Annotated in this window: 38 protein-coding genes (2 of these 38 cut by a window edge); 20 read left to right on the top strand and 18 right to left on the bottom strand. The window is 74.2% G+C overall.

Annotation, left to right across the window (positions count from 1 at the left end; translation table 11 throughout):
* Nucleotides 1-18,456, top strand: the 3' portion of a protein-coding gene (locus H1226_RS08125; RefSeq protein WP_258348166.1) for a type I polyketide synthase. It extends 2,079 nt beyond the left edge of the window; the window shows 18,456 of its 20,535 coding nt (coding positions 2,080-20,535); its start codon lies beyond the left edge, outside the window; the stop codon is at nt 18,454-18,456.
* 507 nt (nt 18,457-18,963) lie between these two features.
* Here H1226_RS08125 and H1226_RS08130 read toward each other — a convergent pair.
* Nucleotides 18,964-19,782: an ABC transporter permease gene (locus tag H1226_RS08130; protein ID WP_258348168.1), complete on the bottom strand. Its 819-nt coding sequence runs from the start codon at nt 19,780-19,782 to the stop codon at nt 18,964-18,966.
* Nucleotides 19,779-20,804, bottom strand: a complete 1,026-nt coding sequence (locus H1226_RS08135) for an ATP-binding cassette domain-containing protein (protein WP_309148793.1) — start codon at nt 20,802-20,804, stop codon at nt 19,779-19,781. The genes H1226_RS08130 and H1226_RS08135 overlap by 4 nt, the downstream gene beginning before the upstream one ends.
* A 249-nt stretch (nt 20,805-21,053) precedes the next feature.
* Between H1226_RS08135 and H1226_RS08140 the strand changes: the two genes are divergently transcribed.
* Entirely contained in the window at nt 21,054-22,295 is a 1,242-nt protein-coding gene (locus tag H1226_RS08140) for a nucleotide disphospho-sugar-binding domain-containing protein (protein WP_258348169.1), read from the top strand.
* A gap of 217 nt (nt 22,296-22,512) precedes the next feature.
* On the opposite strand, the gene H1226_RS08145 is transcribed toward H1226_RS08140, so the two are convergent.
* The 3 genes from H1226_RS08145 to H1226_RS08155 are packed head-to-tail and all read right to left on the bottom strand — an operon-like array spanning nt 22,513 to nt 25,702.
* A complete protein-coding gene (locus H1226_RS08145; RefSeq protein ID WP_258348170.1) occupies nt 22,513-23,289 on the bottom strand; it encodes an NAD-dependent epimerase/dehydratase family protein in 777 nt (258 codons plus the stop codon).
* Nucleotides 23,289-24,272, bottom strand: coding sequence for a Gfo/Idh/MocA family protein (locus H1226_RS08150; protein ID WP_258348171.1), 984 nt, complete (start codon nt 24,270-24,272; stop codon nt 23,289-23,291). Before H1226_RS08150 ends, H1226_RS08145 begins: the two co-directional genes overlap by 1 nt.
* Nucleotides 24,269-25,702, bottom strand: coding sequence for an NDP-hexose 2,3-dehydratase family protein (locus H1226_RS08155; RefSeq protein ID WP_258348172.1), 1,434 nt, complete (start codon nt 25,700-25,702; stop codon nt 24,269-24,271). Before H1226_RS08155 ends, H1226_RS08150 begins: the two co-directional genes overlap by 4 nt.
* A gap of 192 nt (nt 25,703-25,894) precedes the next feature.
* Here H1226_RS08155 and H1226_RS08160 point away from each other — a divergent pair, with 192 nt between their 5' ends.
* On the top strand, nt 25,895-26,308 hold the full coding sequence (locus H1226_RS08160; protein WP_258348173.1) for a CBS domain-containing protein: 414 nt from the start codon (nt 25,895-25,897) through the stop codon (nt 26,306-26,308).
* 231 nt (nt 26,309-26,539) lie between these two features.
* Here H1226_RS08160 and H1226_RS08165 read toward each other — a convergent pair whose 3' ends face one another.
* Entirely contained in the window at nt 26,540-26,866 is a 327-nt protein-coding gene (locus H1226_RS08165) for a putative quinol monooxygenase (protein WP_224963079.1), read from the bottom strand.
* 179 nt (nt 26,867-27,045) lie between these two features.
* On the opposite strand from H1226_RS08165, the gene H1226_RS08170 reads away from it, so the two are divergent.
* Complete coding sequence (locus tag H1226_RS08170; RefSeq protein ID WP_224978057.1) at nt 27,046-28,266, top strand: helix-turn-helix domain-containing protein; 1,221 nt, start codon at nt 27,046-27,048, stop codon at nt 28,264-28,266.
* A gap of 56 nt (nt 28,267-28,322) precedes the next feature.
* On the opposite strand, the gene H1226_RS08175 is transcribed toward H1226_RS08170, so the two are convergent.
* Complete coding sequence (locus H1226_RS08175) at nt 28,323-30,212, bottom strand: flavin-containing monooxygenase (RefSeq protein ID WP_258348174.1); 1,890 nt, start codon at nt 30,210-30,212, stop codon at nt 28,323-28,325.
* A 129-nt stretch (nt 30,213-30,341) separates the two neighbouring features.
* Nucleotides 30,342-31,406 carry a quercetin 2,3-dioxygenase gene (locus H1226_RS08180; protein WP_258348177.1) on the bottom strand — a complete coding sequence of 355 codons (1,065 nt, stop codon included), beginning with the start codon at nt 31,404-31,406 and terminating at the stop codon, nt 30,342-30,344.
* A gap of 257 nt (nt 31,407-31,663) precedes the next feature.
* Here H1226_RS08180 and H1226_RS08185 point away from each other — a divergent pair, with 257 nt between their 5' ends.
* The gene (locus H1226_RS08185; protein WP_258348179.1) at nt 31,664-32,266 is read left to right on the top strand and encodes a TetR/AcrR family transcriptional regulator; all 603 of its coding nucleotides are present in this window, start codon (nt 31,664-31,666) and stop codon (nt 32,264-32,266) included.
* A gap of 21 nt (nt 32,267-32,287) precedes the next feature.
* On the opposite strand, the gene H1226_RS08190 is transcribed toward H1226_RS08185, so the two are convergent.
* On the bottom strand, nt 32,288-32,872 hold the full coding sequence (locus tag H1226_RS08190; RefSeq protein ID WP_258348181.1) for a TetR/AcrR family transcriptional regulator: 585 nt from the start codon (nt 32,870-32,872) through the stop codon (nt 32,288-32,290).
* Nucleotides 32,873-33,005: 133 nt separating this feature from the next.
* Between H1226_RS08190 and H1226_RS08195 the strand changes: the two genes are divergently transcribed.
* Entirely contained in the window at nt 33,006-34,028 is a 1,023-nt protein-coding gene (locus H1226_RS08195) for an NAD(P)-dependent alcohol dehydrogenase (protein ID WP_258349371.1), read from the top strand.
* A gap of 349 nt (nt 34,029-34,377) precedes the next feature.
* On the top strand, nt 34,378-35,175 hold the full coding sequence (locus H1226_RS08200) for an ion transporter (protein ID WP_258348182.1): 798 nt from the start codon (nt 34,378-34,380) through the stop codon (nt 35,173-35,175).
* An 82-nt stretch (nt 35,176-35,257) separates the two neighbouring features.
* Here H1226_RS08200 and htpG read toward each other — a convergent pair whose 3' ends face one another.
* A complete protein-coding gene (gene htpG, locus H1226_RS08205; RefSeq protein ID WP_258348183.1) occupies nt 35,258-37,153 on the bottom strand; it encodes a molecular chaperone HtpG in 1,896 nt (631 codons plus the stop codon).
* Nucleotides 37,154-37,322: 169 nt separating this feature from the next.
* On the opposite strand from htpG, the gene H1226_RS08210 reads away from it, so the two are divergent.
* Together H1226_RS08210 and H1226_RS08215 are read left to right on the top strand one after the other, a co-directional pair.
* A complete protein-coding gene (locus tag H1226_RS08210; protein ID WP_224962987.1) occupies nt 37,323-37,964 on the top strand; it encodes a TetR/AcrR family transcriptional regulator in 642 nt (213 codons plus the stop codon).
* A 130-nt stretch (nt 37,965-38,094) separates the two neighbouring features.
* A complete protein-coding gene (locus H1226_RS08215; RefSeq protein ID WP_258348184.1) occupies nt 38,095-39,303 on the top strand; it encodes a cytochrome P450 in 1,209 nt (402 codons plus the stop codon).
* A 123-nt stretch (nt 39,304-39,426) separates the two neighbouring features.
* Here H1226_RS08215 and H1226_RS08220 read toward each other — a convergent pair whose 3' ends face one another.
* The 3 genes from H1226_RS08220 to H1226_RS08230 are packed head-to-tail and all read right to left on the bottom strand — an operon-like array spanning nt 39,427 to nt 40,308.
* Nucleotides 39,427-39,855: a hypothetical protein gene (locus H1226_RS08220; protein ID WP_258348185.1), complete on the bottom strand. Its 429-nt coding sequence runs from the start codon at nt 39,853-39,855 to the stop codon at nt 39,427-39,429.
* Nucleotides 39,852-40,064, bottom strand: coding sequence for a hypothetical protein (locus tag H1226_RS08225; RefSeq protein ID WP_258348187.1), 213 nt, complete (start codon nt 40,062-40,064; stop codon nt 39,852-39,854). Before H1226_RS08225 ends, H1226_RS08220 begins: the two co-directional genes overlap by 4 nt.
* A 10-nt stretch (nt 40,065-40,074) precedes the next feature.
* A complete protein-coding gene (locus H1226_RS08230) occupies nt 40,075-40,308 on the bottom strand; it encodes a hypothetical protein (protein WP_258348188.1) in 234 nt (77 codons plus the stop codon).
* Nucleotides 40,309-40,622: 314 nt separating this feature from the next.
* On the opposite strand from H1226_RS08230, the gene H1226_RS08235 reads away from it, so the two are divergent.
* Nucleotides 40,623-41,477, top strand: a complete 855-nt coding sequence (locus H1226_RS08235) for a helix-turn-helix domain-containing protein (RefSeq protein WP_258348191.1) — start codon at nt 40,623-40,625, stop codon at nt 41,475-41,477.
* Between the two features lie 2 nt (nt 41,478-41,479).
* Entirely contained in the window at nt 41,480-41,674 is a 195-nt protein-coding gene (locus H1226_RS08240) for a DUF397 domain-containing protein (RefSeq protein ID WP_258348193.1), read from the top strand.
* Nucleotides 41,675-41,734: 60 nt separating this feature from the next.
* Here H1226_RS08240 and H1226_RS08245 read toward each other — a convergent pair whose 3' ends face one another.
* Nucleotides 41,735-43,204, bottom strand: a complete 1,470-nt coding sequence (locus H1226_RS08245) for a sulfatase-like hydrolase/transferase (RefSeq protein WP_258348197.1) — start codon at nt 43,202-43,204, stop codon at nt 41,735-41,737.
* 39 nt (nt 43,205-43,243) lie between these two features.
* A complete protein-coding gene (locus H1226_RS08250; RefSeq protein WP_258348199.1) occupies nt 43,244-44,461 on the bottom strand; it encodes an ROK family transcriptional regulator in 1,218 nt (405 codons plus the stop codon).
* A 154-nt stretch (nt 44,462-44,615) separates the two neighbouring features.
* On the opposite strand from H1226_RS08250, the gene H1226_RS08255 reads away from it, so the two are divergent.
* The 3 genes from H1226_RS08255 to H1226_RS08265 all read left to right on the top strand — a co-directional run bounded on the left by H1226_RS08255 (nt 44,616) and on the right by H1226_RS08265 (nt 49,134).
* Entirely contained in the window at nt 44,616-45,968 is a 1,353-nt protein-coding gene (locus tag H1226_RS08255) for a sugar porter family MFS transporter (protein ID WP_258348202.1), read from the top strand.
* 242 nt (nt 45,969-46,210) lie between these two features.
* On the top strand, nt 46,211-46,930 hold the full coding sequence (locus tag H1226_RS08260; RefSeq protein ID WP_258348203.1) for an ABC transporter ATP-binding protein: 720 nt from the start codon (nt 46,211-46,213) through the stop codon (nt 46,928-46,930).
* A complete protein-coding gene (locus H1226_RS08265) occupies nt 46,927-49,134 on the top strand; it encodes an FtsX-like permease family protein (RefSeq protein WP_258348204.1) in 2,208 nt (735 codons plus the stop codon). The genes H1226_RS08260 and H1226_RS08265 overlap by 4 nt, the downstream gene beginning before the upstream one ends.
* Nucleotides 49,135-49,233: 99 nt before the next feature.
* Here the strand turns inward: H1226_RS08265 and H1226_RS08270 are convergent, their stop codons facing one another.
* Nucleotides 49,234-50,223, bottom strand: a complete 990-nt coding sequence (locus tag H1226_RS08270; protein ID WP_258348205.1) for a helix-turn-helix domain-containing protein — start codon at nt 50,221-50,223, stop codon at nt 49,234-49,236.
* Between the two features lie 52 nt (nt 50,224-50,275).
* On the opposite strand from H1226_RS08270, the gene H1226_RS08275 reads away from it, so the two are divergent.
* Nucleotides 50,276-50,668, top strand: coding sequence for a cupin domain-containing protein (locus H1226_RS08275; protein ID WP_258348206.1), 393 nt, complete (start codon nt 50,276-50,278; stop codon nt 50,666-50,668).
* A gap of 180 nt (nt 50,669-50,848) precedes the next feature.
* Nucleotides 50,849-51,691 (top strand): metal-dependent hydrolase, encoded by an 843-nt coding sequence (locus H1226_RS08280; RefSeq protein WP_225043751.1) that lies wholly within the window; start codon nt 50,849-50,851, stop codon nt 51,689-51,691.
* 334 nt (nt 51,692-52,025) lie between these two features.
* Here the strand turns inward: H1226_RS08280 and H1226_RS08285 are convergent, their stop codons facing one another.
* Entirely contained in the window at nt 52,026-52,190 is a 165-nt protein-coding gene (locus H1226_RS08285) for a hypothetical protein (RefSeq protein WP_258348208.1), read from the bottom strand.
* Nucleotides 52,191-52,642: 452 nt separating this feature from the next.
* On the opposite strand from H1226_RS08285, the gene H1226_RS08290 reads away from it, so the two are divergent.
* From H1226_RS08290 to H1226_RS08300, 3 genes are all read left to right on the top strand, one after another.
* Nucleotides 52,643-53,746: a long-chain fatty acid--CoA ligase gene (locus H1226_RS08290; RefSeq protein ID WP_258348210.1), complete on the top strand. Its 1,104-nt coding sequence runs from the start codon at nt 52,643-52,645 to the stop codon at nt 53,744-53,746.
* A complete protein-coding gene (locus H1226_RS08295) occupies nt 53,746-56,094 on the top strand; it encodes an aldehyde dehydrogenase family protein (protein WP_258348213.1) in 2,349 nt (782 codons plus the stop codon). Before H1226_RS08290 ends, H1226_RS08295 begins: the two co-directional genes overlap by 1 nt.
* Before the next feature lie 166 nt (nt 56,095-56,260).
* Nucleotides 56,261-56,908 (top strand): TetR/AcrR family transcriptional regulator, encoded by a 648-nt coding sequence (locus tag H1226_RS08300; RefSeq protein ID WP_258349372.1) that lies wholly within the window; start codon nt 56,261-56,263, stop codon nt 56,906-56,908.
* Nucleotides 56,909-56,932: 24 nt separating this feature from the next.
* Here H1226_RS08300 and H1226_RS08305 read toward each other — a convergent pair whose 3' ends face one another.
* Nucleotides 56,933-57,235: a putative quinol monooxygenase gene (locus H1226_RS08305; RefSeq protein ID WP_258348215.1), complete on the bottom strand. Its 303-nt coding sequence runs from the start codon at nt 57,233-57,235 to the stop codon at nt 56,933-56,935.
* Between the two features lie 157 nt (nt 57,236-57,392).
* Between H1226_RS08305 and H1226_RS08310 the strand changes: the two genes are divergently transcribed.
* A protein-coding gene (locus H1226_RS08310) for an aromatic amino acid ammonia-lyase (RefSeq protein ID WP_258348216.1) crosses the window boundary here: on the top strand, nt 57,393-57,671 show its beginning. It continues 1,164 nt past the right edge of the window; only the first 279 of its 1,443 coding nucleotides appear in the window; it begins with the start codon at nt 57,393-57,395; the stop codon falls past the right edge of the window.

Below are 57,671 nucleotides of genomic sequence, written 5' to 3' on the forward strand. Positions count from 1 at the left end.
ATCGCCGCGATCAACGGACCCGACTCGCTGGTGCTCTCCGGCGACGCCGCGCGCCTCGACGAGATCGCCGCGCGCTGGGCGGAGGACGGGCGCAGGACGACGCGGCTCGCGGTCAGCCACGCGTTCCACTCGCCGCTGATGGACCCGGCGCTCGCCGAGTTCCGGGCCGTCGTGTCCGAGCTGAGCTTCGGCACCCCGCGGCTGCCGATCATCTCCACCCGCACCGGCGGCACCGGTGCCGACTTCGGCGACGTCGAGCACTGGGTGCGGCACGTGCGCGAACCCGTGCGGTTCGCCGACGCCGTCGGCGTGCTGGGCGGGCGCGGCGTGCGCGCCTTCCTGGAGCTCGGCCCGGACGGCGCGCTGTCCGCCCTGACCGCCCGGTTGCTGCCGGACGCGGTGGCGGTGCCGCTGCTGCGCGCCGACCGCGGTGAGGAGCGCACCGCGTTGACCGCGCTGGCCCGCGCGCACGTGGCGGGGGTGCCGGTGGACTGGGCCGCCGTGCTGGACGGCACCGGGGCCCGCCGGGTGGACCTGCCGACCTACCCGTTCCAGCGCCGCCGCTTCTGGCCTGCGACCTCCCGGACCCGCGGTGGTGCCGCACCCGCCGCGGGTCCGGGATCCCACCCGCTGCTGGGGGCCCGGGTGGAGCTCGCCGGCGGCGACGAGGTGCTGTTCGAGTCGGTGCTGTCGGTGGCGGCGCAGCCGTGGCTGGCCGGGCACGTCGTCGGCGGCCGGATCCTGCTGCCGGGCACCGCGTTCCTGGAACTGGCGCTGCGCGCGGCGGACGAGACCGGGTGCGCGGGGGTGGCGGAGCTGGCGCTGGCCGCGCCGCTGGTGCTGCCCGCCGATGGCGCGGTCCGGGTGCAGGTGCGGGTCGCCGCGCCCGGGCCGGACGGCAGCCGCACCGCCGACGTGTTCGCCCGCGCCGACGAGGACGCGCCGTGGATCCGGCACGCCACCGGTGTGCTCGGCGCCGCCACCGATCGCGGGGTGCCGCTGACCGAGTGGCCGCCCGCGGCGGAACCGGTGGACCTGGCCGGGTCGTACGAGCGGCTGGCGGAGCTCGGATTCGACTACGGTCCCGCGTTCCGCGGGTTGCGGCGGGTCTGGCGCGGCGACGGCGAGGTGTTCGCCGAGGTCGAGTTGCCGTCCGATGTGGACGCCGACGAGTTCGGCCTGCACCCGGCGCTGCTGGACGCGGTGCAGCAGGCGGCCGCGTTCGCCGACCTGGGGCCGATCAGCCGGGGCGGGCTGCCGTTCGCCTGGGAGGGCGGCGCGCTGCACGCGACCGGTGCCGCCGCGGTCCGCGCCCGCCTTGCCCGCGCCGGCGAGGACGCGGTGTCGGTGGTCGTCGCGGACGCGCAGGGCGCACCCGTCGCCACCGTGGATTCCCTGCTGGCGCGGGAGGTTCCGGCCGAGGGCGTCGGTGCCGCCGCCACCGCGCGCGAGGCGCTGTTCCGGCTCGACCACGAACCGGTCCGCGCCGAGGAGCGGCCGGATCGGGTGACCGCGCTGGCGCCGATCGGGGCGGCGTGGGACCTGGCGGGCCTGCTCGGCGCGCCGGAGGTCCCGGACCTCGCCGCGCTCGCGGACGAGCCGGGGCCGGTCGTGGTCCCGGTGCGCGGTGGCCCCGACCTGGCGATCTCCGCGCACGAGCTCACCGCGGCCGCGCTGGCGCTGGTCCAGGACTGGCTCGACCGGTTCGACGACTCGCGGCTGCTGTTCGCCACCGCCGATCCGGCGGCCGATCCGGCGGCGGCCGCGGTGCACGGCCTGGTCCGCGTCGCGGAAGCCGAGCACCCGGGCCGGTTCGGTCTGCTCGTGCTCGACGACCCCGAGCCGGACGCGCTGGCCGCCGCGATCGCGACCGCCGAACCGGACGTGCTGGTGCGCGGCGACCGGGTGCTCGCGGCCCGGCTGGCCCGCGCCGACGTGCCCGCCGAACCGGCCACCTGGGACCCGGACGGCACCGTGCTCATCACCGGTGGCACCGGTGGGATCGGCGCCGAGCTGGCCCGGCACCTGGTGCGGGAGCGGGGCGTGCGGCACCTGCTGCTGCTGAGCCGCCGCGGCCTCGACGCCGACGGCGCCCCGGAACTGGCCGCGGACCTGCGCGAACTCGGTGCGGACGTGGTGGTGGCGGCCTGCGACGCGGCCGATCGCGCGGCGCTGGCGGAGGTGCTGGCCGGGGTTCCCGAACCGCACCCGCTGCGGGCCGTGGTGCACGCGGCGGGCGTCGTCGACGACGGCGTGCTGGCGGCGCTCGACGCGGAGCGGCTGGCGGCGGTGCTGCGGCCGAAGGTGGACGCGGCCTGGAACCTGCACGAGCTGACCCGCGACCTGGACGCGTTCGTGCTGTTCTCCTCGGTGGCGGCCGCCTTCGGCAGCGCCGGGCAGGGCAACTACGCGGCGGGCAACGCGTTCCTGGACGCGCTGGCCCGGCACCGGCACGCGGCCGGACTCCCCGCGACCGCGCCGGCCTGGGGGCCGTGGACGCGGGACGTGGGCATGACCGGGGTGCTCGGCGACGACGACGTGGCGCGCCTCGCCCGCTCCGGGATGCCGCCGCTGGACGTCGCCGACGGCCTCGCGCTGTTCGACGCGGCCGTCGCGGGCGACGACCCGGCACCGCTGACCGTGCGCCTGGACCTCGCGGGCCTGCGCTCGCGCGGGGAGGTCGCCCCGCTGCTGCGCGGCCTGATCCGCACCCCCGGCCGCCGCACCCGCGCGGCCGGAGCCGCTACCACCGGGCTCGCCGCCCGCCTGTCCGGACTGCCCGAGCCGGAGCGCCGGGAGGCGCTGCTGGAGCTGGTGCGCGGCCGGGTCGCCGTGGTGCTCGGGCACTCCGGCGCGTCCGCAGTGCCCGCGAGCAGGCGGTTCCAGGACCTCGGGTTCGACTCGCTGACCGCGGTGGAGCTGCGCAACGGCCTCGGCGCCGACACCGGGATGCGGCTGCCCGCGACGCTCGTGTTCGACCACCCGACCCCGGAGGCGCTCGCCGGTTTCCTGCACGAGGAGCTGTTCGGCGCCGAACCCGAGGCCACCGCCGCGGTGCCGGTGAAGTCCGATGTGGACGACCCAGTGGTGGTCGTCGGCATGGCCTGCCGCTACCCGGGCGGGGTGTCCTCGCCGGAGGACCTGTGGCGGCTGGTGTCCGAGGGCGCCGACGGCATCACCGGGTTCCCCACCGACCGCGGCTGGGACCTCGACCGGCTCTACGACCCGGACCCGGACGTGCCGGGCCGCACCCACGTGCGCGCGGGCGGCTTCCTGCACGAGGCCGCCCGGTTCGACCCGGCGCTGTTCGGGATGAGCCCGCGGGAGGCGCTGGCCACCGACTCGCAGCAGCGGCTGCTGCTGGAGACGTCGTGGGAGGCCCTGGAGCGCACCGGGATCGACCCGATGTCGTTGCGCGGCAGCGGAACCGGCGTGTTCGCCGGGGTGATGTACAACGACTACGGCACGCTGCTGCCCGGCGCCGAGTTCGAAGCGCACCGCGCCAACGGCAGCGCGCCGAGCGTCGCCTCCGGCCGCGTCGCCTACACCTTCGGCTTCGAAGGACCGGCCGTCACCGTCGACACCGCCTGCTCGTCCTCCCTGGTGGCGATGCACTGGGCGGCGCAGGCGCTGCGGTCGGGGGAGTGCTCGCTGGCGCTCGCGGGCGGGGTGACGGTGATGTCCACGCCCGGAACCTTCGTCGACTTCTCCCGGCAGCGCGGCCTCGCCGCGGACGGGCGCTGCAAGTCGTTCTCCGCCGCGGCCGACGGCGTCGGCTGGGCCGAGGGCGTCGGGATGCTGGTGCTGGAGCGCAAGTCCGACGCGGAACGCCACGGGCACGAGATCCTCGCGGTGCTGCGCGGCAGCGCGGTCAACCAGGACGGGGCCTCGAACGGGCTCACCGCGCCGAACGGGCCATCGCAGCAGCGGGTGATCCGGCAGGCCCTCGCCGCCGCTGGACTGTCCACTTCGGACGTGGACGCGGTGGAGGCGCACGGCACCGGCACCACCCTCGGCGACCCGATCGAGGCGCAGGCGCTGCTGGCGACCTACGGGCAGGACCGGGACGAACCGCTGTGGCTCGGTTCGGTGAAGTCGAACCTCGGGCACACCCAGGCCGCCGCGGGCGTCGCCGGGGTCATCAAGACCGTGCTCGCCATGCGGCACGGCACCCACGCCCGCAGCCTGCACGCCGCGGACCCCAGCGGCCACGTCGACTGGGACGCGGGAGCGGTGCGGCTGCTCGCCGACGCGCGCCCCTGGCCGGACGACGCGCACCCGCGCCGCGCCGGGGTGTCCTCGTTCGGCATCAGCGGCACCAACGCCCACGTCATCCTCGAACAGGGCCCCGCGCCGTCCCCGGCGGAGCGGCCCGACGAACCCGGCGTGCAGCCCTGGGTGCTGTCCGGGCACACCCCGCAGGCGTTGCGCGCCCAAGCCGCCCGGCTGCTCGCCCGGGTGCAGGCCGGGTCCGGATCCCGCGCCGACCTCGGCTATTCGCTGGCCACCACCCGGGCCGAGCTCGAACACCGCGCGGTGCTGCTCGCCGCTGAACCGGACGAACTGCTCGGCGGGCTCGCCGCGCTCACCACCGGCGAACCCGACCCGCGGGTCGTCGCCGGTGCCGCGACCGGCGGCAAGCTCGGCGTGCTGTTCTCCGGGCAGGGCGCGCAGCGCCTCGGCACCGGCCGCGAGCTGCACGCCCGGTACCCCGCGTTCGCCACCGCCTTCGACGCGGCCGCCGCCGAGCTCGACCGGTACCTGGAGCGCCCGCTGCGGGAGGTGCTGTGGGGCGAGGACGCCGACCTGCTCGACGGCACCGGGTACGCGCAGCCCGCGCTGTTCGCCGTGGAAGTGGCGCTGTTCCGGTTGCTGGAATCTTGGGGCGTGCGCCCGGACCACCTCGCCGGGCACTCCATCGGCGAGGTGGCCGCCGCGCACGTCGCCGGCGTGCTCGACCTGCCCGACGCGGCCCGGCTCGTCGGCGCCCGCGCCCGGCTGATGGGGGCGCTGCCCCCGGGCGGAGCGATGATCGCGGTGCAGGCCACCGAGGACGAGGTGCGGCCGCTGCTGGACGAGCGCGCCGACCTCGCGGCGATCAACGCGCCCGGCTCGGTGGTGCTCTCCGGCGACGCGGACGTGGTCGAGCGGCTCGCGCGGCGGTTCGCCGACGACGGGCGCCGCACCCACCGGCTGCGCGTCTCGCACGCCTTCCACTCCCCGCTGGTGGAACCGGTCCTCGACGAGTTCGCCGCCGAACTGGCCGAGCTCACCTTCCACGCGCCGCGCATCCCGATCACCTCCGACGTCACCGGCGCCCCCGCCGGGCCCGAGATCGCCACCGCCGAGTACTGGGTGCGGCACGTCCGCGCCTGCGTCCGGTTCGCCGACGGGGTGCGAACCCTGCACGAGCACGGGGTGCGCACCTTCCTGGAGGTCGGGCCGGACGCGGCGCTGACCGCGCTCGTGGCCGAAACCCTCGCCGACGAGGACGCCGCCGCGCTGCCCGCGCTGCGCCGCGACCACGACGAGCAGCGCGCGCTGCTCACCGCGCTCGCCCGATTGCACAGCCGGGGCGTCCCGCTGGACTGGGCCGCGCTGTTCCCCGGTGCCCGCCGCGTCGAACTGCCCACCTACGCGTTCCAGCACGAAGCGTTCTGGCCGGCGCCCGCCACCGCCGCGGGCGACGCCACCTCGCTCGGAGTGCGGCCGGCGGAACACCCGCTGCTCGGCGGGACCGTGGAGCTCGCCGACACCGGGGAAACCCTGTTCACCGGCAGGCTCTCCACCGCCGCGCAGCCGTGGCTCGCCCAGCACGCTGTGCACGGCTCGGTGCTGCTGCCCGGCACCGCGTTCCTCGAACTCGTCACCCGCGCCGGGGACGAGGTCGGCTGCGACCGGGTCGACGACCTCACCATCGGCCGCCCCCTCGCGCTGCCCGCCACCGGGGCGCTGCAGCTGCAGGTGCGGCTCGGTGCCGAGCAGGCCGGGCGCCGCGTCGTCGAGGTCCACACCCGCCCCGAAGGGGACCCGGAACTGCCGTGGACCCGGCACGCCGCGGGCACCCTCACCACCGGTGCGGACGCCGAACCGGCCGTGCTCGCCGAATGGCCACCGGCCGGGGCGACGCCGGTGGACCTGGACGGCTGCTACGACGCGCTCGCCGACGCCGGGTTCGAGTACGGCCCCCTGTTCCGCGGGCTGACCGCGGCGTGGCGGGTCGGGGACGAGGTGTGCGCCGAGGTCCGGTTGCCGGAACCGGCGCTCGCCGACGCCGCCACCTACGGGATGCACCCCGCGCTCGCCGACGCCGCCCTGCACGCCATCGCGCAGCTCGACGGGGTGCGCCGCGGCCTGCCGTTCACCTGGGACGGGGTGTCGCTGCACGCGACCGGTGCCACCGCGCTGCGGGTGCGGATCACCCCGGTCGAACCGGACGTGGTGTCGCTGGCCGTCGCCGACGAGACCGGCGCCCCCGTCGCCTCCATCGCCGCGCTGACGTTGCGCGAACCCGAGGACGCGGCCGACGCCGCCGGGCGCGACGCGCTGTTCCGGCTGGAGTGGACCCCGATCCGCGCGAGCGCGGGCGGGGTGAGCGCCACGGCCGCCGGGGCCGACCACTTCGGCGTCGGCGAAGCGCTGCGCGCCGCCGCCGTCCCCGCCGGGCAGGACGTGGTGCTGCTGCCCGTGCAACCCGCCGGGACCGGGCCCGAGGCCGCGCACGAACTGGCCCGGGACGTGCTCGACACCGTGCAGCAGCACCTCGCCGCCGACGACCCCGCGCGGCTCGTGTTCGTCACCCGGGACGCCACCACCGGCGGCGATCCGGCCGCCGCCGCGGTGTGGGGCCTGGTGCGGACCGCCGAACGCGAGCACCCCGGCCGGTTCGGGCTGCTCGACCTCGACTCGGCGACCCCCGACCCGGACCTGCTCGCCCGGGCCGTCGCCGCCGCCGAACCGCAGCTGCGGATCCGCTGCGGAGTGCTCGCCGCCGCCCGCCTCGCGCGGCTGAGCGCCCCCACCGGGACCGCCCCCGGCTGGAACCCGGACCGGCCGGTGCTCATCACCGGCGGCACCGGCGGGCTCGGCGCCGCCGTCGCCCGGCACCTGGTGCGCGACCGCGGCGTGCGCAGGCTGCTGCTGGTCAGCAGGAGCGGCGGGGAGGCCGACGGCGTGGTGCCGCTGGTCGCCGAACTCACCGCGATGGACGCCGACGTGCAGGTCGCCGCCTGCGACGTCGCCGACCGCGAGCAGGTGGCGCGGCTGCTGGACCGGCACGAGGTGGGCGCCGTGGTGCACACCGCGGGCGTCCTCGACGACGGCGTGGTGGACGCGCTGGACCCGGAACGGCTGGCGGCGGTGCTGCGGCCGAAGGTGGACGCCGCCTGGCACCTGCACGAGCTCACCCACGACCTCGACGCGTTCGTGCTGTTCTCCTCGCTGGCGGGCACCTTCGGCTCGCCCGCGCAGGGCAACTACGCGGCGGCGAACGCCTTCCTCGACGCGCTCGCCCAGCACCGCCGCGCCGCCGGGCTGCCCGCGACCTCGCTGGCCTGGGGTCCGTGGGCGGCGGACGGCATGACCGGCGGGCTCAGCGATGCCGACCGGGAGCGGATGGCCCGCTCCGGGATGCCGCCGCTGCCGGTGGAGCAGGGGCTCGCCCTGTTCGACCTGGCGGTGGGCGCCGGTGAACCGGTGGTGCTCCCGGCGCGGCTGGACCTGCCTGCGCTGCGCGCCCGCGGCGACGTGCCGAGCGTGCTGCGCGGGCTCATCCGCACCCGCACCCGCCGGGCCGGAGCCGGGACCGGCGTGGCCCGCGCGCTCGGCGACCGGCTCGCCGCGCTGCCGGAGGCGGAGCGCGCCACCGCGCTGCTCGACCTGGTGCGCGGCCAGGTCGCCACCGTGCTCGGGCATTCCGGGGCGGCCGCCGTGGAGCCGTGGCGCGCCTTCCAGGAACTCGGCTTCGACTCGCTGACCGCGGTGGAGCTGCGCAACGGCATCAACGCGGCCACCGGGCTGCGGCTGCCCGCGACCGCCGTGTTCGACCACCCGAACGCCGAAGCGCTGGCCGGGTTCGTCGCCGAGGAGCTGTTCGGCGCCACCACCGCCGCCACCCCCGAGGAGGTGCTGCCGCCGGTCGTGGACGACCCGGTGGTGATCGTCGGCATGGCCTGCCGCTACCCGGGCGGGGTGTCCTCGCCGGAGGACCTGTGGCGGCTGGTGTCCGAGGGCGGCGACGCGACCTCCGACTTCCCGGCCGACCGCGGCTGGAACCTGGACGAGCTGTACCACCCGGACCCGGACCACCCCGGCACCTCCTACACCCGCCGCGGCGGATTCCTGCACCGCGCGGCCGAGTTCGACCCCGGCTTCTTCGGGATGAGCCCGCGGGAGGCGCTGGCCACCGACTCGCAGCAGCGGCTGCTGCTGGAGGTGTCCTGGGAGGCCGTGGAACGCGCCGGCATCGACCCGACGTCGTTGCGCGGCAGCAGGACCGGCGTGTTCGCGGGCGTGATGTACAACGACTACGGCACGCTGCTGGCGGGCACCGAGTTCGAGGGCTACCAGGGCAGCGGCAGCGCGGGCAGCGTCGCCTCCGGCCGGGTGTCCTACACGTTCGGCTTCGAGGGCCCCGCCGTCACGGTGGACACCGCCTGCTCGTCCTCGCTGGTCGGGATGCACCTGGCCGCGCAGGCGCTGCGCGCGGGGGAGTGCTCGCTGGCGCTGGCCGGGGGTGTGGCGGTGATGTCCACGCCGAGCACGTTCGTCGAATTCTCCCGGCAGCGCGGCCTGTCCCCGGACGGGCGCTGCCGTTCGTTCTCCGCCGAGGCCGACGGCGTCGGCTGGTCGGAGGGCGTGGGCGTGCTGGTGCTGGAGCGGCTCTCCGACGCGCGCAGGCACGGGCACCGGGTGTTGGCGGTGCTGCGGGGCAGCGCGGTGAACCAGGACGGGGCGTCGAACGGGCTGACCGCGCCGAACGGGCCGTCGCAGCAGCGGGTGATCCGGCAGGCGCTCGCCAGCGCCGGACTGTCCACTTCGGACGTGGACGTGGTGGAGGCGCACGGCACCGGTACCTCGCTGGGCGACCCGATCGAGGCCCAAGCGCTGTTGGCCACCTACGGCCAGGACCGGGAAACCCCGCTGTGGCTGGGATCCGTCAAGTCCAACCTCGGCCACGCCCAGGCCGCCGCCGGGGTCGCCGGGGTCATCAAGATGGTGCAGGCGATCCGGCACGGCGCCCTTCCCGCCACCCTGCACGCCGACGAGCCCTCCCCCCACGTGGACTGGGAGGACGGCGCGGTGGAACTGCTCACCGAGCGGCGCCGCTGGCCCGAGCACGACCGGCCGCGCCGCGCCGGGGTGTCCTCGTTCGGCATCAGCGGTACCAACGCCCACGTCATCCTGGAGCAGGCCGAACCGGAGCCGGTGCCCGCCGACCGGCCCCGGCCCGCGATCGGTGCGGTGCCGTGGGTGCTGTCGGCGCGCGACGAACCGGCGCTGCGCGCGCAGGCCGCCCGGCTCGCCGAGCACCTGGACGTCATCCCCGGCGCCGATCCCGCCGACGTCGGCTACTCGCTGGCCACCGCCCGCACCGGGTTCGAGCACCGCGCCGTGGTGTTCGCCGACGAACCCGTCGGGACCCTGGAGGCGCTGCGGGCCGTCGCCGAAGGCGGGCCCGAGGTGGTGCGGGGCCGGGTCGCCGACGGCGGGCTGGCCTTCCTGTTCGCCGGGCAGGGTGCGCAGCGGCTCGGGATGGGCCGGGAGCTGCACGCGCGGTTCCCGGTGTTCGCGGACGCGCTGGACGCGGTGTGCGCGGAGCTGGATCCGCGGCTGTCCCGCCCGTTGCGGGAGGTGATGTGGGGCGAGGACGCGGACCTGCTGAACCGCACCGAGTTCGCCCAGCCCGCGCTGTTCGCCGTCGAGGTGGCCCTGTTCCGGCTCGTCGAGTCCTGGGGCGTGCGCCCGGACCACGTCGCCGGGCACTCCCTCGGCGAGATCACCGCCGCGCACGCCGCGGGCGTGCTCTCGCTGCCCGACGCGGCCCGGCTCGTCGCCGCCCGCGGCCGGCTGATGCAGGCGCTGCCCGCGGGCGGTGCGATGAGCGCGCTGCGGGCCGCCGAAGCCGAGGTGGCCCCGCTCGTCGAGGGGCGCGCGGACATCGGGATCGCCGCCGTCAACGGGCCCGGAGCGGTCGTGGTCTCCGGTGCCGACAGCGCCGTCGCCGAGGTCGAGCAGCGGTTCCCCGGTTCGACGCGGCTGCGCGTCTCGCACGCCTTCCACTCGCCGCTGATGCACCCGGTGCTCGCCGAATTCCGCGCGGTGGCGGCAGAACTCACCTACCACCCGGCGGCGATCCCCGTCGTGTCCGCGCTGACCGGGCGGCGGGACGAGGTGCGCGAGCCCGAGCACTGGGTGCGGCACGTCTGCGAGGCGGTGCGCTTCGCCGACGCGGTGCGGGAACTGGTGACGCTGGGCGCGACGACGCTGCTGGACATCGGCCCGGACGGGTCACTGGCCGTGCTCGCGCAGCACTCGCTGGACGCGACCGCCGTCGCCGTCCCGCTGGTGCGCAAGGACCGCGCCGAGACCGACGCGGTGCGCGCGGCGCTCGCCGAGCTGCACGTGCGCGGGGTGGAACCGGACTGGGCGGCGCTGCTGCCCGGCGCGCGGCAGGTGGAGCTGCCGACCTACGCGTTCCAGCACCGCCGGTACTGGCCGGAACCGGCCGCCGGGGGCGGTGACGTGCGCGCCGCCGGGCTCAGCTCGGCCGGGCACCCGCTGCTCGGCGCTGCCGTGGAACGCGCCGACGAGGACGGGTTCCTGTTCACCAGCAGGCTTTCCACCGGCAGCCACCCGTGGCTGGCCGAGCACGTGGTGCGCGGTGCGGTGCTGGTGCCGGGCACCGCGTTCGCGGAGCTGGCGTTGCGCGCCGGGGACGAGGCCGGCTGCGACCGGGTGGACGAGCTGACGCTGCTCGCGCCGCTGGTGCTGCCGGAGCGGGCGGCGGTCCGGGTGCAGGTGTGGGTCGGCGCCGACGAGGACGGGCGCCGCGGCGTGGAGGTGTACTCCCGCCCGGACGACGACGCGGACCGCGACTGGACCCGGCACGCCACCGGCGTGCTCACCGGCGGCGGTGCCCGCGTCGAGCCGCCGACCGGCGTGGGCACGGCGATCGAGCTGGACGGGTTCCACGACGGACTCGCCGCGGCCGGTTTCGACTACGGGCCGGTGTTCCGCGGCCTGCGCGCCGCCTGGCGCGACGAGGACGCGGTGCTCGCCGAGGTGGAGCTGCCCGCGGAGACCGGCGTCGCCGGGTTCGGCCTGCACCCGGCGTTGCTGGACGCGGCCGTGCAGGCGGCCGCGCTGCTCGGCGAGCTGCCGGCCGGGGCGCTGCCGTTCGCCTGGCGGGGCATGGCGCTGCACGCCACCGGCGCGCGGGCGCTGCGGGTGCGGATCGCCCGCACCGGCGCCGACGAGGTGTCGCTCGCCGCCGTCGACCCGGCGGGGGAACCGGTGGTGTCGGTGGAGTCGCTGGTGCTGCGCGCGGGCGCGGCGCAGCGCTCGGCCGAGCAGGACGGGCTGTACCGGCTGCGGTGGACCGAGGTCGAGCCCGGTGCCGTCGAGCCGTCGCTGGTGGTGCTGGGCTCCGCCGACTCCGCCGACTTCGCCGCCGAGCTGCGCGCCGCGGGCGTGGACGCGCGGCACGTGCCCGAACCCGCCGAGGTGCCCGGATCGCTCGGCGTACCAGGGGAATCCGCCTTGGTGCTCGTCCCGATCATCGGTGGCGCGGACGTCCCGGGATCGGTGCGCGAGCTCTCCGCCCGGGTGCTGGAGCTGCTGCGGGAGCCCGCGCTGCGCGACTCCCGGGTGGTGTTCGCGACCCGGGGCGCGGTGGCCCGCGACGGCACCGAGGACGTGCGCGATCTCGCCGCCGCCGCGGTGCACGGTCTGGTCCGCGCGGCGCAGGCGGAGGACCCCGGCGAGGTCGGGCTGGTCGACCTCGACGAGGACCCGGCCTCGCTGCGGGCGGCGGCGGAGTGGTCGTCCGAACCGCGCGTGGTGCGCGCGGGAGTCCCGCACGTCGGACGGCTCGCCACCGGCACGGCCGGCCCGAGTACGTCCTGGGCGTCCTGCGGCCGGGTGCTCATCACCGGTGGCACCGGTGGTCTCGGCGCCGCGGTGGCGCGGCACCTGGTGGCCGAGCACGGGGTGCGGGAGCTGCTGCTGGTCAGCCGCACCGGCCGCGCCGACGAACTCGTCGCCGAACTGTCCGAAGTGGATGTACTGGTGGAGTCCTGCGACGTCGCCGACCGGGACGCGCTGGCCGCGCTGCTCGACCGGCATCCGGTGGGCGCGGTGGTGCACGCGGCCGGGGTGCTCGACGACGGGGTGCTGGACTCGCTCACCCCGGAGCGGTTCGACGCGGTGCTGCGGCCGAAGGTGGACGCCGCCTGGCACCTGCACGAGCTGTGCGGGGACGTCGCCGAGTTCGTGCTGTTCTCCTCGCTGGCGGGCACCTTCGGCTCGGCCGGGCAGGCGAACTACGCGACGGCGAACGCCTTCCTGGACGCGCTGGCCGCGCACCGCCGCGCGGCCGGGCTGCCCGCGGTGTCCCTGGCCTGGGGCCCGTGGGTCGAGTCCGGCGGCATGGCGGGAACGCTGTCCGAAGTGGACCGTCGGCGCCTGGAGCGCTCCGGCATCCCGCCGCTGTCGCAGGAACGGGGGCTGGCCCTGTTCGACGCGGCGACCGGCGGTGACGAGGCGGTCGCGTTCCCGGTGCGGTTCGACTTCGCCGCGCTGCGCGGCGGGGAGGAACTGCCGGGGCTGCTGCGCGGCCTGGTCCGCGCGCCCGCGCGGCGTGCGGTGGCCGCCGGGTCGGCGACCCTGGTGCAGCGGCTCGCCGGGCTCGCCCCGGAGGAGCGCCACCGGCAGGTGCTGGAGCTGGTGCGCGGCCAGATCGCCGCGGTGCTCGGGCACGCCACCGCCGGGGAGGTGGACCCGCGACTGGCGTTCCAGGACCTCGGGTTCGACTCGCTGACCGCGGTGGAGCTGCGCAACCGGCTCGCCGCCGACACCGGGCTGCGGCTGCCCGCGACGCTGGTGTTCGACCACCCGACGGCGACCGCGCTGACCACCAGGCTGCTCGCCGAACTCCTCGGGGAGGAGGAGACCGCGCCGGCCGAGGTGCGGGTACGCGCGGTCGACGGCGATCCGATCGTCATCGTCGGCATGGCTTGCCGCTACCCGGGCGGGGTGTCCTCGCCGGAGGACCTGTGGCGGCTGGTGTCCGAGGGCGGCGACGCGACCTCCGACTTCCCGGCGAACCGCGGCTGGGACATGGACGCCCTCCACGGCCCGGACCCGGACGCCGCGGGCACGTCCTCGACGCGGCGCGGCGGCTTCCTGCACGACGCGGCCGAGTTCGATCCGGCCTTCTTCGGGATGAGCCCGCGCGAGGCGCTCACCACGGACCCGCAGCAGCGGCTGCTGCTGGAGACCTCCTGGGAGGCCCTGGAACGCACCGGCATCGACCCGGTCTCGTTGCGCGGCAGCGACACCGGGGTGTTCGCCGGGGTGATGTACAACGACTACAGCGACACCTTGACCGGTGCTGAGCACGAGGGCTACCAGGGGCACGGCAGCGCGGGCAGCATCGCCTCCGGCCGGGTCGCCTACACCTTCGGGCTGGAGGGACCGGCGGTCACGGTCGACACGGCGTGCTCGTCCTCGCTGGTGGCGATGCACTGGGCGGCGCAGGCGCTGCGGTCGGGGGAGTGCTCGCTGGCGCTGGCGGGCGGGGTGACGGTGATGTCGACCCCGGCGGCGTTCATCGAGTTCTCCCGGCAGCGCGGGTTGTCCCCGGATGGGCGGTGCAAGGCGTTCTCCGCCGACGCGGACGGCGTCGGCTGGGCCGAGGGCGTCGGGATGCTGGTGCTGGAGCGGAAGTCCGACGCCGAGCGGCACGGCCACGAGATCCTGGCGGTGCTGCGTGGCAGCGCGGTGAACCAGGACGGGGCGTCGAACGGGTTGACCGCGCCGAACGGTCCGTCGCAGCAGCGGGTGATCCGGCAGGCCCTGGCCGGCGCCGGGCTGTCCACTTCGGACGTCGATGCGGTGGAGGCGCACGGCACCGGAACCCGGCTGGGTGATCCGATCGAGGCGCAGGCGCTGCTGGCGACCTACGGGCAGGACCGGGAGATCCCGCTGTGGCTGGGATCCGTCAAGTCCAACCTCGGGCACACCCAGGCCGCTGCCGGTGTCGCGGGCGTGATCAAGATGGTGCAGGCCATGCGGCACGGCACCCTCCCGCGCACCTTGCACGCGGCCAGCCCGTCGTCCGAAGTGGACTGGACGGCCGGATCCGTCCGGCTGCTCACCGAACCCGCCGACTGGCCGGAGACCGGGCGGCCGCGCCGCGCCGCGATCTCCTCGTTCGGCATCAGCGGCACCAACGTGCACACCATCCTCGAACAGCCCGCCGCCGCGCCGCCGCCGGAGCGGGACCTCCCGGCCGGCCCGGTGCCGCTGGTGCTGTCCGCGAAGACCCCGGAGGCGCTGCGCGCCCAAGCCGGCCGCCTCGCCGACCACCTCGACGACGCCGCCGCCGAACCGGCGGACCTGGCGTTCTCGCTGGCCACCGGCCGGTCCCGGTTCGACCGGCTGGCCGCGGTGCTGGCCGCGGACGGTCCGTCGGCGGCCCGGTCGCTGCGCGCCCTCGCGGCCGGGACGCCCGACGCCGCCACCGTCGAGGGGCTAGCTGGTCGTGGCGGTCTGGCCGGTCGCGGCGGGCTCGCCGTGCTGTTCACCGGCCAAGGCGCGCAGCGGCTCGGAACGGGACGTGAGCTGCACGCCCGGTTCCCGGTGTTCGCGGACGCGCTCGACGCGGTGTGCGCGGAACTCGACCCGCACCTGCCGCGCCCGCTGCGGGAGGTGCTGTGGGGCGAGGACGCCGACCTGCTGCACCGCACCGAGTTCGCGCAGCCCGCGCTGTTCGCCGTGGAAGTGGCGTTGTTCCGGTTGCTGGAGTCCTGGGGCGTGCGCCCGGACCGCGTCGCCGGGCACTCCATTGGCGAGATCACCGCCGCGCACGTCGCGGGCGTGCTCGACCTGCCCGACGCGGCCACCCTCGTCGCCGCGCGCGGCGGCCTGATGCAGGCGCTGCCCGCGGGCGGCGCGATGACCGCCGTGCAGGCCGCCGAGGACGAGGTGCTGCCGCTGCTCGCGGACCGCGAACTGGGCGTCGCCGCCGTCAACGGCCCGGAATCGGTGGTGCTCTCCGGCACCGCCGACGCCGTCGCCGAGGTCGCCGCGCACTTCCGGGAGCTCGGCCGCCGCACCACCGAGCTGCGGGTGTCGCACGCCTTCCACTCGCCGCTGATGGACCCGGTGCTCGACGAGTTCCGCGCGGTGGCGGCGGGCCTCACCTACCGCGGCCCGGAAATCCCGATCACCTCGACCAGCGGCGAACCCGGCGACTTCGACGCCGAGCACTGGGTGCGGCACCTGCGCGCGCCCGTCCGGTTCGCCGACGCCGTCCAGGACCTGGCCGGCCGGGGCGCCACCGCGTTCCTCGAACTCGGGCCGGACGCGGTGCTCACCGCCCTCGCCAGGGACACCGCCCCCGAGGACGCGGCGCTGATCCCCGCGCTGCGCGCCGGGCACCCCGAGGAACCGGCGGTGCTCACCGCGCTCGTCCGGCTGCGGATGCACGGCACCGAACCGGACTGGCGGGCGGTGCTGCCCGGGGCGCGGCGCGTCGACCTGCCCACCTACCCGTTCCAGCACCAGGAGTTCTGGCCGGACACCCCGCTCGCACCGGCCGGGAACATCGCCGCCGCCGGACTCCGCGCCGCCGGGCACCCGCTGCTCGGCGCCGCCGTGGAACTCGCCGAGGCGGGCACCGCGCTGTTCACCGGCACGCTGTCCCGCCGCACCCACCCGTGGCTGGCCGAGCACGTCGTCGGCGGCACCGCGCTGGTGCCCGGCACCGCGCTGCTGGAGCTGGCGCTGCGCGCGGGGGAGGAGACCGGCTGCGACCGCGTCGACGAGCTCACCCTCACCGCACCGCTGGTGCTGCCCGCGCGCGGCGGCGTGCAGGTGCAGGTCGCGGTCGCCGCCCCGGATGCGGACGGCCGCCGCACGCTCACCGTGCACGCCCGCGAGGACACCGGGCAGGACTGGCGGCTGCACGCCACCGGCTCGCTCGCCCCGGCCGCCGGGGAACCGGCCGAGCTCGGCGCCTGGCCGCCGCCCGGTGCGGAACCGCTCGACGTGGCCGATTGCTACCAGCGGTTCGCCGACCTGGGCTTCGACTACGGGCCGGTGTTCCAAGGGCTGCGCGCCGCCTGGCGCGACGCGGACGCGGTGTTCGCCGAGGTCGCCCTGCCCGCCGAGGTGGACGTCGCGGGCTACGGCCTGCACCCGGCGTTGCTGGACGCGGCGCTGCACGCGGCGATCCTCGCGAGCTCCGGCGACGGCGAGCTCCCCTTCGAATGGCGCGGCGTCACCGCGCACGCCACCGGCGCCCGCGCGCTGCGGGTGCGGCTGACCCGCGACGGGGAGGCGCTGCGCCTCGCCCTGACCGACCCGGCCGGGGCGCCCGTCGCGACCGTCGAAGCGCTGCGCACCCGGGAAGCCGCACCGGTGCGGCGAGGCATCGGCCGGGACTCGCTGTTCCGCCGCGACTGGGCCGAACCCGCCACCACCGGTGCGCCCGCCGAGGTCCCGGCGCTGGCCGGACCCGACCCGTTCGGACTGGCCGAGCTGTTCCGCGCAGCCGGGCGGCCTGCCGAGAACCACGAGCGCCCCGGCGACGCGGCCGGGACGGTGCTGTGCTCGCTGGACGGCGGCGACGAGCCCGCCGCAGCGCACGCCCGCACCCGGCAGGTCCTCGACCTGGTGCGGGAGCACCTCGCCGCCGAGCGTGCCGGGACGCTCGTGTTCGTCACCCGCGAAGCCGACCTCGCGGCCGCCGCCGCGGCCGGGCTGGTGCGCACCGCCGCCACCGAACACCCCGGCCGGTTCGCGCTGCTCGACCTCGGCACCGGGACGGTCACCGCCGACGCGGTGCTGCGGGCGCTGGCCGTCGGCGAACCGCACGTGTCCCTCGTGGACGGTGCGCCGGGAGTGCCGCGGCTGGTGCGGGCCGAACCGGCCGAGCCGGTCGGCTGGGACGCGACCGGCACCGTGCTCATCACGGGCGGCACCGGCGGACTCGGCCGCGTGCTGGCCCGGCACCTCGCCGGTCGAGGGGTGCGGCACCTGCTGCTGGCGAGCAGGCGCGGACCCGACGCCGAGGGGGCCGCCGAGCTGGTCGCCGAACTGGCCGAACTCGGCGCGCACGCCGAACTCGCCGCCTGCGACCTCGCGGACCGGGCCGACGTGGACGCGCTGCTCGCCGGGATCCCGGCGGACCGGCCGCTGCGCGCGGTGCTGCACGCGGCGGGCGTGCTCGACGACGGGACGCTCGACTCGCTCACCCCGGACCGGCTGGACGCGGTGCTGCGGCCGAAGGTCGACGCCGCCTGGCACCTGCACGAGGCCACCCGCGACCACGAGCTCATCGCGTTCGCCCTGTTCTCCTCGGTGGCCGGGATGGTCGGCACCGCCGGTCAGGGCAACTACGCGGCCGCGAACTCCTACCTCGACGCGCTGGCCCGGTACCGCCGGGAACGGGGCCTGCCCGCCGTCTCGATGGCGTGGGGCGCGTGGGAGAACGGCATGGCCGGGGCGCTCGACGAGCGGGACACCGCGCGGCTGGCCCGCGCCGGAACCCCGCCGCTGGACGAAGAACTCGGCCTCGCCCTGTTCGACGCGGCGCTCGCCGCGGACGACCCGGTGCCCGCGCCGGTGCGGCTCGACCTGGCCGCGCTGCGCGCCCAGGACGACCCGGCGCCGTTGCTGCGCGGCCTGCTGCGCACCTCGGCGCGGCGGACCGCGAGCACCGGCGAGGACCTGGCCGCGGCGCTCGCCGCCCAGACCGGACCGCAGCGCCGCGACACCCTGCTGGAACTGGTGCGCACCCACGCCGCCCAGGTCCTCGGGCACGCCGACGCGGCGGGCATCGAACCGCACGCCGAGTTCAAGGGCCTCGGCTTCGACTCGCTCACCGCCGTCGAGTACCGCAACCGGATGGGCGCGGTGACCGGACTGCGGCTGCCCGCCACCCTGCTGTTCGACCACCCGACCCCGGCGGAGCTCGTCGAGCACCTGCTCGGCGAACTCGCCCCGGAACGCGGTGGGGCGGCGGCGCTGCTGGCCGAACTGGACCGGCTGCACCGGGCCTTCGACGGGCTCGACGTGGACGAGGAGCTGCACGAGCAGGTCACCGGACGGCTCGACGTGCTGCGCAGCAAGTGGAGTGCGCTGCGCGGCGGGGAGACCTCCGAGGAGTTCAGCTTCGACGAAGCCAGCGACGAGGACATCTTCCAGATGCTCGACGATGAGCTGTCTTGAGGGGGTCTGTCGAACTCGTTCTGCGTTGGGGGCGGGTGGCGGAACCTCAGCGCCCTCCTCGCTGCGGGATCGTTTTCACCGGTGGCTCCGCCACAGGAGAAAACGCTGTCCTCGCGAGGAGGGCGCTGAGAACCCGCGGGTGGTCCTGTTGATCGGGTGGTCGGCGGCTCAGCGGCTTCGCCGCTGACAGGAAGGAAGACGACGAGATCGGGGTGGGAGGTCCGCTGCCGGGTGTCGAGCGCTCTGGTGGTCAGGAGGGGTGCCGGCGGAGCGGAGTCGAGGTTTGGCCTGCGCGGGTCTTGGAGCTTCGCATAGGGCGGATCTACGAGCACTCGGAAGCGTGACGGTGACGTTTCCGCTCGGAGCCGGAGATCGGCGGTGGCCGTCCGCTGGTATGGCGCAGCATCGTCCGGTGCCGTGCCCGGGAATCCGGTGTCGTGCCGGGGAATGCGGTGCCGAGGCTCGCCGAACCGGAATCCGGGTCGGGCCGGATCGCCGGCCCCCGGATCAGAGCGGGCGGCGGAAGCCGCGGACCGCGATGGCGGCGCTGGCGAGGGTGACCAGGACGCTGATCAGCAGCGACGGCACCACCAGCTGTCCGCCGTCGGCCAGGTCCAGCGCCACCGCGCGGGAGGCGTCCACCGCGTAGGTGAGCGGGTTCAACCGCGCCACGACCTCCAGCCAGTCCGGCAGCTGCTCGATCGGCACGAACGCGCTGGAGATGAACATCAGCGGCACCATCACCAGCACGCTGATGTTCTGCATCGGCTCGGTGCGCCGCATGCAGGCGCCCATCGCGAGGAACGCCCAGCTCAACGCGCTGCCCACGGCCAGCGTCAGCAGCGCGGACAGCACCATGCCGACGAGCCCGCCGCGCGGCGCGTAGCCGAGCAGCCCGACGGCCAGCGCCAGGATCATCACCAGCTGCACCGCGGTGCGCACGAAGTCGGAGGTGCTGCGCGCCAGCAGCAGCGAACTCGGCATGATCGGCAGCGACCGCAGCCGCGCCACGATGCCGTTGCGCAGGTCCTCCACCAGCCCGACCCCGGTCTGCGAGGACGTCTGCACCACGTGGTTCACCAGCACCGCGGGCATCAGGAAGTCCAGGTACTCGGTGCCGGGCGGCAGCCCGTCGGCCAGCGGCAGGTTCCCGAAGATCTGGGTGAACACGAACAGCGTCATCACCGGCTGGATCAGCCCGACCAGCACCAGCCCGGGATCGGTGAGGAACGCGCGCAGCGAACGGCCGGTCAGCACCACCACCTGGGTGACCGCGGAACTGCCGTTCCAGCGGTGCGGTGCGCAGCCGGTGATCGTGGTGGTCATGCTCGCTCCACAGCGGTCGGGGAGGGGGGCGCGTCGCGCGCGTGCCGGGCGAGCGCCAGGTACACGTCGTCCAAGGTCGGTTCGCCGAAGGCCAGCTCGGCCGCCTCGATCCCGGCTTCGTCGAGGACCCGGACCACCGCGGCCGTCTCCCGGGACTCCTCGATCGGCGTGACGACGGCGGCGCCGTCCTGCGCGACCGACGGGGCGAAACCGGCGCGCCGCAGCGCCGCGCAGCCGGTCTCCGCGGTGGAACCGGGGCCGAGCACGACGGTGACGGTGCGCGTGCCGACCTGCGCCTTGAGCTCCGCGGCCGACCCGGAGGCGACGACGGTTCCGGCGGAGAGCACGGTGATGGTGTCGGCGAGCCGGTCCGCCTCGTCGAGGTACTGGGTGGTCAGCAGCACCGTGGTGCCCTCCGCGACGAGGCGTTCCACGATGTCCCACATCGCCATCCGGCTCGACGGGTCCAGTCCGGTCGTCGGCTCGTCCAGGAAGATCACTTCGGGGTTCCCGACGAGGCAGGCCGCCAGGTCCAGGCGCCGCCGCATCCCGCCGGAGTAGGTGCCCGCCCGGCGGCTCGCGGCGTCGGTGAGGTCGAAGGCCTCCAGCAGTTCCGCGGCCCGCGCGCGGGCACGGCCTCCGTCGGCGCCGAGCAGCCGGGCCAGCATCACGAGGTTGTCCCGGCCGCTCATCTGCTCGTCCACCGAGGCGAACTGGCCGGTGAGGCCGATGCGCTTGCGCACCTCCCGCGGCTGCTCGGCGACGTCGAAGCCAGCGACCCTGGCCACCCCGGACGTCGCGGGCAGCATCGCGGTCAGCACGTTCACCAGCGTCGTCTTGCCCGCGCCGTTGTGCCCGAGCAGGCCGAGGACCGAGCCGCGCGGCACGCTCAACGTCACCGAATCCAGCGCGGGCACCGCGCCGAAGGACTTGCCGACGCCGATCGCCTCGATCATCGGAGTCCCGGCGCCGACGGCACCGCGGTCGGGCCGCTCGCCGGGTGCCGTTGGCAGCACGGTCATGCGTGGCTCCCCCGCAACTGGTTCGTCGTGTGCCCCGGGGGACGTGCTCGCGTCTCCCCAGGATCCGCGAGCCGAGCATGCGGTACCGGTCCACGCCGGGCCAACGGCTAGCACCGAAACACTCGTGCGACGACTAGAACAGGCCGCGCCCCGGGCTCCGGCGGGTCGGATTCCGCGCCATCTCTAGGGATTCGCCCACCGGGCCGCAACGTAGCTTGGCGGCGCCCGTCGAGCGAAAGGGAAACGCGCATGCGAGTGCTGTTCGCGGTGTCCGCCTGGCCGGGGCACTACTTCCCGCTGGTCCCGCTGGGCTGGGCGCTGCGCGCCGCGGGCCACGACGTGCGGGTGCTGTGCGCGGAGTCCGAAGTGGACCCGGTGTCGCGGGCGGGTCTGACCCCGGTCCCGGTGTTGCGCGGGCTCGACCTGCTGCTCGGCGCGCGGCTGATCAACCTGCTCGGCGCGCACCGGGGGAACTGGCCGTACCCGGCGCCGCCGCTGCACCCGCGGACGGGCGAACCGCTGGACCTGGCGTCCTTCGACTTCGGCGCCTGGCACGAGGAGCTGCGGCCGGTGCTGCTGGAGCACGCCACCCGCAGCACCGACGCCGCCGTCTCCTACGCCCGGGACTGGCGCCCCGACCTGGTCGTGCACGACCTGATGAGCGTGGAGGGCCCGCTGGTCGCGAAGGTGACCGGGGTGCCCGACGTCCTGCAGCTGTGGGGACCGGTCGGCACCGGCGACGACTACAGCCCCGTCGGCGGCGGTGCACCGGAACCCGCGGTGCCGGTGGACACCAGCGGCGCCTTCGCCCGCTACGGCGTCGGCGAGATGGGTTTCCACCACGTGGACCACGTGCTGGACCCGTGCCCGGCGCAGCTCCGCCCGAACGGGCCCGAACCCCGCATCCCGTCGCGCTACGTCCCGTACAACGGCCCCGGCTCGGCGCCGCTGGACGTGCCGCCGCGCGGCGGCCGGCCGCGGGTGTGCGTGGTGTGGGGCCGGTCGGCGACCCGCACGTTCGGCGCGACGGTGAACAAGATGCCGCAGGTGGTGGCGGCCGCGACCGGGCTGGGTTGCGAGGTGCTGCTGCTGGCCTCGCCCGCGGACGCGCGCGAGTGCGGGCCGCTGCCGGAGTCGGTGCACGTGCGGACCGACCTGCCGCTGAGCCTGGCGCTGCCCGGGTGCGACGCGGTGGTGCACTACGGCGGCGGGGGAGCGACGATGACCTCGGTGGTGGCGGGGGTGCCGCAGCTGGCGCTGCCGTGCGGGTTCGACCAGACGCTGATGGCCCGGCGGATCACCGGTTCCGGGGCGGGGCTGGACATCCCGAACTGGGAGGCCGACGCCGAGGGCATCGGCGGAGCGCTGCACCGCCTGCTCACCGAACCGGCGTTCACCGGGTCGGCCGCGGAAGTGGCCTCCTCGGCGAACGAACTACCCGCCCCGGCCGAAGCGGTCCTCGCGCTTCGGGATCTCGTCGCGGGGGGATGAGGTTCCGCCCCTTCGGGGGGACCTCAGCGCTTTCCTCGCCGCGGGATCGAGTGCACCGGTGGCTCCGCCACAGGCGACAACGCCGTCCTCGCGGGGAAATCGCTGAGAAACCGCGGGCGTGCGTGGTCTCCGCTCAGCGGCGTCGCCGCCGACCGGAAGAGGGCACGGCCTCGCCGCGCGGTTTCCTGCGTCACGAGTTCCGCCGGATCGGCGGCGATCAACCGGAGTGAAAGTCCACTGTGGACGTCAGTAGGTAGGAGTGCAGGTACCGGTCCAGGAGGTCGTCCAGGTAGCCGGGGCCGAAGTCGTGCTCGGCGAACGCGGGCACCAGCCGGTGCAGCTTCGCCAGGTCCACCCGGGTCAGCTGCGGTGGGCGCGACAGCGCCCGCACCTCGGGGTCGGCGTCCAGCCGCCGCCGCAGCGCCGCCACCACGGCCGGCACCGGGATCGGCACCCCGGAGGCCACGTTCACCACCTCGTCGCGCACGCCCGCCGCGCACAGCGCGTCGAGCACCGGCGGCACGTGCCGCACGTCCAGCAGGTCGCGGTGCGCCTCGGGGTGCACCGTCACCACCCCGTCCAGCACGCCGCGCACCAGCGACGGCAGCAGCTGCGCGGGCTGCTGCCCGTCCCCGACCAGGTGGGTCAGCCGCAGCACCAGGAACCGCGCGCCGGAGAGCTCGCACACCCGCTCCAGCGCCAGCTTGTGCCTGCCGTAGGCGTTCAGCGGGAACACCGGGCCGTCCTCGCGCCCCGGCGTCCCGTCGGCGCCGTAGATCGCCGCCGAGGACGTGGACAGGAACACCGCGGTCCGCCCGTCCGCCCGGCAGCGCCGCAGCACCTCGCCGACCAGCGCCGCCTCCCGGTCGAACTCGGCGGTGTCCGCGGCGGCCGTGGTGGACACCCCGGCGGCGATCAGCACCACCTCCGGGTGCGCCGCGCCGAGCCGCGCGGTGCAGTGCCGGGCGAGGAAACCGCTGCCGACGACCTCCATCAGGCGGGCACCCGCACCGCGGCGGCCCGCACCTGCTCCACCAGCCGCGCGGTCTCCTCGGCCGCGTCCAGCCACGCCGGTTCGTCCGGCGCGCGGTCCAGCACGGCGCGGGCGAACGCGGCGATCGAGTCGCGGAACTGGTGGGCGGGGACGAGCACGAACTCCTCGGCGTGGTCCTGCTCGTCGACGCGCAGCAGCGGCGGGTGCTCGGCGGGCGGGGTGAACGCGCGGTCCAGCCCCAGCGCGCCCGTCGCGCCCCACAGCCCGTAGCGGGACCGGTAACCGTGCTGGAAGCCGAACTCCAGGTCGGCGAACACGCCGTCCGGCGACACGAGCAGCGCGTGCCCGGCCAGGTCCACACCGCGCCGCTCGTCCATCCGCAGCACCGCGCCGGACAGCGCCAGGCCCGGACCGAGCAGCAGCTGCGCCGCCCGGATCGGGTAGACCCCGACGTCGAGCAGGGCACCGCCGCCGAGCGCCGCGTCGTAGCGGATGTCGGAGTCCGGCAGCGGCGGGATCCCGAAGGTCGCGGTGAACGTGCGCAGCGCCCCGATCCGCCCGTCCGCGACGAGATCGGCGACGGTCCGGTGCTGCGGGTGGTGCAGGAACGCGAAGTTCTCCCGCAGCACCAGGTTCCGCTCCCGCGCCAGCGCGGTCAGCTCCCGGGTGCGGTCGGCGCGGTCGGTGAGCGGTTTCTCGCACAGCACGTGCTTCCCGGCGCGCAGCGCCCGCAGCGCCCACTCGTGGTGCAGCGCGGTCGGCAGCGACAGGTAGACGGCATCGACCTCGGGATCGTCCAGCAGCGCCGCGTAGCCGGTGGTGGCGGTGCCGCCGAAGCGGTCCGCGAACTCGGCCGCCTTCGCCGCGTCCCTGCTGGCGACCGCGGTGATCTCCAGCTCGGGGATCTCGGCGGCGGCGGGCAGCGTGCGGCGCCGCGCGATCGCCGAGCAGCCCAGCACGCCGAGCCGCACCCGCCGGCTCACCGCAGGCCCCGCAGGCAGGCGATGAGGCTGCGGGCCTGCACGTTCACGTAGTGGCTGTGCTCCAGCAGCCCGGTCAGCTGGCGCAGCGCCAGCCACCGGAAGTCCGGCAGGTCCGAGTCGGGGAAGTCCGCGTCCACCTCGATGATCTGGTACCGGTTGCGGGCCTGGTAGAACCGGCCGCCCTCCTCGGACAGCTCGGTGTCGAACAGCACCTGCTCGGGCCGCCTGCTCAGCACCACGTCCAGGTGCGGCGGCCGGTAGTCGACGCCGAGACCGGCGTAGTTCTCGGGGGTGCACTGCACGGTCGGCGCCAGCTCCACCACGTCCAGGTAGCCGGGTTCGACGCGGGCGTTCAGCAGCGCGTGCAGCACCCCGTCGACCCGCTTCACCAGCAGCGCCACCACTCCGGTGCCGTGCGGGTGCAGCAGCGGCTGGGTCCAGCCGCCGACCTCGCGGCTGTTGCTGCGCACGTCCACGGCCAGCACGGTGAAGAAGGTGCCGAGCTCGTGCCGGATCTCCGCGTCGGTGCGCCGCCAGCCGCGCACCGCGTGCAGCGGGATCAGCGAGGCCCGGACCTGGTGCTCGGCCTGCCGGGAGGTGATCCAGCTGCGCACCTCGGCGGTGGTGTGCAAGGTGCCCGAGCGCGGATCCCGGGACCGCGCCAGCGCGCCCGCCAGGTCCGAACCGTCCACTTCGGACCCCTCGAACCCGCCGGGGAGGCAGGACAGCACGGTGCGGGCGTCCATGTTCACCAGGTCGTCCACCGCCAGCAGCCGGTGCAGCTGGCCGATCGTCACCCAGCGGAAGTCCTCGTGCTCCGCGACCGGTTCGCGCACCTCCACCAGCATGTTCCGGTTGCGCTTGCGGAAGAACCACGAGCCCTGCTCGGACTGCAGCACGTCGCTGAGCACCTGCTGACCCGCGGCGTCGCGGAAGTGCTCCAGGTACGGCACCGCGCCGCCCTCGTGCACCCGCGTGTAGTTGCTGCGGGTGGCCTGCACGGTGGGGGACAGCTGCACCCCGTTCACGTTGCCGGGTTCGGTCTTCGCCTGCATCAGGCAGTGCAGCACCCCGTCGATCTCGCGCAGCAGGATGCCGAGGATGCCGATCTCCGGCTGGTTGATGATCGGCTGCGTCCAGGAGCGCACCGGGCCGTGGTCGCTGGACACGCGCAGCCCCTGCACGCTGAAGAACTTGCCGCTGGTGTGCCCGAGGTCGCCGGTGGCGTCGTCGAAGCGCCACTTGTCCAGCTCCGCGAACGGGATCCGCCGCACGTCGTGCAGCTGCGCGGCGCCGCGCTCCCGCACCCAGGCCAACAGCTCCTCGGTGGAGTGCAGCGCGTCCCGCTCGGCGCGCGCCGAGCGCGCCAACCGGTGCGGCAGGGTCGTGTCCGGCTTGCGCAGCAAGCCCGTTCCGGCGGAGGGCGCCATCGGGATCTCCTCACGGCGGTGCTGCCGGCGATCCGCTGGCGCGGCAGGCCGGGTCGCGACCATTCCTACCCGGGAAAGATTAGGAGAAACCCCAAGCCCGGCCGGCGGTTCCACGATCGGATGATTGCGCGCGGAGCTCGCCGGGTAGCCGGGGGCTGATCGCGATTTCCGAACGGGAGGAGGCGCAGCACCATGACGACCGCACGGGAGATGATGACCGCGGGCGCCGAATGCGTGAACACCGATCAGACCGCCGCGGACGCGGCGCGCAAGATGACCGACCTCGGCGTCGGGGCGCTGCCCATCTGCGGGCCGGACGAGAAGATCAAGGGAGTGATCACCGACCGGGACCTGGTCGTCAAGGTGGTCGGCAAGGGCCGCGACGCCGGGACCTTCCCCGCCGGGGACCTGAACCAGGCCGAGGCGATCACCGCGGGCGCCGACGACTCCGCGGAGGAGGTGCTCGCGACCATGAAGGACCACCAGGTGCGCCGGGTGCCGGTGATCGACGGGCAGCGGCTCGTCGGCATGGTGTCGCTCGGCGACGTCGCCAAGGCGCTGCCGCACCACGAGGTCGGAGACCTGGTGGACACCCTGTCCACCTGACCAGGTGTCTCGGAACCCGCGTGGCCGGTCCGGTCCGTCGTCCTGTCAGCGGCGAAGCCGCTGAGCTGACGACCATGCGGGCAACCCGCACCGCCGCGGGTTCTCAGCGGTTCCCCCGCGAGGACAGCGATTGCGCATGTGGCGGAGCCACCTGCGCAATCGATCCCGCAGCGGGGGAACCGCTGAGGTTCCGCCACCCGAGCACTACGCAGCGGGAGAAGACGCAGCCTTTCAGTTCTTCGGGGCGAGTTCGCCCATCTTGGACCATCCGTCGCCGGGGACCTCGACGTTGATGATGTCCGGGGTCGCGGAGATGGCCTCGGACATGCGTTCCAGCGCGGCCTGGAAGTGCGCGGACTGCACGTGCTCGACGCCGGCCTCCTGCGAGGCGAAGCCTTCGGTGAGCACGAACTCGTTCGGGTCGTCGACGCTGCGGGCCCAGTCGAAGAACAGGTTGCCCGGCTCGTTCCGGGTCGCCCGGGTGAACTCGTCGACCAGCGAGAGCCACTGGTCGGCGTGGTCGGGCCGCACGTGGAACTTGACGACGATGAAGATCACTGGCTCGGCTCCCTGCGGGTTCGGTGGAGACGCGCCGGATTCGGCGCGGCCGAATCGTGGCCCGCGCGCACCGCGCCCGCCAACCCTCGTTGTCACATGCTGATAAGCCGTCGCGGTCTTCCGTCCCCCGGGTGCGGCGTGGTTATGGTGTGGGCCACACCCGGCGGCGGGAGGTGGCGGTGGACGACGCGCGATCGGTGCGCGAACGGGCCCGGACGCTCGCGCAGGTGCACGACGCCCTGTTCTCCGGAGGGCGCGCCCCGGCGCAGCCGCGTGCGCTGGTGGCCCGCTCGTGGCGGCGTGCCCGCGCCCAGGGCGTGGACCCGGACCTGCTGTTCCCGCCCGATCCGGCGGACGCGGCCGAGGTGCAGCGCCGCCGCGAGCGCAGCGGGCTGCGGCCGGTGCTGCCGGAGCTGCGGGCCGCGCTCACCGCGGTCGCCGAGGACTCCCGGCACGTGATGGTGGTGACCGACGCCGACGGCGTGGTGCTGTGGCGCGAGGGCGCGAACCTGGTCCGGCACCGCGCCGACCGGATCGGCTTCGCCGAAGGCGCGCGCTGGTCGGAGGACGTGGTCGGCGGCAACGCGATCGGCACCGCGCTCGCCGAGGGCGCTGCGGTGCAGATGTTCGCCGCGGAGCACTTCCTGCGCGCCCACCACGTGTGGACCTGCACCGCCGCCCCGCTGCACGACCCGCGCACCGGGGACCTGCTCGGCATCGTGGACGTCAGCGGCCCGGTGGAGACCGTGCACCCGTTGACGGTGGCGCTGGTCGGCACCGCGGTGAAGGTCGCGGAAGCGGGTCTGCGCCGGGAGCACGCGCGCGGGCTCGACTCGCTGCGGCAGGTGGCCGGGCCGCTGCTGGCCGGTCTGCGCGGGCCGGGCCTGGTGGTGGACGAGCACGGCTGGGTCGCCGCGGCCACCGGCATGGCCGGGCCGGACCGGGTGGGGGCGCCGCGGTCCGGGGTACCGGTCGCGGTGCACGGCGTCGGCCACTGCCTGCCGGAACCGGTGCCGGGCGGCTGGCTGCTGCGCCCGGAACCCGCGCCGCGGATGCGGCTCGCGCTGGACCTCGGTTCGTCCCCGCCGCGCGCTGTTGTGGAGGGCACCGGCAGCTGGGTGCACCCGCTGCCGGTGCGGCACGCGGAGCTGCTGGTGCTGCTGGCGCACGCGGGACCGGCGGGGCTCTCGGCCGCGCAGCTGTCCGAGGCGCTCTACGGCGACCGCACCCACCTGGTGACCGTGCGCGCGGAGGTGTCCCGGCTGCGCAAGTCCCTCGGCGGCCTCGTGCTGGCCCGCCCGTACCGGATCGCCCCCGGCGTGGAGGTCGCGCCGCCGGACCGCACCGGGCCGCTGCTGTCCCGCTCCACCGCGCCGGGGGTCCGCCGCCTCGCCCGGTGATCCCGGGCGGGGGCCGCTCCCGCGCCCGGTCGTGCGAGCGCGGGAGCGGCCCGGACTCACCTGGTGTGGTGCACCTCCTGCAGCCCGTAGACGGGAGTGGGGATCCCCTCGGCCCGCGCCTTGAGCTGCAACGCCAGGTACAGCGAGTAGTGCCGGGACTGGTGCAGGTTGCCGCCGTGGAACCACAGCGCCTCCTGCTGCGTGGGTTTCCACATGTTGCGCTGCTCGCCCTCCCACGGACCCGGGTCCTTGGTGGTGCCGGAACCGAGGCCCCACACCTTGCCGACCTTGTCCGCGACCTCCTGGCTGATCAGGTCCGCGGCCCACCCGTTCATCGAGCCGTACCCGGTGGCGTAGACGACGAGGTCCGCGGGTAGCTCGGTGCCGTCGGCGAGCAGCACCGCGTCCTCGGTGAGCTCCGCGACCTGCCCGTGCGCGAGCGCCACCCGCCCGTCGGCGACGAGTTCGGCCGCGCCGACGTCGATGTAGTAGCCGGACCCGCGCCGCAGGTACTTCATGAACAGCCCGGAATCGTCGTCGCCGAAGTCGTGCCGGAACCCGGCGGCCTCCAGCCGCGCGTAGAAGTCGGCGTCGCGTTCCCGCATCGCGTCGCACGCGGGCCGCTGGAACCGGTCCATGATCCGGTACGGCTGGGAGGCGAACACCAGGTCGGCCTGCTGGGTGGTGATGCCCGCTTCGACCGCTTCCTCGGAGTAGAGCGGCGCCAGCGACAGCTCCATCAGCGAATCCGACTTGGAGATGTGCGTGGAGGAGCGCTGCACCATCGTCACGTCGGCGCCGACCTCCCACAGCGCCCCGCAGATGTCGAACGCCGAGTTGTTGGAACCGATCACCACGGCCCGCTTCCCCCGGTACGCATCCGGCCCGGGGTGCCGCGAGCTGTGGTGCTGCTCGCCGCGGAACCGGTCCTGGCCGGGGAATTCGGGCACGTTCGGCTTGCCGGACACGCCGGTGGCGAGCACCAGCTGCCGCGGGCGCAGCTCGATCCGCTCGCCGTCGCGGTCCACCAGCACCGTCCACTCCCCGGTGCGCTCGTCGTAGGAGGCGGAGCGGCAGGTCGACGAAGACCAGTAGTTGATCTCCATGACCTTGGTGTACATCTCCAGCCAGTCCGCGATCTTGTCCTTGGGCGCGAACACCGGCCAGTTCCGCGGAAAGTCCAGGTACGGCAGGTGGTCGTACCAGACCGGGTCGTGCAGGCACAGCGACTTGTACCGGCCGCGCCACTGGTCGCCGGGACGGGCGTGCGCGTCGAGCACCACGTGCGGCACCCCGAGCTGGCGCAGCCGCGCGCCCAGCGCGATGCCGCCCTGCCCGCCGCCGACCACCACCACGTACGGCTGGCGGGTGCGGCCGAGCTCGGCGGCCTCGGCGTCCCTGGCCTCCTGCCAGGTGGTCCGGTCCGGATCGACGCCGTGCTCGGCGCCCTTCGGGCGGCGGTGCCCGCTCGGCTCCTCGTGGCCGGTCAGCTCGTGCAGCGTCGTCAGCAGCGTCCACGCGCCCTCGTCGACGAGCCGCAGGTGCCCTTTCCCGCGCCCCGCGGCCGTCTCGAACCCGAGCCACGCCTCGACCACACCGTCGGCCTCGGTCGGTTCCGCGGTGAGGTGGAAGCCGCGGGCGTCGGTGGTCTCGGCGGTGGCGCGCACCAGGTCGGCGACGCCGTCCCGGTCCTCCACGGTCTTGAGGTTCCAGGTGAACGCGACCAGGTCGCGCCAGAACGAGGTGGTGGCGAACAGCCCGGCGGCGCGGTCCGCGTCGCGGGCCGCCAGCGCCGCCTCGAACTCGGCGAGCCAGTCCTCGGCGCGGGCGCGGGCGGCGGACCTCTCCGCCGGTGGCCGCGTCTCCCACCGCGCCTGGTCCGGCCGCGCCGGCCGGGTTTCCGAAGCAGTGCGGGTCGTCTGGTTCTCACCGAGCGTCTGGGACATGGGCGGACCTCCCGGAGCAGCGCGCGCCGTCGCCGGTGACGGCGCGTCCGGAACTCAGCGAACCCGACCGCCACCGCGCCCGGAAGGGTTGCGACCCCGTTGCACCCCGCGGTTCCCCCGGATGCGGGATCAGCCGCCGATCGTCCTCCCGCGTGCCGGCGGCGGTCCGACGACCACGAGGTCGAGGTCGGTCGCGGCCAGCCGCGCCGGGTCCACCGCGAGGTCCGCCGGGAGCTCCGGGTGCACGTGCAGCTCGGTGGGGCGGCCGGTGAGGTCGAAGAACGGTTCGAACACGTCGGGGGTGAGGATGCCGAGCATCCGGGTGTTGTGCGCTTCGAACGCGAAGGTGTGGATGGTGCCCGCCGGGGCGTGCACGAAGTCCCCTTCGGTCAGCAGCACCTCCCGGCCGTTGACGTGCAGCCGGACGCGTCCCGACACGCACAGGAAGTTCTCGGTGTGCAGCCGGTGGAAGTGCCGGACGAAGTACTCCGACCGGGATCCGAGGGTGTCGATGGCGAAGTACCGGCCGCCGGTGTTCGCGCCGCGCGTCAGGTAGGTGTTCAGGCTCTCCCCGGTCTCCCGGCGGTCGCCCTCGCCGAGCCGCAGGAAGTACGGCCGCACGCCCTGCGGCAGCTCCGCGTCCCACTCGTCCAGCGCGTCCGTCCGCGCCGCGTCCGGGAAGGTGATGCCGAGCGGCGCGCCCGCCTCGGCCCGCTGCGGCGCCGAGGTGGTGGCCTCGGCGCGGCCGGAGTGCACGTGCCGCCGCACCGGGGTGCCGAGCCGTTCCACGAGCTCCAGCGAACCGCCCGGCGCCGCCCAGGTGAGCAGCCGGGTCACGTGCGCCAGCATCCGGAGCGCCAGCGGTGTCCCCGGCGGCACGTGCAGCGAGTCGCCGCGGGTGAGCACGCGGCTGCGCTCGCCCAGCCACACCTGCACGCTGCCGTCGAACACGTAGAACGAGCGCTGCTCGACGGCGTGGGCGTGCCACGGCACCTCCGCGCCGCGCCCGCCGCTGACGTAGGCGGCGTCGAACAGGCCGCCGGTGTCGGCGGCGCGGGCGATGACGGTCCACAGCACGCCGTCCAGCTCGTAGCGCCGCCCCTCCCCGCTCGCGAGGTAGTAGGGGACGGGTTCGCCGGGCAGCCGGTCGACGACCGGTGCGAGGTCGTGGACCGCTTCGACGTCGTGGGTCATGGTCGTCCTCCGGGGAGCAGTGGCGGGCGAGGGGAACGCCCGTGGGACGGGCGGAGGCGCCACCGGGCGCGGAACCGGGGGTGCGGCGTCCTCCGGTGCGTTCCGGTGGTGCGGCGACCAGTGTCCCGGCGATCGCGGGTGGCGACGAACGGCCGCGGAACAGGTCGGCACCCCGGTGTTCCGCTTCGCAGCTCGCGGCGGGGGAGACCGTCGCGCCCGGGGCGGGCGGGGCCGGGTGCCGGTGGGAGCATGGCCCGGTGCGGGACGTCGTTCGCGGGCCGGGCCGGGTGGAGGCCGCGTTGCGGGACGCGCTGATCGAACTCGGCGCCGAATCCGACGTCGACCGGATCACCGTCGCCGCGCTGGCGCGTCGCGCCCGGGTCGGGCGCACCACGTTCTACCGGCACCACGCGGATCTCGGCGCCTACGTGGCGTCGCTGCGCGAGCGGGTGCTCGACGAGCTGTGCGCCGCTTTCCGCGCGGCGCAACGGGAAGCGGGCCGGGACGCCGGGCTGTACCCGGTGCTCACGTTGCGGATCGGGGCGCTCCTCGCGGTCGTCGAGGAGCACGCGGAGCTGCTGCCGCTGCTGTGCCGCGGCGCCGCGGGCACCGGTTTCCGGCGCCGCTGCCGCCGGTCGCTGCGCGGCCTGCTCGCCGACGACTTCGCGGTGCTGGGGGCGCGGGTCGACGCCGCGTACTGCCCGCCGGAGTACCTGCTCGCGTTCCTCTCGCACGCGTTCGTCGGCACCGTCGCCACCTGGTTGCGGAACGGGCGGCCGGAGCCGGTCGAGGAGCTGACGTTCTACCTGACCGCGCTGATGAGCGGCAGCACCGCGGAGTTCCTGGAGCCGCGGGGCTGACCGGACCACGGCGGTTCCGGGTCAGGAGTGCCGGGCACCGAGGATGGTGGTCATGGCGGCCTCCGCGGACTTCGCCCGCACCTCGGCCGGGTCGTAGCCCTGCAGGGACAGCACGCCGTCCAGGTAGAAGGTGGCGTAGCCGTGGGCCTGGGTCAGCAGCTGCTCCATCAGCAGCAGCGCGTCCTGCGCGGACGGGGCGGCTGCGAAGCACAGCGCCAGGTACTCGTCGATGAGCTCGCGGGCGGCCCGGCGCAGCTCCGGGAACCGGTCCCCGCTCAGCTCTGCCGCGAACACCACGTGCAGCCCGGCCCGGTGCCGGATCGAGTACCCGGTGTAGGCGGCGGCCGCTTCCGCCAGCCGCCGGTCCGGGTCCTCGTGCGCCGCCGTCGCGGCGACGACCTCAGCGCGCAGCTCGCCGGCCACGGCGAGCGCGACCTCGGCCTGCAGCGCGGCGCGGTCGGGGAAGTGCCGGTAGGGGGCGGCGGAGCTCACCCCGCAGCGGCGGGCGACCTCGGCTACCGAGAACGCGCCGCGTTCCGCGAGGAGTTCGCGAGCGGCGTCGACCAGGGCGGCCCGCAACTCGCCGTGGTGGTAGGCGCGCGGCATAAGGCAGCTCACAACGATGTCGGTTGCGTGCAATGTAAGTAGCCTCTTACTTTAGGGGAACGCATGCGCATACCGCAATGCGGATGATCACCGAACCCTGGAACAGGAGGCCGCAGTGGCTCCCACACCCGCCATGGCCGCACCGAGCGCCGGCGCACCCCTGGAACGCACCGTGATCGACCGCCGCGACCTGCGCCCGGACGACGTCCTCATCGACATCGCCTACGCGGGCATCTGCCACAGCGACCTGCACCAGGCCGCCGAGGAGTGGGGCAGCGCGATCTTCCCGATGGTCCCCGGCCACGAGATCGCGGGCACCGTCGCCGCCGTCGGCTCCGACGTCACCGCGCACCGGGTCGGCGACCGGGTCGGCGTCGGCTGCATGGTCGACTCCTGCGGCGAGTGCGAACCCTGCCGAGCGGGCACCGAGCAGTTCTGCGTGCGCGGCAACGTGCAGACCTACAACGGCGTCGGCTTCGACGGCGAGAACACCTACGGCGGCTACAGCAAGCAGGTCGTGGTCAAGGACTCCTTCGTCTGCCGGATCCCCGAGGGCATCGGGCTCGACGTCGCGGCTCCGCTGCTGTGCGCCGGCATCACCACCTATTCGCCGCTGAACCAGTGGCACGCCGGCCCCGGCAAGAAGGTCGCCGTCGTCGGTCTCGGCGGGCTCGGGCACATGGGCGTCAAGATCGCGGCCGCGATGGGCGCCGAGGTGACGGTGCTCAGCCAGAGCCTCAAGAAGAAGGAGGACGGGCTGCGGCTCGGCGCGTCCGACTACCACGCCACCTCGGACGAGGCGACCTTCGACGTCCTCAAGGGACGGTTCGACCTCATCCTCAACACCGTCTCCGCCGAGATCCCGGTCGACGCCTACCTGTCGCTGCTGCGCCCGGGTGGCGCGATGGTCAACGTCGGCGCGCCCGGAACCCCGCTGTCCTACAACGCCTTCTCGCTGATCGCGGGGAACAAGTCGCTGGCCGGATCGATGATCGGCGGCATCCCGGAGACCCAGGAGATGCTGGACTTCTGCGCCGAGCACGGCATCGGCGCCGAGGTCGAGGTCATCGCCGCGGACCAGGTGAACGAGGCGTACGAGCGGGTGCGGGCCAGCGATGTCCGATACCGCTTCGTCATCGACACGGCGACGCTCTGACTGAGCTGCACTCCGAACTCTTGTTGCGTAGCACTGGGGTGGCGGAACCTCAGCTGCCTTCTCGCTGCGGGATCTTTTTCCCGAGTGGCTCCGCCACGAGGGAAAAAGCTGTCCTCGCGAGAAGGCGGCTGAGAACCCGCGGGTGGTCCGGTAGATCGGGTGGTCGTCAGCTCATCGGCTTCGCCGCTGACAGGAAACGGACGAAGATTCGTCGGGTAGCCGGCCCCCGCTCCCGCTGCCGGGAGTGGGGGCCGTGTCACGTTGAGTGATCCCCCGGGCGGGGGCCGTGCGCGGCGGGCACTAAGTTGATCACCGTCCGAAATGGAGTCAGCCCGGCGGGAGTACCAGCATGAGCGTGCGCGAGCGCGTCGAGAACGTCGTCGAAGCGCCCCGGTTCCACGCGTTCATCATCGGCGTGATCGTGGTCAACGCGATCACGCTCGGCCTGGAGACGGTGCCGCACCTGCTGGACCGCTACGGCGCCCCGCTGCACGTCGTCGACCGCACCGCGATGGCCATCTTCGTCGTCGAGCTCCTCGCCCGGCTCTACGTGCACCGCGCCCGGTTCTTCCGCGACCCGTGGAACTGCTTCGACCTGGTGATCGTCGGGGTGGCGCTGGCACCGGCGACCGGGCCGTTCGACGTGCTGCGGGCGCTGCGGGTGCTGCGGGCGCTCCGGCTGATCTCGGTGGTGCCGACGATGCGCCGCGTGGTGTCCGCGCTGCTGGCGGCGCTGCCCGGCATGGCCTCGATCGCGGCGCTGCTCGCGCTGATCCTCTACGTCTCCTCGGTGCTGGCCACCACGCTGTACCGCGACGTCGCCCCCGAGTACTTCGGCGACCTGGGCTCCTCGCTGTTCACCCTGTTCCAGGTGATGACCGGGGAGGCCTGGTCCGACGTGGCCCGCGAAGTGATGGCGGAACGACCCATCGCGTGGATCTTCTTCGTCGCCTACATCGCCGTCACCACGTTCACCGTGCTCAACCTGTTCATCGCCGTCGCCGTCAGCGCGATGGAGACCCAGGTGGGCCAGGAGGACCGGGAGCGCGCCGCGGACGAGAGCGCCACTATGGCGGCGCTGCTGGCGGAAGTCCAGGCGCTGCGCGGAGAAGTGCGCGAACTCCGCGACGAGTCCGCGAAGGTCTGACCGCCGCCCGCCCGGGGTGGACGGCCCGCTCGCCCGGTCCGCCGGGTCGAAGGGGCCGCCCACCTCACGGGCGGGCCGGTGCTCAGAGGGTGGTCGCCAGGCGGTTCGCGAGCAGCGAGGTGAACTTCGCCGGGTCGCGGAGCTCACCGCCCTCGGCGAGCAGCGCCATCCCGTACAGCAGCTGCGCCGTCTCGGCCAGGTCGGCCCGCTCGCCGTCCGCGGTGTGCGCGGAGCGCAGCCCGGTCACCAGCGGGTGCGTCGGGTTGATCTCCAGGATGCGCTTCACCCGCGGCACCTGCTGGCCCATCGCCCGGTACATCTTCTCCAGCGTCGGCGTCATGTCGTGGTTGTCGCCGACGATGCACGCGGGGGAGCTGCTGAGCCGCGAGGACAGCCGCACCTCCTTCACGTCGTCGGACAGCGCCTCGCCCAGCCAGGACAGGACCCCGGCGAACTCCTCCTGCTGCTGGGAGTCCTCCTCGGTCTTCTCGTCGAGGTCGACCTCCCCCTTGGTGATGGACTGGAAGCGCTTGCCGTCGAACTCCGGCACCGACTCGACCCACATCTCGTCGATCGGGTCGCTCAGCAGCAGCACCTCGACGCCCTTGTCCCGGAACGCCTCGATGTGCGGCGAGTTCTCGATCTTGGTGCGGGAGTTGCCGGTGATGTAGTAGATGACGTCCTGGTCCGCCGGCATCCGCTCCACGTACTGGCGCAGCGTCGTCCGGTCGCTCTCGTGGTGCGTCGACTCGAACGAGGAGATGTCCAGCACCAGCTCCGCGTTGTCCGGGTCGCCGACGATGCCCTCCTTGACGGCCTGCCCGAAGTTGTCCCAGAACGTGGTGTAGCGCTCGGCGTCGTTCGCCTGGATCTCCTGCACCGTGGTGAGGACCTTCTTCACCAGACGGCGGCGCACCATCTGGATCCGGCGGTCCTGCTGCAGGATCTCGCGGGACACGTTCAGCGACAGGTCCTGCGCGTCCACGACGCCCTTGACGAACCGCAGGTACTCCGGCATCAGCTCTTCGCAGTCGTCCATGATGAACACGCGCTTGACGTAGAGCTGGGTGCCGCGCTTCTGGTCCCGGGAGAACAGGTCGAACGGCGCGGTCGAGGGGATGAACAGCAGCGCCTGGTACTCGAAGGTGCCCTCGGCCCGCAGGTGGATCGTCTCCAGCGGGTTGTTCCAGTCGTGGCTGATGTGCTTGTAGAACTCGTCGTACTCGGCCTGCTCGACCTCGCCCTTGGGGCGGGCCCAGAGCGCCTTCATCGAGTTGATCGTCTCGACCTCGGTGGTGGATTCCCCTTCGGCGCCGGGCTTGTCCACCTCCATCCGGATCGGCCACGCGATGAAGTCGGAGTGCTTCTTGATGATCCGCGTGAGGGTCCGGGTGTCGGCGTAGTCGAGCAGCCGGTCCTCCTGGTCCTCCGCCTTGAGGTGCAGCGTGACCGCGGTGCCCTGCGGGGCCTCGTCGACGGTCTCGATGGTGTAGGTGCCCTCGCCGCTGGACTCCCAGCGAGTCGCCGCGTCCTCGCCGGCCTTGCGGGTCAGCAGCACGACCTTGTCGGCGACCATGAAGCTGGAGTAGAAGCCGAGGCCGAACTGGCCGATCAGCTCCTGCGCGGCGGCGCCGTCGGAGGTGTCCTTGAGCTCCTGCAGCAGTTCCGCGGTGCCCGACTTCGCGATGGTGCCGATCAGGTCGCGCACCTCGTCCTTGGACATCCCGATGCCGTTGTCGCGGATCGTCAGCGTCCGCTGCTCGCGGTCCGGTTCCACCGAGATGTGCAGGTCGTCGGTGTCGACCTGCAGGTCCTTGTCCTGGTACGAGGCCAACCGCAGCTTGTCCAGCGCGTCGGAGGCGTTGGAGATGAGCTCCCGCAGGAACGTGTCCTTGTTCGAGTAGATGGCGTGCACCATCAGCTGCAGCAGTTTCTGCGCCTCGGCCTGGAATTCGGCCGTTTCCACCTGCGTGCTCACGTGAGTTCCTTCCTGGCCGCGTGTCGCGTCCGGCCGTCGAACGAGTGGTACGGGGGTCCGGCCTGCGCGGCCGGTTCGCTGGTCGTGAGGTTACCGGGCCGGTGATCGCGCCGTGCACGTGTTCGCCCTCGTCCCGGCTGGTGCGGGGCGGTCCGGCATGCTGTTGGCCATGTCCGGATCCGCGAACCCGCAGCGGCGCGCGTTGCGCTCCGACGCCCAGCGCAACCACCGGCGGATCCTGGCGGCCGCACGGGCGGAGCTCGCCGAGCGCGGCCCGGCGATCCGGCTGGAGGACGTGGCCCGGCGCGCCGAGGTGGGGCTCGCCACGCTGTACCGCCGGTTCGCGGGCCGGCGGGAGCTGGTGGCGGCCGTGTTCGACCAGTACTTCACCGAGGAGGTCGAACCGCTGCTCGCCGAGGCCGCGGCCGAACCCGACGCGTGGCTCGGCCTGCGCCGGGGCCTGGAGGAGAGCCTGGAAACGGTGGTGCGCAACGGGGCGCTGCTGAACGCGGTGCACGAAACCGGCGTGACGATGTCCGACGTGCTGCCGAGGTTCCTGGCGACGATGGGGGAGGTGCTGCGGCGCGCTCAGCGCGACGGGCGCGTGCGCGCGGAACTGGGGGAGCGCGACCTCACCGCCGTGGTGGTGATGGTGCTGGCGACCGCGACGACCGGGGTGGCGGAGCGCGCCACCGGCGAATCGTGCGGCTGGCGGCGCTACCTGGCGCTGCTGCTCGACGGCAGCCGGCCGGGGGGAGCGGAACTGCCGTGCCCGCCGGGGGAAGCGCCGTCCGCGGACGCCGGCTGCTGATCCCGCCCCGCCGGCCGGGTCCGGCCGGCCCGGCGATGCGCTCTCAGGAAGTTCACAGGTGGATTAAGTGAGAGTCGACTCTCGGTTAGGTAGCGTGGGTCGGGTTCCCCTTCCGACACCAGGAGCGCCCATGTCCTCTGCGACGGACAGCCCGGCCACCACTCCCGCCCTGCCCCTGCACATGCGGCGCAACGGGTTCGACCCGGTTCCCGACCTCGCCGCGGCCCGCGAGAACGACGGCGTCACCCAGGTCGCCACCCCGTTCGGCGCCCGCGCCTGGCTGGTCACCCGGCACGCGGACGTCCGCGCGCTGCTCGGCGATGCGGAGACCTTCAGCAACGGCTGGCAGCGGCCGAACAGCGACTTGTCCCCGGAGGAGGCGGCGGAGCTGCGCCGCGGCAACCTGCTGGGCTACGACCCGCCGGAGCACACCCGGCTGCGCAAGATGCTCACCCCCGAGTTCACGGTGCGGCGGATGCGGCGGCTCGAACCGCGCATCGTGGAGATCGTCGACCAGCACCTGGACGCGATGCGCCGGGCCGGTGCCCCGCGCGACCTGGTCACCGACTTCGCGCTGCCGGTGCCCTCGCTGGTGATCTGCGAACTGCTGGGCGTGCCCTACGCGGACCGCGACGAGTTCCAGACCCGCACCGGCACGATCCTGGACACCTCGCTGCCCGAGGACGTGCGGCGGCAGGCCAGCCTCGCGCAGCGGGCGTACATGCGCGAACTCGTCGAACGCGCGCAGGCCGATCCGGGCGAGGACATGCTCGGCATGCTGGTGCGCGAGCACGGCCACGAGCTGGAGACCCCGGACCTGACCGGCATCGCGAGCCTGCTGCTGCTCGCCGGGCACGAGACGACCTCCAACATGCTGGGCCTCGGCACCCTCGCGCTGCTGCGCCACCCCGACCAGCTGGCGCTGGTGCGCGACGACCCGGAGCGGGTGGCGCCCGCGGTGGAGGAGCTGATGCGCTGGCTGAGCATCGTGCACTCCGGCACGCCGCGGGTGACCACCACCGAGGTGGAGATCGCCGGCCAGGTGATCCCCGCTGGGGAGATGGTCGTGTTCGCGCTGCCCGCGGCGAACCGGGATCCGGAACTGGTCGACGATCCCGACGCGCTCGACATCACCCGCAAACCGACGAACCACATCGGCTTCGGCCACGGCATCCACCACTGCCTCGGCGCGCCGCTGGCCCGGATGGAGATGCGCATCGCGTTCCCCGCGCTGCTGCGGGCGTTCCCGGAGCTGCGCACCGCCGTCCCCGACGACGAGATCGAGTTCCGCTCGTACCACTTCGTCTACGGCTTGAAGTCGCTGCCTGTCGCCTGGTAGCCGGGCGTTCGGGGTGTCCGACCGGTGCTCGCCGCGAGTCGGGGAGAGGGGCGAGCACCGGCCGGACGTGCGGCCCGCCACCGCTCGGGGGAGGCGGGACGGCAGGCCGCGATCAGGGGTGGATCAAGCGGCCCGCGCGGTCGAGAGCCGTTCGACGCGCGGCACGATCCACAGTGGACGCATATCCGCGCGGGTTCCGGGCGCGTCCGGGTCGGTGTCCGGCCAGGTGATCGGCGGATCGGGCGCCGGCGGCGTCGTGGCGCGCGACGACCGGCGCTCGGCCATCACCACGAGCGCGTCCTCCAGCACCGGGAACCGGACGGAGCTCGGTCGTGTGCTCGTGGCGGCCACGCACGCCTGGCAGACCTGGCGGGTGTCGAGCGGCGGCGGCCGGTCGAAGACCCGCGACATCCGCCCGCTCAGCGGATGCCCGCAGCTCGCGACGAGCACCGTGCCCCGCGTCGTCCTGCCGCAGAGGTGCCAGGTCGAACACCACTCCGAGGTGATCCAGGCCAGCGGTGCAGGCGCGAAGCGGTCCGTCGGCGCGTTCACGAGTCGGCCACATCCGCTTCGCGGCGAAGGCCGTCGATCGCCGCGCCGAGCTCCCGGTGCAGCTCCGCGGCCTGCGCCAGGTCGAGGATCGCGTGCGCCTCTTCCGGAACCCGGAGGCTGATCCCGCGGCGGATGCGGCCGAGGTGCACGGCGCGGTCCCGGAACGCGATGTCCCGGCACGGAACGGTGATCGTGTGGTGGGCGGGCATCGAGCCCCCTTCATGTCGGGCCTTCGGACGGGAGGCGGAACGGGGTGAGCGGATGGCGGGCCGCGTAGATCTCGGTGCAGCGCTCGCAGTAGGAGTCCCGTGGTGGCCGGGCGCGGCGGGCTCCTCGTGGCACGGTGATCACCGCACCGCACAAGGCTTCGGCGACGCGCGCGTCGCCCCATTCCTCGGGTGCGGCGATCGTGGCGTGGATCGAGTGCGATCCGTCCGGGAGCACGAACCGCACGCGGGTCACCGCCACCATTCCCGCCGCCGCGCATCCGCACGAGCACCGGGCAACCACCACAGCAGGAACACGAGCGCCCACGCCAACAGGCTGAGCAGGATCGGAACCGTCATCACGACACCGGCCCGTCGCACCACGTCGTACTGGGCGCAGCGTCCGACAAGCGCGGTAGAAGGCTCGGGTTGCACATGATCTCTCCCAAGGTGAACGTCTGGATCAGTGGATCTGATCCAAACATGCTGGATCTGATCCAAGGGTGCAATCGCTCGATCGGGGGGACGTTCGACTAGGAGCGGCTTCCTTACGATTGGCCGGTGACCCGATCCAAGCCAGGTAGCCCGAAGGCTCGAACTCTCGGCGCCGAGTTGCGCAAAGCTCGCGAAGACGCGGGCATCGGTGTTCGTGAATTGGCGCGGAGGCTGGACGTCGCGCACGCATGGGTCACTCGGACCGAAGCGGGCACACGAACGGCGACCCCGGAGGACGTGGGGGCGGCCGCGGCAGCCCTCGGCCTGTCGGCGGCTGAGCGCGAACGAATCGTGGACATCGCCCGCGAGGACGACGGGCCGAACTACCTACGGGCCGGAATCCCTGGGGTGCACCAGGAACTGGTCACGTTGATGAACTACGAGCGGACAGCTATCGCCATCAGCGAGGTGGCGCCGCTTCTCGTTCCTGGCCTGCTGCAGACGGGCGACTACGCCCGCGCGATCATGACTGAATCATCTCCTGGGGAGGTGGAGACGAAGGTCGCCATGCGCGCGAGCCGTCGAGACGTGTTGACCAGCCGCAAGGCGCCGCACTTCGAGGCTCTGATCGCCGAATCCGCGTTGACCAGGCCCATTGCCGACGCTCACACGATGTCCGGTCAGCTGCGGCACCTGCAACAGGCGGCAGAGCTCTCTAACATCACCATCCGCGTCATTCCGGATCGACTGCCCAAGTGGACGCCAGCCCACAGCGGGCAGTTCATGTTCTTCGAGTTCCCGACCGCGCGACCGGTCGTGCACTTGGAGCACTTCGCATCTGCGGCATTCCTGACCGGTGATCCGGCGATCGAGGCGTACCGAGACGCGCTCGATACGCTCCGGGAAGAGGCGTTGAGCGCGGACGACACGCTGAAGTTCATCGCCGAACGCAGTGCGGAGACAGGATTTGAGGAGAGCTAGCTGTGACACAGCAACCGGCAGGATGGCGGAAGGCGAAGCGGTCGAGCAACAACACCGCATGCGTCGAGGTCGGCCGGGTCGCCGAAGGCGCCGCCGTCCGTGACACCAAGGACAGAGCAGCGGGTCATTTAACCGCGACCGGTGCCCAGTGGTCGGCGTTCGTCGGTGCGGTGAAGGCCGGTCGCTTCGACGGCTGACCCGCTCCGAGACGGAGCCCCGGCGGTGCGATCCGCCGGGGCTCTTGTCCGTTCCGGGCGTCAGAACGAGCTCAGCGTCGGGTCGTAATCGGTCTCGCCGACCGGGTACATGCTCGTCATCCAGTGGTAGAAGTTGTCGCCGCGCTCGCGCAGCAGGTCGTAGAGGCGGCGCAGCATCGCGTTGCGGACCTCGCGGACCTCGGGCTGCTCGTAGCGGTTGTGCAGCTCGTCCGGGTCGAGTTCCAGGTCGTAGAGCTCGTTGTGCGACTCGGGGTTGACCACCAGCTTGTAGCGGGCGCCGCGCAGCATTCGCTGCGGGTACGGGAAGTGGTGGCCGTGGTACTCGGCGACCAGGTCCGGCGCCCACTCCGGGTGCTCGCCGCGCACCAGCGGCAGCAGGCTGCGGCTGTCCACGGCGGGTGACGGGTCCTCCCCGGCGAGCTCCAGGATCGTGGCCGTGAAGTCGGTGAGGCTGACGAACTCGTCCCGCACCTGCGGCGGCTCCCCGGGCACCGACACGATGCCGGGGATGCGGTAGATGTCGTCGTACATCGCCGGGCCCTTGTCGTGCAGCCGGTGCGCGCCGGTGAACTCGCCGTGGTCGGCGGTGAACATGATCGAGGTGCTGTCGCTGAGCCCGAGCTCGTCGATGGCGTCGCGCAACCGGCCGATTTGCTCGTCGATGAGCGTCACGTAACCCCGGTAGACGGCGATGAGCTTGCGGCTCTCCTCCGGCGACATCGTGTCGAACGCCCAGTGCTCGCTGTAGTTGCGCTGCACCGGCGGCTTGCCCTCGAAGGTCTCCAGCACCGAGCGCGGCAGCTCGATCTCGTCCGGGTCGTACATGTCGTAGTAGTGGTCCGGCAGCAGGTACGGCAGGTGCGGGCCGAAGTAGTGCGTCGCCAAGAAGAACGGCATGTCCGAAGTGGACTCGTCGGCGGCGAACCGGTGCAGCATCTCGATGGTGCGGGTCGTCAGGTAGTGCTCGAAGGTCGCCTCCACCGGCTGGTCGAGCCGCGCGGCGAGCAGGTTGCCGGGGTTGCCGTTCGGCGCCGTCCCGCGCACCTCGTCGCGGATCGCGTATGGCGGCAGCCCGTGCTCGGCCAGGTACGCCAGGTAGTCCGGGTGGTCCACCGGGTTGTGCCAGCCCGGCAGGTCCGGGCCCTGGAAGCCGTAGTCGGCCGCGTTGCGCCGCACCCCGCCGTGCCACTTGCCGAGCAGTCCCAGGTTGTAGCCGCGCTCGGCTAGGCGCTCGGCGAAGGTGAACTGGTCCGGCGCCAAGTCCTCCAGGTAGCCGACGTTGCGCTCGTAGTTCGCCAGCAGCTTGTGCCGGAACGGGGCGTACCCGGTGAGCAGGCTCGCGCGCGCGGGCGTGCAGATCGCGGTGGGGGTGAAGCAGTTGGCGAAGCGCGTGCCGCCGGCGGCGAGCGCGTCCAGGTTCGGCGTCCGCACGGCGGTCGGGTCGCCGTAGCAGCCGATCGTGTCGATGCGGTGCTGGTCGGTCATCAGGAAGAGCACGTTGCGCGGCACGGAGATCTCCTCGGCGGGAAGCGTCGGGCGGGTTCGGGGTCAGCGGCCGGATTCGGCGTTCGGCGCGGCGGCCTGCTCGGGGTGCCGCGGCAGCGGATAGCGGGCCAGCAGCGGAGATTCGTGCAACGCGAGCGCCAGCCCGCCCAGCGCCCCGCCCCACGGCGCGGTGCCCGCGGTGCCGAACTCGACGCCGCCGCGCAGCGACCGCATCGCGCGCCGGGCGAACGACTCGCGCAGCGGGCGCAGGAACGGCTCGCCCAGTTCGGCGAGTTCGCCGCCGAGCACCACCCGGCCCGCGTTGACCGCCGTGCACATCGCCGCCAGCGCCGTCCCGGCGTGCTCCCCGGCCGCGCGGACCGCCTCGGCCTCGGCGCCGTCCCGGGCCAGCGCGTCCCGCACAACCGCCCAGCGGCGGTGCCCGGTCGCGCGCAGCACCGCGGGTACCGAGGCGTAGCGCTCCAGGCAGCCGCGTCCGCCGCACCAGCACTTCGGCCCGGTGTCGTCGACGCACAGGTGCCCGAGTTCGGCGGCGACCCCGCCGGTGCCGCGGACCAGCTGCCCGCCGATGATCAGGCCGCCGCCGGTGCCGTGCGAGAAGTGCGCGTAGAGCAGGTCGGAGGCCCCGGCCGCGGCGCCCCAGGTGGCTTCGGCGAGCGCGGTGAGCCGGGTGTTGTTGTCCACGCCCACCGGCACCCCGAACGCGCGGGCCAGGCGGTCGGCGATCAGCTCCCGCCCGCGGAGCCGGTCCGGTTCGTCCAGCCCGGCGGCGGGCGCGAGCACCAGCTCGCCGGGCCCGGTGGAGCCGACGCCGATCCCGGCGAGCGTGCCCAGCGTGATCCCGTGGTGCTCGGCGGCCTCCCGCACGGCGCGCTCGGCCAGCGCCAGCCGGTCCGCCGCGCCGCGCGCCGAGCCGTAGGACAGGTCGGCGCGGGCCTGCACGCGGTGCGCTGCGTCGGCCAGCGCCAGCCGGATCCGATTGCGCCCCAGTTCGAGACCGAGGTACTGGCCCGCGCCCGGGTTGAGCGTGAGCCCGCGGGTGGGGCGGCCCCGGCGGTGCGACGGCGGGAGTTCGGTCTCCACGACCACCCCGCGCCGGATCAGGTCGCCGAGGATCGCCGACAGCGTCGTGCGGGACAGCCCGCTGCGCTCGGCGACCGCGGCCCGGCTCAGCTCGCCGTGCCTGCGCAGGCAACCGAGCACGCGTTCGGCGTTGCCCTGGCGCAGCCGGTGCAGCGCGGTCGGGGCGGGGTCGGTCATGGCCGCAGCGTAACCCGGCATTGCTCCATTTACGAACGGGCTTCGTCAAAAACCTGTCCACATTCTGACCGAGCATTGACGCAAATGGGGTCCGGTGCCACTCTCCATCGCACTGATCGGCCCGGAACACCGTGATGCCACTGGAGAACCGCACATGTCCCCATCCCGTTCGCCGAGCTCCTCCGCCGCGGCGCGCTCGGTGTTCTTCTTCGGTTCCTTCGGCGGCATCCTCGCCGGGTACGACCAGGGCATCGCGGCCGGTTCGCTGCTGTTCATCTCGCCCGCGCTGGGGCTCACCCCGTGGACGAAGGGGCTGGTGGTGAGCTCGCTGATGCTCGGCGCGATCTTCGGCAGCCTGATGGCGGGCTCGCTGGCGGAACGCTGGGGACGGCGGCCGATCCTGCAACTGGGCGCGGCCGTGTTCGGGCTGTCCGCGATCGGCATGGCGCTCGCCCCGTCGGTGGCGGTGCTCGTCGCGGCCCGGGTGCTCGGCGGGCTCGCCGTCGGCATCGCCTCGGTGGTGGTGCCCACCTACCTGTCCGAGCTGGCGCCGACGCGCAACCGCGGCGGCATCGCCACCCTCAACCAGCTGATGATCGCCATCGGGATCTTCGTCGCCTACGTGACGAGCTTGGCGCTGTCGCCGTGGGGCGCGTGGCGGTGGATGCTGGGCATCGCGCTGGTGCCGTCGTTGCTGCTGCTGTTCGGGGTGTCCCGCTCGCCGGAGACGCCGCGCTGGCTCGTCGCCCACGGCCGGACGGAGGAGGCGCGGCGGGTGCTGTGCGCGCAGCTCGGCGAGGACGAGGCGGCGGCGGTGCTCGCCGACATCCGCCGCACCAGGGACGCCGAACCGGAGCAGGACCGGGCCCGCTGGCGCGAACTGCTCACCCCCGCGCTGCGCAGGCCGCTGCTGGTGGCCGTCGGACTGGCGCTGCTGCAGCAGTTCATCGGGATCAACACCATCGTCTACTACGCGCCGACGATCCTGCGCGCCGCCGGTTTCGGCGACAGCGCCGCGCTGCTCAACAGCGTCGGGCTCGGCGCGCTGTCCATCATCACCACGCTGATCACGGCGCGGGTGGTGGACGCGGTCGGGCGCAGGAAGCTGCTGCTGCTCGGCGGCACGGCGATGCTGCTGAGCATGTCGGTGCTCGCGGTGCTGTTCGGCGGGGACCTGCTCGCCGGGACGGCCGGAGCGACCGGGGCCGTGCTGTGCCTGGCCGTGTTCAAGGTGGCGTTCTCGCTGAGCTGGGGACCGCTGATGTGGGTGCTGCTGCCGGAGCAGTTCCCGCTGCGGGTGCGCACCCTCGGCGTCGGCGTCGGCTCCTTCACGAACTGGACGGGGAACCTGCTGGTGTCCCAGTTCTTCCCGGTGCTGCTCGTGTTCGGCGCGGGCGCGGTGTTCGGCATCTTCGCCGGTTTCGCCGTGCTGGCGCTGGTGTTCACGTTCTTCTGCGTGCGGGAGACCTCGCGGCGCAGCCTCGAAGACCTCGAACTGGCGGGGTAGCGCCGGGGGACCGGTTGCCCGGAGCGGGAAAGCGGGCCCGGGCACGACCGGTGCTCTCGCGGGCGCCACCGGGACCGGTCGGCGAGAACCCGGCCGCAACGGCATGCCTGGCCTGTCGGACCAGGAGCTCCGGCCGATCAGCCGACCTCGCACGGCCTGTCGGATGAGGCGGCTTCCCCTCGCGCGCTGCGAACGTTCCTCCCGGGCGCCGCACGGCGCATCGGGACCGAGGGGAACGACACATGCAGCAGGGGCAGATGCCGGCGGGCGGGACGGTGCTGGCGGGCCGCGGCCTGGCCAAGCAGTACGGCGAGCACTGGGCGCTGGGCGGGGCGGACATCGAGGTGCGGGCCGGTGAGGTGCTGGCGATCGTGGGCCCGTCCGGCTCCGGCAAGACCACGATGCTGCACGTGCTCGCCGGGATCCTGCGCCCGGACCGGGGGGAGGTCATCTTCGGCGGGCGCCGCGTCGACCAGCTCTCCGAGACCAAGCGCAGCGAGCTGCGGCGGCACGAGTTCGGCTTCGTGTTCCAGCAGGGCATGCTCGTCGGCGAGCTGACCGCCGAGGAGAACGTGGCGCTGCCGCTGCTGCTCGGCGGCACCGACCGGCGCCGGGCCATCGGCACCGCCCGCGAATGGCTGGCCGAGCTGGGCCTGAGCGGTATGGAGGCACGACTGCCCGGCCAGCTCTCCGGTGGCCAGGCGCAGCGGGTGGCGATCGCGCGGGCGATGGCGCACGAACCGAAGGTGATCTTCGCGGACGAGCCGACCGGCGCACTGGACACCCGCACCGGCGAGGCGACGATGCGCGCGCTCGCCGACAGCGCGACCCGTTCCGGTGCCGCCGTCGTCGTGGTCACCCACGACCGCGAACTGGCCGCTCGGTGCAGCCGGGTGGTGGAGATCCGCGACGGCCTCATCGCGCACGACGTCGCGGCGCGCGGCGGGGCGGTGGCGCGGTGAACCCCCTGCAGCTGGCCGTGCGGGTGCTGCGGCACGACTCCCGCACCCGCACCTCGGCGATCCTGACCGCCGCCGGCGTGATGGTGGCGACCGCGCTGGTGCTGATCCTCACCGCGCTGCCGCACGCCGCGCAGGCGCGCACCGACCGCTCCTCCTGGCAGGAGGGCCACCAGGGCGTCTCCGAGACGGGCGGGGTGGAACTGGCCTCCCAGGACTACGTGCGCGGCGAGATGATCAGCCGGCTGGACGTCTCCGGCGCCGCCGGCGGCGGGAAGGCCCCGGAATTCCCGGCTCCCGGCGAGGCGCTGCTGTCCCCGGCGCTCGCCGAGAAGGCGGCCGCGCTGCCGGACGGCGAACTGGCCGACCGCTTCCCGCAGCGCACCGCGGGCACGATCGACCCGCGGCTGCTGCGCTACCCGGAACAGCTCGTCGCCGTCGTCGGGCACCCGCGAGGCGCACTGGACGAGGCCGCCGCCGTCGCGAACCCGTACTCCTCGGTGACGATCCAGGCGGAGTCCGAGGACCTGCTGCTGCAACCGATGGCGTTGTTCGGCCTGTTCGTACTGGCGGCTCCCAGCCTCGTGCTGGTCGCCTCGGCCTCGCGGCTGACCGCGGCGCGTCGGGAACGCAGGATGGCGTCGTTGCGGATGGCGGGTGCGACTCCGTCCCAAGTGGTCTCGACCGTGGCCGCGGAGACCGGGCTCGCCGCGGTGGTCGGCACCGCGGCGGGAGTGCTGCTGACCTGGCCGCTGCGGTACCTCATCGCGATGATTCCCTGGGGGAACGGCACCTGGTTCGTCGACGACATCACCCCGTCGATCTGGGCGGTCCTGGGCGTGGCGATCGGCGTTCCGGCGCTCGTGGTGGCCTCGTCCGTGCTGGGCGCCGGCCGGGTCGTGCGCGCGCCGCTGAGCGCGGCCACCGAGCAGCAGCGCGGCAGGCCCAAGGCGTGGCGGCTGCTGATCATCGCGGTGGTCGCGGCGCTGTTCGTGCTCGGCATGGTGAAGTACGACGACGGTGCGGGATTCCTGGTCCTCGTGCTGCCGATCGCCGCGGTGGCGTGGTCGTTCTCCCTGGTCGGACCGTGGATCACCGCCACCACCGGCCGGCTGTTCGCCCGGGTGTGGCGCGGTCCTTCGGTGCTGCTGGCGGGCAGGCGGCTGGTCAGCGACCCGAAGAGCGCCTACCGGTCGTCGTCCGGCATGGTGCTCGCGGTGTTCATCGGATCGATGGCGCTGACGGCGTTGCCCGCGATGACCGGCGGGCCGAATTCGATGGGCAGCTGGGACGAGCGGGGCGTGCTCCTCGCGGACGTGCCCAGCAGCCGCGCACCCGAACTGCGCCAACGCCTCGCCGACGAACTGGCGGCGCGGGGCGTGCGGGCCACCGTCGCCGGCTACGAGCAGGTTCTGATCGGCGGGGCCGGCGACTCGTCCGCCTTCGGCCTGGTCATCGACTGCCGCGCTGCTCGGGAGGTGACTCCCTTCCGGCCCTCGTGCGAGGGGCCGCCCGCCGTCCACGTGCCGGACGGGCAGCCGACCTCGGAACTCACCGTCACCCCGAGCACGGCTGGCGCCGACCGGCCCTCCGCCACGCCGGTGCCGCCCGGAACTCCGGTCGTCTCCGAGCCGGACCTGGACACCGTGCTCGTCGACCCGCGCGCGATGCCCGCGGTGGAAGGCTCGGAGCAGACCACGTTGTCCGTGCTCCCGCCCACCGGGGCGGACCGGATCGAGGTGCGCACCGCCATGGCGCGCACGATCCCCGGTGCGGACATCGAGTCGATCGAGTCGCGCAGCGTCGCCGGGGACGTCCAGACCGGGGACCTGCACCGGATCACCGTGATCGGGTTGTCGATCGCGTCGGTGCTCGCGGCGGGCAGCGCGGCGATCACCGCCGCGGGGTCGGTCATCGATCGGCGCCGCACGCTGGGGGCGCTGATCGCCGCCGGTACGCAGAGCCGGGTGCTGGTCCGCGCCCTGCACGTCGAGGCGGCGCTCCCGGCGCTGGTCGCGGCGGGGATCGCGACCGCGGGAGGCACCGGCGTCAGCCTCGGATTGCTGAACGTGCTGGACCAGAGCACCACGCTGACGCCGGCGATCCTGGCGCCGATCGTGCTCGGCCTGCTGGTCGCGGCGCTGGCGGCGTCGGCCAGCGGGCTGATGCTGCGCAAGATCAGCGCGGAGCCGCTGGCCGACGAGTAGCGGTGCACGGCGGCGGGCGCCCGGTGCGTCCGCCGCCGCGTGATCCCTCGTCAGAACACTGCTCGGCGCCGCATTCCCCGGCGCTGAGCGCACTTCGCGTCATCCTCGCTCCGGCACCGGCTCCGGAGGTGTCGCGCCGAAGCGGCGGCGGTAGGCCGACGGGGTGAGGCCGGTGTGCTCGCGGAAGCGGGCGCGGAGGTTGGCGGAGGTGCCGAACCCGCTGGCCGCGGCGACCCGGTCCAGGCCGAGCTCGCCGCGTTCGACGAGGCGGCGGGCCAGCGCGATCCGCTCGGTGGTGAGCCAGGCGAGCGGGGTCGTGCCGAGCTCGGCGCGGAACCGCCGGTGCAGCGTCGCCGGACTCGTCGCGAGCCGCGCGGCCAGGTCCGCCACGGTCAGCGGCCGGTCCAGGCGCGCGCGGGCCCAGTCCAGCGCGGGCGCCAGCGAGGTGTCCGCGACGTCCGGCACCGGCCGCTCCACGAACTGCCGCTGACCGCCGTCGCGGTGGCCGGTGAACACCAGCCGCCTGCTCACCGCGTTCGCGACCTCGGCGCCGTGATCCCGGTTGATCAGGTGCAGCCCCAGGTCCAGCGCCGCCGCGCTGCCCGCCGCGGTGAGCACCGCGCCGTCGTCGACGTAGAGCACGTCCGGTTCCAGGCGCACCGCGGGGAAGCGGCGGGTGAACTCCGCGGCCCAGCGCCAGTGCGTGGTGGCCCGCCGACCGTCCAGCACGCCCGCCTCGGCCAGGGTGAAGGCCCCGGTGCAGAAGCTCACCAACCGCGCACCGCGCCGGGCCGCCCGGGCGACCAGGTCCAGCACCTCGGGATCGGCGGGCACCTCCGGGTCGGGCCGGTTGGGCACGATCAGCGTGTCCGCCGCGTCCGCGACCTCGGGCCCGGCGACGTCGGAGAGCGTGAACATGCCCAGGTGCATCCGCACCCGCGGCCGCACCGCGCACACCGCGAAGTCGTACCAGCGGCGGTCCAATTCGGGGCGGCGCAGGCCGAACAGCTCGGTCGCCACGCCCATCTCGAACGGGTTCGAGCCTTCGTCGACCAGCACCACGACCCGGTGCGAGGATCCTTGCGACATGTGCGATTCCTAGCACTCGTGGTGCGGCCGGGTCGAGCCGAGGATGGCGGTCATGACCACGAACCCGATCGACCTCGCGACCGCGCTGGACGGCTTCGACGCCGCGTGGAGCCCGCGGATCATCGCCTACCTCAACGACTACGACGTCCGGCTCGCCCGCTTCCGCGGCGAGCACGTGTGGCACGTGCACCTGGAGACCGACGAGTTCTTCCTGGTGCTGGACGGGGAGATCGCCATCGCGCTGCGCGAGGAAGCGGGCGAGCGGACGGTGACCGTGCCGCGCGGCTCGGTGTTCGTGGTGCCGCGCGGGACGTTCCACAAGCCGTCGTCGGCGCGCGGTGCGGCGGTGCTGCTGGTGGAGCCCACCGGAACCCTCTCGGTCGGGGACGAGCACGACGAGGTGCCCGCGCACGTGGACGTCACCACCGGGCACCGGGTGCGGTGACCCGCGTCCGCTCGGGTGATCCCGCCCGGTACCGGGACCACTCGGGACCAAGATCATGTTCAATGTCCGCTGGGCCGCGGCGGACGTCGGCGGCCCGGTGATCCGGCGCTGCGGCCGTCCGGCCGAGCGCCACGTTCGTCCGGTCGGCCGCGGCGCCTCGACCGAGGGAGCGGACGGGGCATGGAAGCGGGCGGCCACGCGTGCACGGGAGCGTTGGCGGGGGCGGTGTCGAGCAGCACGGTGGGCGCGCTCACCGGCGCGGACCTCGGAGTCGCGGGCACCGCGCTGGGGGCGCTGCTGGGCGCGGGCGCGGCGCTGCTGCCCGACCTGGACGCCGACGGCGCCACCGCCTACCGCAGCGGTGGGCGGGTGACGGCGCTGGTGGGCGAGTTCTTCCAGCTCCTGGCGCGCACCACCTACGGCCGGACGCGACTCCCGCACGACCCGCCCGGCGACGGCGAGCACCGCGGTCTCGTGCACACCCCCGTCTTCGCGGCGGGGCTGGGACTGCTGGTCGCGTTGGGCGCGCTGCTGACGCCGTGGGTGACGGGCGTCGCGATGGTCCTGGTGCTGGCGCCCGGGATCAGCGCCCTGTCCCGGTCCGGGCCGAAGTGGGTGCGCCGCAGGCTGTGCACCGACCAGGACGCGGTGGCGCTGATCGCCGCGGTCGCGATCAGCTGGTCACTGGCGGCGGCGGGTGCGATGGCCGAACTCGGCTGGTTCGCCGGGCTGTCCATCACGATGGGGATGCTGGTGCACTCGGTGGGGGATTCGGCGACGCGCAGCGGGATCTGCTGGACGTTCCCGATCCGCCGCCGCTGCGCCAAGTGCAGCCGCAAGCGGGCCGCGCGGTGCTCGGGGGCCCGCTGGCGGCGCGGTCACGTGCTGCCGAAGTCGATGCGCTGGAGCGTCGGATCGAAGCAGGGCAAGCGGATCGAGCGCACCATCGAGCTGGTCTGCCTGGTGCTGGTCGCGGTGCTGCTGGTGCCGGACGCGGCCGAGTTCGCCCGCACCCTCGGCTGAGCTCCGCGGTTCCCGTTGCGGTGGAGGGGTTTCGGCTACCGCTGGGCTGCCGGTGATGGCTGGATGATGGCTAGGCGTCCGGGGGCGGCCTCGGCCTGTCCGGGGATGCCGGGTGTCCGGCGACGGCCGGGCGTCCGGGGATGGCTGGGTGTCCGGGGATGGCTGGGTGTCCGGGGATGGCTGGGTGTCCGGGGATGGCTGGGTGTCCGGGGATGGCCGGACACCCGGGGACGCGGCCCCGGCGCGCACCCCCGCTGGTGCGCGACCGGAGCCGCTCGCCGGCGGCGGAACCCCCGTTCCCCCCTCCGCCGCCGGCGGCTTCACCTCGCGATGATCACGTGCCGTCCCGCCGCTCGTCGTCCGGTCCCGCACCGCAGCGCAGCATCCGGACCGCGAGCCAGGTGGTGAACGCGCCGGTCGCCACCAGCGCGGGCACCGCCGACGCGAGACCGGCCGGCGGCGCCCAGCTGTCGGCGACCGTCGCGGTCGCGATCGTCACCGCCCACATCACCGGCCCGCACCGGGTCCGCCTGCGAGGTCGCCCGCCGACCGGCGGCGGAGCGGTTCGGTGCGCGGAAGTCGTTGCCACCACGGGAGAACCTCCTTCTCGAACGCCGGGACTGCTCACCGGTCATGTCAGTGGTAGTCCCCAGCTCCCGACCGTTCCGCGTCAAAAGTCACGTTCGGCGGATCTTCCTGCGGCTCCCCGGGGCCGCTCGGCGACCACCCGACGGTCTCGTGCGGTGGGTGGAGGGGCGCGGGGTCGCTGTGATCGCTGGCACGGTGTGCCCCGGTGGTGCGGGTGCGTGTGCTTCGCTGGAACGGCGCTCGATCGAGCGCGCCTCTGGAAGGCCGTCGCCGCCCCTCCACGTCGTGGGGAATCCGGCCGCGATCGCACGGCCGTCCGGGCCCGCCCCGGATCCCCGCGGTGGCAGCACCGGGCGGATGCCTGTGATCATCGGATTCGGAGAAGCCGTGCACTGGAACTGGAACGATGCCGCTGAGTTCGACGAGGAAGCATTCCTGTCGGCCGCGATGGACTGGCACTTCTCCCCGGAGACCGGTTCGCCGTTCTGGCTGGACCGGGCGCCTTCGCTCGGGTTCGATCCGCGGCGCGACGTGCGCAGGCACGCCGACCTGGCCCGCTTCCCGAACGTGGTGAACGAGCTCCGCGGCGTCCCGATCCGAGACCTGGTGCCGCGGGGCTACGGCGACCGGCCCGACGTGCTCGGCGCGTTCGACAGCGGTGGCACCACCGGTGTGCCGAAGCGGGTCGTGCTGCTGCGGGACTGGCTGGAGCACTCGCTGGCGTGGAAGTCGGCGCGGATGGACGAACTCGGCTTCCCGCGGGACGCGCACTGGCTGACGGTGGCGCCCAGCGGCCCGCACATCTTCGGCAGGTTGATGGCGGAACTGCCCGGCATGCGCGGTGGTGTCGCGTTCACCGTGGACCTCGACCCGCGGTGGGTGCGCCGCAGCATCGCCGAAGGCCGCCCGGACGAAGCCGACCGCTACGCCGAGCACGTCGTGGACCAGGTGGAAGCGGTGCTGGACACCCAGGAGATCGGGGTGCTGGTGGCCACCCCGCCGCTGCTGGAGCGCATCGCCGAGCGCGACCGGCTCACCGAGGTGATCAACGACCGGGTGCGCACCATCATGTGGGGCGGCGCGCACCTGGACCCGGACACCCGGCACCTGCTGCGGCACGAGGTGTTCCCGGACGTGGCGCTGCGCGGCCAGTACGGCAGCACCACGATCCTCGGCGGCAGCATGGAGCGGCCGGGCTGCGACGGCAGGTCCTGCACCTTCGACTCGTTCTCGCCGCACACCACGTTCACCGTCGTCGACCCGGACACCGGTGCGGAGGTGGCGGAAGGCGAGCGCGGGCAGGTCGTGATGCACCACGTCAGCAGGTCCATGCTGCTGCCGAACAACCTCGAACGCGACGTCGCCACCCGCGTCGCCGCGCCCGCCGGAGCGCTCGGATCCTCGGTCGCGGACGTCGCGCCCGTGCCGACCTTCGAGAACGCCGCCGTGATCGAAGGGGTGTACTGATGGGACCCCGGCAGCTCGACGCGCTCGGCACCACCGGCGCGTTCCGCGCCACCCGCCGCCAGCAGGTCACCGCCGTCGACGGCGCGGTGCTCGCCGAGCTGAGCCTGGTGCCCCGGCTGCACGTCAAGCGCAACGTCGCCGCGCTGCGCCGGGCCGAGCCGCTGTCCGCGCCGCGGCGCCGACGCGCGCTCGCCGACGCGGCCCGGGCCTTCCTCGGCACCGTGGACGGGATCGCGCTGCCCGAGCACGAACGCGCGGTGTGCCGGGCGTCCGGCGTCGCGCTGCCCGTGGTGCGGGCCGCGTCGCTCGCCCTCGCCCGCAGCGCCGAGGTGGCCGCCGACTCGGTGGACCGGGCACGTCCCACCGGTTCCGCCGCGCACTGGCTGGACCGCGCCGGATCGGGCGCGGTGTGGAGCCGCCGCGGTGACGTGCTCGCCGTGCACGCCCCCGGAAACCACCCGGGCACGCACACCGAGTGGATCGAGGCGCTCGCGCTCGGGTACCGGATCGCGGTGCGCCCCTCCGGACGGGAGCCGTTCACCCCGCACCGGCTGGTCACCGCGCTGCGGCACGCCGGTTTCGGGCCCGACCAGGTGGTGCTGCTGCCGACGGACCACGACGTCGCCGACGACCTGGTGGCCGCCGCCGACCTCGCCCTCGTCTACGGCGGCGACCAGCTGGTGCGCCGCTACGGGAACCGGTCCGACGTGCTGGTGCAGGGCCCCGGCCGGTCCAAGGTGCTGCTCGCCGACGGGCGGCCGGCCGAGCACCTCGACGTGGTCGTCGACTCGATCACCGGTCACGGCGGGACGGCCTGCGTCAACGCCACCGCCGTGCTCGTCGACGGCGACGCCGAGGACCTGGCCCGGCTGCTCGCCGAACGCCTCGACGCGATCCCCGCGCACCCAGCCGACCACGACGCGGCCGTGCTGCCCGCGCACACCCCGGCCCGCGCCCGCGAACTCGAAGCGCACCTGCGGTCCAAGCTCGACGGCGGCGCCCGGCTGATCACCGCGGGCGACCTGGTGCGCGAGCAACCCGACGGTTCCGCGGTGCTGCGGCCCGCCGTCGTGCTGCTCGACGCACCCGACGCACCGCAGGCCGGGGTGGAGCTGCCGTTCCCCTGCGCCTGGGTGGCGCCGTGGAGGCCGGACGACGGCACCGGACCGCTGCGCGACACCCTGGTGCTCACCGCCGTCACCGGCGACGACGGGTTGCTCACCCGGCTCGTCGACGAACCGAGCATCAGTAACGTGCACGTCGGCGACCACGCCACCCACCTGATGGCGCCGGGACTCCCGCACGACGGGCACCTCGCCGAATTCCTGATGCGCAGCAAGACGGTCCTGCGCACCGGGACCGAGGACGCCGACCCGCACACCAGGCTGCTCGGGCTGCTGTCCGGGCACTGGGCGGCGCGCGCCGTGCACGTCGCCGCCGAACTCGGCATCGCGGACCGGGTGCGGGAGCGGCCGCTGACCGGTGCGGAGGTCGCCGCCGGTGCCGGCACCGATCCCGGCGCGACCGAACGGCTGCTGCGCCACCTCGCGCACCTCGGCCTGCTCCGCGACACCGGGGGCGGCGCGTTCACCACGACCGGGACCGGCGCGCTGCTGCGCGACGACGACCCGTTCCGCGACCTGGTCCGGCTCTACGGCGCCGAGTTCTACCAGGCGTGGAACGAGCTGGAGTCCGCGGTGCGCACCGGGGGGACCGCCTTCGGCCACCACTTCGGCATCGAGCACTTCGACCACTTCGCCCGGCACCACGGCACCGCGCGGACGTTCGACCGCGCCATGCGCGCCGTGACCCGGCTGGTGGGGGAGGCGTTGCCCGCGGTGGCGGAGTTCCCGGCGACGGGCACCGCGATCGACGTCGGCGGCGGTGACGGCACCCTGCTGCGGCACGTCCTCGCGGCGAACCCCGGCCTGCACGGGGTGCTGTTCGACCGCGACCACGTCGCGGGCCGCCTCGACGACGACTGCGGCGGCCGGTTGACGGCCGCGGCGGGCGACTTCTTCCGGCAGGTGCCCGCGGGCGGCGACGTCTACCTGCTGTCCCGGGTCCTGCACGACTGGAACGACGCGGACTGCGCGCGGCTGCTGCGGACCTGCCGGGACGCCTGCGAACCCGGTGCGCGGCTGCTCGTCGTGGAGCGGCTGCTGCCGGACGGTCCGGGCCGGGAATCGCTGGCCGCGGCCTGGGACATGCAGATGCTGGCGATCACCGGCGGTCGCGAACGGCACCGCGACGAGTACGAGAAGCTGCTCAGCGGCGCCGGGTTCGCCGTCGAATCGGCGCGGCGGCTGCCGGTGGACCTGTCGCTGCTCGCCGCCCGGGCCGTGTGAGGCGGAAACCGGGCGATCTGGTCGGATGTGACGTGGCTCCGAGATCGGGGCGAGCTCGGTTCAGTCGGTTGACTCAACCGGGTGGTGGTTGTTGACTGGCGGTGCGCGAGGAGCCCGTGCGCAGCGGGAACTCCGCGCCGGACGGGTGGAACGGGTGGTGGTGCAGATGGCGGGCCAAGCGGCGCGCAGCGAGCGGGTCGGGGCGACCCGGGAGGCGATCCTGGACACGGCGGAGCGGTTGTTCGCCGAGAACGGGGTGTTCGCGGTGTCCAACCGGCAGGTCAGCGAAGCCGCCGGTCAGGGCAACAACACCGCCGTCGGCTACCACTTCGGCACCAAGACCGACCTGGTGCGGGCCATCGTGCGCAGGCACGCCGAACCGATCGACCGGATCCGGGTGCGGATGCTCGCCGAGATCAGCCCGGACGCGGGCGTCCGGGACTGGGTCGAATGCCTGGTGCGCCCCAGCATCGAGCACCTCGCCTCGCTGGGCGTGCCGACCTGGTTCGCCCGGTTCGGCGCGCAGGTCATGACCGATCCGTCGCTGCGCCCGGTGATGGTGGAGGAATCGCTCAGCGAACCCTCGCTGCACCGGATCATCGACGGGCTGCGCCGGTGCCTGCCCGCGCTGCCGGACGAGGTGCGCGCCGAGCGCAACGACATGGCGCGGCAGCTCATGGTGCACATGCCCGCCGAACGGGAGCGGGCGCTCGCCGACTCCGCCACCACGCCGCGCTCCAGCTGGGACGACGCCGCCACCGGGCTCGTCGACGCCATCACCGGGCTGTGGCTGGCCCCGGTGACCGCCCGCTGAGCGGACCCGCCCACCGGGCGGTGATCAGGACTCGTGCAGCAGGCGTTCGGTGACGGTGACCTGGCGGGAGTCCGGCACCAGGTGCTCGGCCGCGGCCTCGGTCCAGGCGGCGAAGTGCGGGCTCGCCCGGTGCGCCTCCAGCGCCTCCCGGTCCCGGTACACCTCGTACAGGAAGAAGTGGTGGTCGTCCGCGGTGTCGACGACCACGTCGAAGCTCACGCAGCCCGGCTCGTTCGCCGCGGACGCCTCGGCGTCGGCGGTGATGGCGGCCAGGAAACCGTCCCGGTGGCCGGGCTTGACCTGCAGGGACACGACGAGGGCGAGCACTCGGTCCTCCTGTTCGCGGATGGTCGGCGACCCGGCGGCCGCCGACCGGCGACGATAACCCCGGCCCTGGCCGCCCGGCCCGCGGAGTGCGGATGATCTCACCGGCGCCGCGTCCCGCCGCGCCCATACTGGACCGGCCGATCGAGAGGAGACGAGAGTGATCCGGGTGGACGGCCGCACGCTGCGGTGCGCCGACGTCGCCGACGCCGCGCGGACCGCGGGACCGCCGGCGATCGACCTGTCCACGGCGGCGCTGCGGGTGGCCGAGCACTCGTGGCGGCTCGCCGACGAGCTCAGCACCGAACGCGTCGTGTACGGCCGGACCACCGGCGTCGGCGCCAACAAGGACGACGTGGTCGGCGACCGCGACTCCGCCGAGCACGGGCTCCGGCTGCTGCGCAGCCACGCGGGCGGCAGCGGCGAACCCATGTCCCCC

The sequence above is a fragment of the Saccharopolyspora gregorii genome, from assembly GCF_024734405.1.
Lineage (GTDB): Bacteria > Actinomycetota > Actinomycetes > Mycobacteriales > Pseudonocardiaceae > Saccharopolyspora_C > Saccharopolyspora_C gregorii.

What these genes read in the sequence shown, in the direction of transcription:
- H1226_RS08130 (WP_258348168.1), bottom strand. Translation starts at nt 19,782, where the DNA reads ATGACCACCACGATCACCGGCTGCGCACCGCACCGCTGGAACGGCAGT.
- H1226_RS08135 (WP_309148793.1), bottom strand. Translation starts at nt 20,804, where the DNA reads ATGACCGTGCTGCCAACGGCACCCGGCGAGCGGCCCGACCGCGGTGCC.
- H1226_RS08140 (WP_258348169.1), top strand. Translation starts at nt 21,054, where the DNA reads ATGCGAGTGCTGTTCGCGGTGTCCGCCTGGCCGGGGCACTACTTCCCG.
- H1226_RS08145 (WP_258348170.1), bottom strand. Translation starts at nt 23,289, where the DNA reads ATGGAGGTCGTCGGCAGCGGTTTCCTCGCCCGGCACTGCACCGCGCGG.
- H1226_RS08155 (WP_258348172.1), bottom strand. Translation starts at nt 25,702, where the DNA reads ATGGCGCCCTCCGCCGGAACGGGCTTGCTGCGCAAGCCGGACACGACC.
- H1226_RS08160 (WP_258348173.1), top strand. Translation starts at nt 25,895, where the DNA reads ATGACGACCGCACGGGAGATGATGACCGCGGGCGCCGAATGCGTGAAC.
- H1226_RS08175 (WP_258348174.1), bottom strand. Translation starts at nt 30,212, where the DNA reads ATGTCCCAGACGCTCGGTGAGAACCAGACGACCCGCACTGCTTCGGAA.
- H1226_RS08180 (WP_258348177.1), bottom strand. Translation starts at nt 31,406, where the DNA reads ATGACCCACGACGTCGAAGCGGTCCACGACCTCGCACCGGTCGTCGAC.
- H1226_RS08190 (WP_258348181.1), bottom strand. Translation starts at nt 32,872, where the DNA reads ATGCCGCGCGCCTACCACCACGGCGAGTTGCGGGCCGCCCTGGTCGAC.
- H1226_RS08195 (WP_258349371.1), top strand. Translation starts at nt 33,006, where the DNA reads ATGGCCGCACCGAGCGCCGGCGCACCCCTGGAACGCACCGTGATCGAC.
- H1226_RS08200 (WP_258348182.1), top strand. Translation starts at nt 34,378, where the DNA reads ATGAGCGTGCGCGAGCGCGTCGAGAACGTCGTCGAAGCGCCCCGGTTC.
- H1226_RS08210 (WP_224962987.1), top strand. Translation starts at nt 37,323, where the DNA reads ATGTCCGGATCCGCGAACCCGCAGCGGCGCGCGTTGCGCTCCGACGCC.
- H1226_RS08215 (WP_258348184.1), top strand. Translation starts at nt 38,095, where the DNA reads ATGTCCTCTGCGACGGACAGCCCGGCCACCACTCCCGCCCTGCCCCTG.
- H1226_RS08225 (WP_258348187.1), bottom strand. Translation starts at nt 40,064, where the DNA reads ATGCCCGCCCACCACACGATCACCGTTCCGTGCCGGGACATCGCGTTC.
- H1226_RS08250 (WP_258348199.1), bottom strand. Translation starts at nt 44,461, where the DNA reads ATGACCGACCCCGCCCCGACCGCGCTGCACCGGCTGCGCCAGGGCAAC.
- H1226_RS08255 (WP_258348202.1), top strand. Translation starts at nt 44,616, where the DNA reads ATGTCCCCATCCCGTTCGCCGAGCTCCTCCGCCGCGGCGCGCTCGGTG.
- H1226_RS08260 (WP_258348203.1), top strand. Translation starts at nt 46,211, where the DNA reads ATGCAGCAGGGGCAGATGCCGGCGGGCGGGACGGTGCTGGCGGGCCGC.
- H1226_RS08270 (WP_258348205.1), bottom strand. Translation starts at nt 50,223, where the DNA reads ATGTCGCAAGGATCCTCGCACCGGGTCGTGGTGCTGGTCGACGAAGGC.
- H1226_RS08275 (WP_258348206.1), top strand. Translation starts at nt 50,276, where the DNA reads ATGACCACGAACCCGATCGACCTCGCGACCGCGCTGGACGGCTTCGAC.
- H1226_RS08280 (WP_225043751.1), top strand. Translation starts at nt 50,849, where the DNA reads ATGGAAGCGGGCGGCCACGCGTGCACGGGAGCGTTGGCGGGGGCGGTG.
- H1226_RS08295 (WP_258348213.1), top strand. Translation starts at nt 53,746, where the DNA reads ATGGGACCCCGGCAGCTCGACGCGCTCGGCACCACCGGCGCGTTCCGC.
- H1226_RS08300 (WP_258349372.1), top strand. Translation starts at nt 56,261, where the DNA reads ATGGCGGGCCAAGCGGCGCGCAGCGAGCGGGTCGGGGCGACCCGGGAG.